The sequence below is a fragment of the Chromobacterium sp. W521 genome (assembly GCF_052805975.1).
In genome coordinates, this window is the sequence record NZ_JBRBAF010000020.1 from 1 (window position 1) to 57,671 (window position 57,671).

At 58.6% G+C, this 57,671-nt stretch carries 43 protein-coding genes and 1 pseudogene (1 of these 44 running past the window's edge); 18 read left to right on the plus strand and 26 right to left on the minus strand.

Annotated features, from left to right (window positions below):
* Positions 1-599 precede the first annotated feature (599 nt).
* The 4 genes from ACUXV1_RS21805 (at position 600) to ACUXV1_RS21820 (ending at position 5,565) form a co-directional block, all read left to right on the plus strand.
* The gene (locus ACUXV1_RS21805; protein ID WP_446016583.1) at positions 600-1,169 is read left to right on the plus strand and encodes a fimbrial protein; all 570 of its coding nucleotides are present in this window, start codon (positions 600-602) and stop codon (positions 1,167-1,169) included.
* Between the two features lie 64 nt (positions 1,170-1,233).
* Entirely contained in the window at positions 1,234-1,965 is a 732-nt protein-coding gene (locus ACUXV1_RS21810; RefSeq protein ID WP_446016581.1) for a fimbrial biogenesis chaperone, read from the plus strand.
* 23 nt (positions 1,966-1,988) lie between these two features.
* Positions 1,989-4,400, plus strand: coding sequence for a fimbria/pilus outer membrane usher protein (locus tag ACUXV1_RS21815; RefSeq protein ID WP_203390231.1), 2,412 nt, complete (start codon positions 1,989-1,991; stop codon positions 4,398-4,400).
* A 220-nt stretch (positions 4,401-4,620) separates the two neighbouring features.
* Positions 4,621-5,565: a fimbrial protein gene (locus ACUXV1_RS21820; RefSeq protein WP_446016579.1), complete on the plus strand. Its 945-nt coding sequence runs from the start codon at positions 4,621-4,623 to the stop codon at positions 5,563-5,565.
* A gap of 60 nt (positions 5,566-5,625) precedes the next feature.
* Here ACUXV1_RS21820 and ACUXV1_RS21825 read toward each other — a convergent pair whose 3' ends face one another.
* Together ACUXV1_RS21825 and prs are read right to left on the minus strand one after the other, a co-directional pair.
* Positions 5,626-7,344, minus strand: coding sequence for a nicotinate phosphoribosyltransferase (locus tag ACUXV1_RS21825; RefSeq protein WP_446016577.1), 1,719 nt, complete (start codon positions 7,342-7,344; stop codon positions 5,626-5,628).
* A 26-nt stretch (positions 7,345-7,370) separates the two neighbouring features.
* Positions 7,371-8,183 carry a ribose-phosphate diphosphokinase gene (gene prs, locus ACUXV1_RS21830; RefSeq protein WP_194427224.1) on the minus strand — a complete coding sequence of 271 codons (813 nt, stop codon included), beginning with the start codon at positions 8,181-8,183 and terminating at the stop codon, positions 7,371-7,373.
* A 133-nt stretch (positions 8,184-8,316) separates the two neighbouring features.
* Between prs and ACUXV1_RS21835 the strand changes: the two genes are divergently transcribed.
* The gene (locus ACUXV1_RS21835; protein WP_107733011.1) at positions 8,317-9,015 is read left to right on the plus strand and encodes an NUDIX hydrolase; all 699 of its coding nucleotides are present in this window, start codon (positions 8,317-8,319) and stop codon (positions 9,013-9,015) included.
* A gap of 161 nt (positions 9,016-9,176) precedes the next feature.
* On the opposite strand, the gene ACUXV1_RS21840 is transcribed toward ACUXV1_RS21835, so the two are convergent.
* The 8 genes from ACUXV1_RS21840 to ACUXV1_RS21875 form a co-directional block, all read right to left on the minus strand.
* Complete coding sequence (locus ACUXV1_RS21840) at positions 9,177-11,417, minus strand: TonB-dependent receptor (protein WP_446016574.1); 2,241 nt, start codon at positions 11,415-11,417, stop codon at positions 9,177-9,179.
* A 267-nt stretch (positions 11,418-11,684) separates the two neighbouring features.
* The gene (locus tag ACUXV1_RS21845) at positions 11,685-12,674 is read right to left on the minus strand and encodes a siderophore ABC transporter substrate-binding protein (RefSeq protein ID WP_107733009.1); all 990 of its coding nucleotides are present in this window, start codon (positions 12,672-12,674) and stop codon (positions 11,685-11,687) included.
* Positions 12,671-13,453, minus strand: a complete 783-nt coding sequence (locus ACUXV1_RS21850; RefSeq protein WP_043639733.1) for an iron ABC transporter ATP-binding protein — start codon at positions 13,451-13,453, stop codon at positions 12,671-12,673. The genes ACUXV1_RS21845 and ACUXV1_RS21850 overlap by 4 nt, the downstream gene beginning before the upstream one ends.
* A complete protein-coding gene (locus ACUXV1_RS21855; protein WP_114153330.1) occupies positions 13,450-14,400 on the minus strand; it encodes an iron chelate uptake ABC transporter family permease subunit in 951 nt (316 codons plus the stop codon). Before ACUXV1_RS21855 ends, ACUXV1_RS21850 begins: the two co-directional genes overlap by 4 nt.
* Positions 14,397-15,341 (minus strand): ABC transporter permease, encoded by a 945-nt coding sequence (locus ACUXV1_RS21860; protein WP_081576225.1) that lies wholly within the window; start codon positions 15,339-15,341, stop codon positions 14,397-14,399. The genes ACUXV1_RS21855 and ACUXV1_RS21860 overlap by 4 nt, the downstream gene beginning before the upstream one ends.
* Positions 15,338-17,107, minus strand: a complete 1,770-nt coding sequence (locus ACUXV1_RS21865) for an ABC transporter ATP-binding protein (protein ID WP_446016570.1) — start codon at positions 17,105-17,107, stop codon at positions 15,338-15,340. Before ACUXV1_RS21865 ends, ACUXV1_RS21860 begins: the two co-directional genes overlap by 4 nt.
* Complete coding sequence (locus ACUXV1_RS21870) at positions 17,101-18,897, minus strand: ABC transporter ATP-binding protein (RefSeq protein ID WP_446016568.1); 1,797 nt, start codon at positions 18,895-18,897, stop codon at positions 17,101-17,103. Before ACUXV1_RS21870 ends, ACUXV1_RS21865 begins: the two co-directional genes overlap by 7 nt.
* Entirely contained in the window at positions 18,894-19,463 is a 570-nt protein-coding gene (locus ACUXV1_RS21875) for a sigma-70 family RNA polymerase sigma factor (protein ID WP_446016566.1), read from the minus strand. Before ACUXV1_RS21875 ends, ACUXV1_RS21870 begins: the two co-directional genes overlap by 4 nt.
* Before the next feature lie 361 nt (positions 19,464-19,824).
* On the opposite strand from ACUXV1_RS21875, the gene ACUXV1_RS21880 reads away from it, so the two are divergent.
* A complete protein-coding gene (locus ACUXV1_RS21880; RefSeq protein WP_446016564.1) occupies positions 19,825-21,975 on the plus strand; it encodes a condensation domain-containing protein in 2,151 nt (716 codons plus the stop codon).
* A 159-nt stretch (positions 21,976-22,134) separates the two neighbouring features.
* Here the strand turns inward: ACUXV1_RS21880 and basC are convergent, their stop codons facing one another.
* Positions 22,135-23,457 carry a putative histamine N-monooxygenase gene (gene basC, locus ACUXV1_RS21885; protein WP_446016835.1) on the minus strand — a complete coding sequence of 441 codons (1,323 nt, stop codon included), beginning with the start codon at positions 23,455-23,457 and terminating at the stop codon, positions 22,135-22,137.
* A 68-nt stretch (positions 23,458-23,525) separates the two neighbouring features.
* Positions 23,526-27,920: an amino acid adenylation domain-containing protein gene (locus ACUXV1_RS21890; RefSeq protein WP_446016560.1), complete on the minus strand. Its 4,395-nt coding sequence runs from the start codon at positions 27,918-27,920 to the stop codon at positions 23,526-23,528.
* 124 nt (positions 27,921-28,044) lie between these two features.
* Here ACUXV1_RS21890 and ACUXV1_RS21895 point away from each other — a divergent pair, with 124 nt between their 5' ends.
* From ACUXV1_RS21895 to ACUXV1_RS21935, 9 genes and pseudogenes are all read left to right on the plus strand, one after another.
* Positions 28,045-28,317 (plus strand): phosphopantetheine-binding protein, encoded by a 273-nt coding sequence (locus ACUXV1_RS21895; RefSeq protein ID WP_446016558.1) that lies wholly within the window; start codon positions 28,045-28,047, stop codon positions 28,315-28,317.
* Positions 28,318-28,615: 298 nt separating this feature from the next.
* Positions 28,616-29,779, plus strand: coding sequence for a histidine decarboxylase (locus tag ACUXV1_RS21900; protein ID WP_249605367.1), 1,164 nt, complete (start codon positions 28,616-28,618; stop codon positions 29,777-29,779).
* Positions 29,780-30,700: 921 nt separating this feature from the next.
* Entirely contained in the window at positions 30,701-32,272 is a 1,572-nt protein-coding gene (locus tag ACUXV1_RS21905) for a recombinase family protein (protein WP_446016556.1), read from the plus strand.
* Complete coding sequence (locus ACUXV1_RS21910) at positions 32,269-33,186, plus strand: plasmid partitioning protein RepB C-terminal domain-containing protein (RefSeq protein ID WP_203390246.1); 918 nt, start codon at positions 32,269-32,271, stop codon at positions 33,184-33,186. Before ACUXV1_RS21905 ends, ACUXV1_RS21910 begins: the two co-directional genes overlap by 4 nt.
* Positions 33,183-34,088, plus strand: coding sequence for a plasmid partitioning protein RepB C-terminal domain-containing protein (locus ACUXV1_RS21915; protein ID WP_203390247.1), 906 nt, complete (start codon positions 33,183-33,185; stop codon positions 34,086-34,088). Before ACUXV1_RS21910 ends, ACUXV1_RS21915 begins: the two co-directional genes overlap by 4 nt.
* Positions 34,089-34,707: 619 nt before the next feature.
* On the plus strand, positions 34,708-35,019 hold the full coding sequence (locus ACUXV1_RS21920) for a Pepco domain-containing protein (protein WP_203390248.1): 312 nt from the start codon (positions 34,708-34,710) through the stop codon (positions 35,017-35,019).
* The gene (locus ACUXV1_RS21925) at positions 35,016-36,293 is read left to right on the plus strand and encodes a hypothetical protein (RefSeq protein ID WP_446016553.1); all 1,278 of its coding nucleotides are present in this window, start codon (positions 35,016-35,018) and stop codon (positions 36,291-36,293) included. The genes ACUXV1_RS21920 and ACUXV1_RS21925 overlap by 4 nt, the downstream gene beginning before the upstream one ends.
* Positions 36,294-36,693: 400 nt before the next feature.
* Positions 36,694-36,843, plus strand: a pseudogene (locus tag ACUXV1_RS21930) (HNH endonuclease); the annotation flags it as partial.
* Between the two features lie 42 nt (positions 36,844-36,885).
* On the plus strand, positions 36,886-37,347 hold the full coding sequence (locus tag ACUXV1_RS21935; RefSeq protein WP_446016587.1) for a hypothetical protein: 462 nt from the start codon (positions 36,886-36,888) through the stop codon (positions 37,345-37,347).
* Positions 37,348-37,860: 513 nt separating this feature from the next.
* Here the strand turns inward: ACUXV1_RS21935 and ACUXV1_RS21940 are convergent.
* The 7 genes from ACUXV1_RS21940 to ACUXV1_RS21970 all read right to left on the minus strand — a co-directional run bounded on the left by ACUXV1_RS21940 (position 37,861) and on the right by ACUXV1_RS21970 (position 48,052).
* Entirely contained in the window at positions 37,861-38,382 is a 522-nt protein-coding gene (locus tag ACUXV1_RS21940) for a hypothetical protein (RefSeq protein ID WP_203390251.1), read from the minus strand.
* Positions 38,375-40,534 (minus strand): GNAT family N-acetyltransferase, encoded by a 2,160-nt coding sequence (locus ACUXV1_RS21945; protein ID WP_446016550.1) that lies wholly within the window; start codon positions 40,532-40,534, stop codon positions 38,375-38,377. Before ACUXV1_RS21945 ends, ACUXV1_RS21940 begins: the two co-directional genes overlap by 8 nt.
* Before the next feature lie 238 nt (positions 40,535-40,772).
* Positions 40,773-41,396, minus strand: coding sequence for a zinc ribbon domain-containing protein (locus ACUXV1_RS21950; RefSeq protein WP_203390253.1), 624 nt, complete (start codon positions 41,394-41,396; stop codon positions 40,773-40,775).
* Positions 41,397-41,457: 61 nt separating this feature from the next.
* Positions 41,458-46,551 carry a RecQ family ATP-dependent DNA helicase gene (locus tag ACUXV1_RS21955; RefSeq protein ID WP_446016548.1) on the minus strand — a complete coding sequence of 1,698 codons (5,094 nt, stop codon included), beginning with the start codon at positions 46,549-46,551 and terminating at the stop codon, positions 41,458-41,460.
* 685 nt (positions 46,552-47,236) lie between these two features.
* Positions 47,237-47,563: a hypothetical protein gene (locus ACUXV1_RS21960; RefSeq protein ID WP_203390255.1), complete on the minus strand. Its 327-nt coding sequence runs from the start codon at positions 47,561-47,563 to the stop codon at positions 47,237-47,239.
* A 33-nt stretch (positions 47,564-47,596) separates the two neighbouring features.
* Positions 47,597-47,812 carry a hypothetical protein gene (locus ACUXV1_RS21965; protein WP_203390256.1) on the minus strand — a complete coding sequence of 72 codons (216 nt, stop codon included), beginning with the start codon at positions 47,810-47,812 and terminating at the stop codon, positions 47,597-47,599.
* An 81-nt stretch (positions 47,813-47,893) separates the two neighbouring features.
* Positions 47,894-48,052 (minus strand): hypothetical protein, encoded by a 159-nt coding sequence (locus tag ACUXV1_RS21970; RefSeq protein ID WP_446019667.1) that lies wholly within the window; start codon positions 48,050-48,052, stop codon positions 47,894-47,896.
* Between the two features lie 1,183 nt (positions 48,053-49,235).
* Between ACUXV1_RS21970 and ACUXV1_RS21975 the strand changes: the two genes are divergently transcribed.
* Together ACUXV1_RS21975 and ACUXV1_RS21980 are read left to right on the plus strand one after the other, a co-directional pair.
* Positions 49,236-49,436: a hypothetical protein gene (locus ACUXV1_RS21975; protein ID WP_446016545.1), complete on the plus strand. Its 201-nt coding sequence runs from the start codon at positions 49,236-49,238 to the stop codon at positions 49,434-49,436.
* Positions 49,437-49,541: 105 nt separating this feature from the next.
* Complete coding sequence (locus tag ACUXV1_RS21980) at positions 49,542-51,716, plus strand: ankyrin repeat domain-containing protein (protein WP_446016543.1); 2,175 nt, start codon at positions 49,542-49,544, stop codon at positions 51,714-51,716.
* 344 nt (positions 51,717-52,060) lie between these two features.
* Here ACUXV1_RS21980 and ACUXV1_RS21985 read toward each other — a convergent pair whose 3' ends face one another.
* The 3 genes from ACUXV1_RS21985 to ACUXV1_RS21995 are packed head-to-tail and all read right to left on the minus strand — an operon-like array spanning position 52,061 to position 54,074.
* Positions 52,061-52,714 (minus strand): hypothetical protein, encoded by a 654-nt coding sequence (locus ACUXV1_RS21985; protein ID WP_203390260.1) that lies wholly within the window; start codon positions 52,712-52,714, stop codon positions 52,061-52,063.
* A 28-nt stretch (positions 52,715-52,742) separates the two neighbouring features.
* Positions 52,743-53,222, minus strand: a complete 480-nt coding sequence (locus tag ACUXV1_RS21990; RefSeq protein WP_203390261.1) for a hypothetical protein — start codon at positions 53,220-53,222, stop codon at positions 52,743-52,745.
* A gap of 18 nt (positions 53,223-53,240) precedes the next feature.
* Positions 53,241-54,074, minus strand: coding sequence for a hypothetical protein (locus tag ACUXV1_RS21995; protein ID WP_446016541.1), 834 nt, complete (start codon positions 54,072-54,074; stop codon positions 53,241-53,243).
* Positions 54,075-54,242: 168 nt separating this feature from the next.
* Here ACUXV1_RS21995 and ACUXV1_RS22000 point away from each other — a divergent pair, with 168 nt between their 5' ends.
* On the plus strand, positions 54,243-54,488 hold the full coding sequence (locus ACUXV1_RS22000; protein WP_446016539.1) for a helix-turn-helix domain-containing protein: 246 nt from the start codon (positions 54,243-54,245) through the stop codon (positions 54,486-54,488).
* A 92-nt stretch (positions 54,489-54,580) separates the two neighbouring features.
* Here the strand turns inward: ACUXV1_RS22000 and ACUXV1_RS22005 are convergent, their stop codons facing one another.
* From ACUXV1_RS22005 to ACUXV1_RS22020, 4 genes are all read right to left on the minus strand, one after another.
* Positions 54,581-55,351 carry a restriction endonuclease gene (locus ACUXV1_RS22005; RefSeq protein WP_446016537.1) on the minus strand — a complete coding sequence of 257 codons (771 nt, stop codon included), beginning with the start codon at positions 55,349-55,351 and terminating at the stop codon, positions 54,581-54,583.
* 72 nt (positions 55,352-55,423) lie between these two features.
* Complete coding sequence (locus ACUXV1_RS22010) at positions 55,424-56,839, minus strand: restriction endonuclease (RefSeq protein ID WP_446016535.1); 1,416 nt, start codon at positions 56,837-56,839, stop codon at positions 55,424-55,426.
* 295 nt (positions 56,840-57,134) lie between these two features.
* Entirely contained in the window at positions 57,135-57,647 is a 513-nt protein-coding gene (locus ACUXV1_RS22015; RefSeq protein WP_446016533.1) for a hypothetical protein, read from the minus strand.
* Positions 57,647-57,671, minus strand: the 3' end of a protein-coding gene (locus ACUXV1_RS22020; protein ID WP_446016531.1) for a type IV toxin-antitoxin system AbiEi family antitoxin domain-containing protein. It continues 704 nt past the right edge of the window; 25 of the gene's 729 nt are visible here — the last part of the coding sequence; its start codon lies beyond the right edge, outside the window — the gene reads right to left on this strand; it ends in the stop codon at positions 57,647-57,649. The genes ACUXV1_RS22015 and ACUXV1_RS22020 overlap by 1 nt, the downstream gene beginning before the upstream one ends.

A 57,671-nucleotide genomic window follows, 5' to 3' on the forward strand; every position in this document is an offset into this window, starting at 1 on the left:
CGACAGACAGGTCAGTTGGTAGGCGTAGGGCCGGGACACGCCTTCCTCGCCGGCCAGGCTCAGGGGCAGCAATTGCTCGGCCGCCACGCTGCCGTCGCCCAGGCTGAGGGTGAGCAGGCGTTGGTCTTGGTTGAAGGCGGAGGCGAAGCTGGCGAGCAGGGTGCTGAGGTCCATGGGGCGGTCCTTCGAACTATCCAAAATCAAAACACCCCCAAACCGGCCTTATGCAAAGCCCCCATGGCGACGGGCTTCGACCTGGTCTGCGGATGGGGGCCGTGAGGCGTAATGGGGGTGGAGATGACAAAATTTGAGCCAAAATATTTTAGATAACCGGTACTTAGCGGGCAATCCAAGAAAATTGCTATTTTCACAAAACTGGCCAAAAGGACAGGTTTAAACTCTTATCAATCAACTAAAGCGGCTTAAACCTTGTTTGCCGACATTAATAAAGTCAAAACAAGGAAAGTTATGGCTTGGTAAGAAAAGGTAAGAGGCGTTCAAAACCACGCTAAAGACCTGAATTAAATGTGTTTTTATCATGCCGTCTCCACCCAAGGCCCAGGCCAAGCACCTGCGCGCCGCAACCACTGGAGACCACAATGAAACAAAAGCACGCCCTCCTCACCCTGGCGGCCGTCTTTGCCGCAGCGCTTCCGCTGACGTCTCAGGCCGCCGCCGTCACCCGAACCGGCACCATCAAGTTCACTGGCAAAGTCACTGCGCCCAGTTGCTCGGTAAACGGCAGTGCGGCGATGGAGATTCCCGATATCAACGTGACTCTGGACGAGATCTCCATGGAAAAGGTGCAAGCCTTGGCGAGCAAACCCAGTCATCCCAAATCGCACTCAATAACCATTACCTGCACGGGCGCTAAGAATTTGACCGTGTCCCTCAAGGCTCTAGACAGCACCAACACGCTCACAGGCCAAACCAACATCCTGAAGAACATCGCCAGCGGCTCACCGGCGGCTGGCATTGGCATCGCGCTGTATCAGACGGGAACTGACACAAGCTACAACCTTGTGTCTGGACAACTGCTGAACAAGCCCACTCCAAGTACAAGCGAAACCATAAAGTTTGATGTCGCTTACGTTAAGGACCCGGCAGTTATCGCGATGACCGCAGGCGACGTACAAGCCGACCTCCCCTTCGAACTGAGCTACGACTAAGCCCTAGTTTCTTCCACCCACAGCGGCGGGCTTCCCGCCGTTGTCTATTTTCAGGGCCCCCATCATGAAAACCCTGCTGCACGCCGCCGGCTTGGCGGCCTGGCTGGCCATGTCCCAGGCCAGCGCCGGCATCAGCCTCAACGGCACCCGCATCATTTTCGACGGCGCGCATCCGGAAGCCTCCGTCACAGTGCGCAATCACGGCGCGGACATTCTGGTGCAATCCTGGCTGGAAGCGCTGGACGGCGACAAGGCCGAACTGCCCTTCGCCATCACTCCGCCGCTGACGCGGCTGCCGGCCGGGCAGGAGCAATTGCTGCGCATCCTCTACGCCGGCTCCGGCGCGTCCGATCAACAGGAAACCGCCTTCTGGCTCAATGTGCAGGAAATCCCTCAGGCCGCCGGAAAAGGCAATGTGCTGCAATTGGCGGTGCGCCAGCGCGTCAAGGTGTTCTACCGTCCGCCGGGCCTGGACGGCCACGCGCTGCAAGCGCCGGAACGCCTGCGTTGGCGGCTGCGGCGCGAGCGCGGCAACAGCTGGCTGCAAGCGGACAACCCCAGCCGCTACCACGTGACCGTGACCGGCCTGACCCTGCTCTCCGGCGGAAAATCCAAGGAAATCAGCCGCGCCCAAATGCTGGCACCCGGCGCCGGCGGACAATGGCCGCTGCCCGCCGACACCGCAAACGATGCGCGCTTGCGCTACCAGATCATCAACGACTTTGGCGCCAGCCAGGCTTTTGAAGCCCGGCTGCAAGGCTCGGCGTCCGCCCAGCCGCAGCGGCTGGAACCCTGATCCGGCCGCTGGTCCGCAACCCGATGAGAACCCAAGCGCTTACGCCCCCAGCTCGCGGCGCGGCACGCCGTCTGGCCTGCGCCTGCTGGCTGCTCGCCTGCGCGCAGACGCAAGCGGCGGACGCGCCTGCCTTCAACACCCGCTTTCTGAAACTGGACGGGCAAGCGGCGGATCTCAAAGCGGTGCTGAACGCGGGCAACAACGTCCTGCCCGGCAGCTATCGCGTGGACATCCTGCTCAACCATCAACTGGCGGACCGCCGCGACATCCTGTTCCGCCAGCAGCCGGACGGCAAAGTGCGTCCCTGCCTGGACGCCGCGCTGCTGCGCAAGCTGGGCGTCAAACTGCCCGCGTCCCGTGCCGGCGACGAGGTCTGCGTGGATCTGCCCCGGCACCTGGAGCATGCGCAAGTACGCTACGACTCCACCCGGCTGCAACTTGAGCTGAGCGTGCCTCAGGCCCATCTACTGCGCCGCGCCGACGGCTATGTCGACCCGGCGCTATGGGACGCCGGCGTCAACGCCGCTTACGCCAATTATCAATTGAGCAGCCAATACAGCCGTGGCCAGGACGGCCGCGCCAGCCGTCAGTTTTATCTCGGCCTGCAAAACGGGCTCAACCTGGGCGACTGGCGGCTGCGCAACGACGCCACCCTCAGTTGGAATACGGGCCAAGCCGCAGAGATACGCAGCAACCGCACCCTGCTGCAACGCGACATCACCGCCCTGCGCAGCCAACTGACGCTGGGTGAGCAATACACCGACGCCGTTTTGTTCGACAGCGTGCGCATTCGTGGCGCGCAACTGAGCCAGGACGAGGCCATGCTGCCGGACAGCGAGCGCGGCTACCGACCGGTGGTCCGCGGCCAGGCACAGAGCCAGGCCACAGTGGAAGTGCGTCAGAACGGCTATGTGCTGCACCGCGCCGACGTGCCTCCCGGCCCGTTCGAATTCACCGACATCACCCCTTCCGGCTCCAACGGCGAACTGGAAATCACAGTGACCGAAGCCGACGGCAGCCGCCGCGTCAGCCATCAAAGCTTCTCCAGCCTGCCGCTGATGCAGGCCCGAGGCCGCTGGAAATACCACGCCGCGCTGGGCCAGTACCAGGGCGGCGAAGCGGCCCGCCCCGGGCTGGCCGCCGGCGCGCTGGTTTACGGCCTCAGCGACGACAGCACGGTGGCCGCCGGCTTCCAGCTTTCGCCGCGCTTCCAGGCAGTCAACCTGGGCTTGGGCGCCAACACGCCGCTGGGAGCGCTGTCGCTGGACCTAAGCCAATCCCTCAGCCGCGCCCAAGGCCCGCGCAGCCAGGGACAAAGCCTGCGTCTGCTGTACCACAAGGCCCTGCCCAGCACCCAGACCCAGTTCACCCTGGCGGCTTACCGCTACTCCACCGCCGGCTACCGCAGCTTCAACGACCACGCGGCGGACCTGGCCCGGCGCGCCAACCAACACCGCGCTCGCGCCCGGATAGACCTCAGCGCCCAACAAACCCTGGGCCGGGAGGGCCGCCGCGGCAGCCTTTATCTCAGCCTCGGCCGCCAGAACTATTGGGGCCGGCCCGGCGCCAGCCACAGCCTCAACCTGGCTTACAGCCATCGCTGGAAACAGTTTCACTACCACCTCAGCCTCAGCCGGAGCCGCGACGGCCGCGGCCAAGGCGACAAGCAGATCATGCTGGGCTTCAGCCTGCCGCTGGACACTGGGAGACGCGCCCCGCAGCTCAGCGCCCAGCTTGGCCGCAACGCGCTGCACACCAGCCTCAGCGGCCAGTTGGGCGAGGCCGACAGCTACACCGTCTCCGTGAGCCGCGACAGCCAGGGCGGCGCCAGCCTGAGCGCCAGCGGTGTCCATCAGGGCGATGTCGCGCAGCTGAGCGCCGCTTACAGCACAGCGCGCAACCATCAATCCGCCAGCCTGGGCGCCAGCGGCGCCGTCGTCGTCCACGCCGGCGGCGTCAACCTCAGCCGCGCAGTCGGCGACACCTTCGCCCTGCTGCAAGTGGACGGCGCCGCCGGCCTGAGCGGCAACGGCTACACCGTACGCGCGGACGCCCAGCCATACCGCGCTAACAGCCTGAGCCTGGACAGCCGCAAGCTGGGCGCCGCGCTGGAACTGGAAGACAGCGTCAAGCAAGTGGTGCCACGCCGCGGCGCGGTGGTGAAGGCCGTGTTCAAGGCGCGCAGCGGACGCCGCGTTCAATTCAGTCTGCGTCGCCGCGACGGCAGCGCGGTGCCGTTTGGCGCCAGCGTAGAAGATGTCACCGGCCAGCCGTTAGGCATCGCGGACCCGCAAGGCCGGACGCTGCTCTTGCTCCAGCAGCCGCAAGGCCTACTGGCCGTGAAATGGAGCGACGGCGGCTGCACCGCTCGCTATAAGCTGCCGCCCGCCAAGCCTGGGCGACATTACCAGCGGCTGGAGCTGCCCTGCCTCTAAGAAGCTGTTTACGATCTGCTGCGCGTCGGCGATACGGCGTTGGAAACCGCCTCGAAATGCTCATGTACCACGCGTACATTCCGCTTTCTCAGCTGTTTTCGCCTTGTCTCGCTCTAGCTCGCAAGATCGTAAATAGGTTCTACGCGCCGCGCTTAATCAAAGAAAGGATACCCAGATGCACACTCCGCCTACCCGCCGCCCGCTGCTGACCTGCCTCGTCTTGCTATTGACGCTGGGAAGCTGCAGCCGCCCAAGCCATGCCGATTGCATTGCAAGCTCGCAAATCATCACTTTTCCTGACCCATTACTCATTCCTTACGATGCCAAGCCCGGCTACCTCATCGCCGAGGTGACGATGCAAACCAAGGTCCAATGCAACGCCCAAAAAGCGAACAAGAAACTCAGTTGGGCCGTTTATCAAGCCTCTAGCAACACCGACCACGGCAAGGCGCCGGGAGACAATGTCAGACACAGCGGCACACAGGGCATTGGTATCCGCTGGCTCAATCGAAATGACCACAGCCACAAATCGCAGACCTTTAGCGCGACAGCCTTGAACAATGACAGCACCAATCTGCGCGGAATTAAACTCAGCGGACAGATCACCATCACGGATACGATTCAGCTCATCAAAACCGGCGACATCACCTCCAATGTATTGCTGGCTCAGCGCTACCTCATGCGCTACAAGAATGACAAACGCAATCCAACCATCGACGCCGAGTTGTTCAGCTACACCTTCAATCAGCCCGCCATCAGGGTGATCGGCTGCTCGTTCCGCAACGCCAGCCAGACTGTCCGCCTGCCCGACGTCAGCACCCTCGACTTCGCCGGCACCGGCCGCGCCGGCGATAAGCAGTTCAACATCGATCTGAACTGCGCGCCCGGCACCAGCATCCGCGCCAAGCTGAGTGACGCCAACGCGCCCGGCGCCGCCGGCACGCTGCTGAGCATCGCCGGCGGGCGAAACAACGCCCAGGGCATTGGGCTGGAGCTGCAACGCCAGGGCGAAACCGGTGCGTATGTACTGGGCACCGAGTTCACCAGCCTGGCGGCCAGGCAACAGCACGCGCTGCCCATGGTGGTGCGCTACGCCGTCAACGGCGCCCCCATCCAGCCCGGCGAGGTCAATGCCGCCGCCACCGTGGAGTTGAGCTTTGATTAAGCCTACGGCGACGCAAAAGGCCGGGCATGCCGCCCGGCCTGGAAACGCGACGCGGCGGCTTCAGTCCTCCACGCTCCAACGAATGCTGCCCGGCTCCGGACACTGCCAGGAGGCCATCAGCCGCTGCCTGATCTCCGCCAGCGATTGCCGCGCCAGCAGCTGGCCATCACGGAACACCGGCCGCAACTCGCCGCATTCCGCCTGCTCCGCCGTCTGTTGCTGATGCAGCACGTAATGATCACCCTCACGCTCCACCCGCAGCAGGCCCTTGGCGGATTTTTTGGTGCCGTCGTCGGTTGCCGGGTCCTTGTAGATATCCACCGCCTCGCCGTCCACTTCCGCGTAAATCGCCTTCAACGCATAACCGAAGGTGTCCCGCGAGTTCATGCCGTAGACAAAGCTGCCGATGCCGAACACCACATTGCCGGAGGCGAAACCCTTGGCCGCCAGCCGGCGCAGGATGGCACGGGCGCGCGGCAGGGTGATGGAGTCGCCATAGATCAGGCCCACATGGCTGTCCAGCAGCCGGTAGCCGGCGGCGCTGACCGTACCGCCGTAAATCTCCCACAAGCATTCCACCGCGCCCTTGCGCTCCGCCTCCGTCACCCGCAGGCCGCCGCTCAGCGCTGTGTACGCGCCGTCCGCGTCCCGCACCGGCAGGCCGTCAACACGGATCAGCTCGTCGTCGCGGTAGCCGGTGAGGATTTTCACCGGATCGCCGGAGTCCGGGCGGAACACCACCTTGGCGTTGCCCAGCGCGTCCGGCCGCCGCGCCAGGATGTCGTCCTTCAGCTCGCGGGCAATCACCGTGACCACGTTCCAGAAATCAAAGGTGTCGCTGACGATGGACACCATGCCCTGCGGATAATCCTTGCTAACGAACTCGCGCACCACTTCCCGCTCCGCCAGCCGGCGCAGCGCTCCCTCCCCCAGCCCGGCGTGGGCCGGGTCGCGGCGTAGCCGCTGCAGCGTCAACAGGATGCGCAGCGCCATCACGCTGTGTTCTGACGCCGGGATGGAGCCGCCCACCAGTTCCCGTTCTGCGTCCGCGTCGTAAAAGTCCTCCAGATAGTCCAGCGCCGGAATGGTGTCGGTGCCGGTGAAGGACAGCAGATGGCCGGCGCCGCAGCGCATGGCGTCGTGCACCCCGCTCATGCCGCGCATGGAGAAGTCATGCCCCTGCCAATTGACGAACTCCGGCGCACTGCCGGTAAGGCGAGCGAAATAGTCCAGCAGTTTACGGAATTCAAACGCGATGGTGGCCACGGTGGACGGCTTCCAGGATTCGCAGCTGAACAGGGTTTCAAAATAAGTGGCCACCCAGGGAAAGTCCGGATGCGTGTTGCCGAAGGTCACCGGCGGCACCTTGATATCCACCCGCGCGCCTTCCGGCAGGGAGCGAATCTCCAGCGGCAAATAGCCCAGCGCGTGTAGCGCTTCCAATCGGCCGACGGACACCGCGCCCGCACCCAGTGCCGTGTCCATGCGGCGCTGGTATTTGCGCACCGCCTTGTCCCGCGGCTGACGGAAGAACTCCTGGTCGAACAAGTCGATCAGGTATTGCTGAATGAAGCCCTGCAGGCCGAACCACACCACCTTGTTGTCGAACAGCTCCGGCAGCACCGGCGCGTACTTGGCCGAGCGTGGAGTGAAATTGGCCACCAGCTTGGTGGTGGCCGCCGGATACATGGATGGATGCCCGGTTTTATAGAAGTCCGCCAGATTGAACGGCTGCAGTTGGTTCAGTTCACGGGCCAGGGGGCGAATGGGGGCGTTCATGATGTATTCCCTATCTATTGTGTGAGTCAAACCAGCTGGCAGCGGATATCCGCCGTCCAGTTATTGCGGCTGAACACCTGCTGGTAATGCGCCAGCAGTGGTTCCAGGCCATGGCTGAAAATGCCGTGGGTCACGTACAGGTGCAGCGGCGCGTCCAGCCCCTGTTCCCGCTGGCGTTCGCGCAGCGCCTTGGCCAGCTCGGTGAAGGTGCGGCCGCCGTCGCAGATATCGTCCACCACCAATAGCTGCAGCGCCGGCAAGGGGCCGGTCACCTGGGTGCCGCTGATGCGGCCGTTTTGGGTATCCCGCACCTTGTCCGCCAACACCGCCTCGCAGCCCAACTCCCGCGCAAGCTTCAGCACCCGCTTGCGCGCGCCGGCATCCGGCGCCACCAGCGCCGCCGGGCCTACCCGCTCCAGCACCCGACGTAGCGCCGGCAACGGGTCCTCCACTTCCACCCGGTCCAGCAAAGCGGTCACCACATCGCTGTGCGGATCCTGGATCACCACCCGGCTGTAGCCTTGGGCGTTGATCAACTGACAAAACACTTTGGCGCTCAACGCCTCGCCGGGATTGGCTACCCGGTCCTGACGCGCATACGGCACATAAGGCAGATGCAGCGCCAGCGGCCGGCCCGGATAAGCGCGGCGCAACGCGTCGCTCAGCATCAACAAGGTCATCACCGCTTGCGCGTCGGGCAGGTGGGCATGCAGCCGCAAGGCTTCCGCCGACGCGTCCAGTTCCACCGACACCTGAACCTCCCCACCGGGAAAGACCGTGCTTTGAAAAGCCAGCTGCTGGCTGACGCCCTGCTGCGAAACCGCGAAAACCTTGAACATGATGCCGACTCCTGCGCTGTGTTGGCTTACTTAGTTGATAATTTCAACTAACATGTGCACAGTATAAATGTACTTAGTTGAGTTTTGCAACTATATGGCGGAAAATATCGAAAAACCAAACCGGAGACTGCATATGAGCACCTCTCGCCCCGCGCCCGCCGTCAGCGTGGACATCGTCCTGCTCACCCTGGGCGCCACCGGCCTGCAAGTGGCGCTGCACCGTCGCCAACATGCCCCCTGCCAACACCAGCTGGCGCTGCCCGGCGGCTATGTGCATGTGGACGAGGACGAAAGCTGCGAAGCCACCGCCATGCGCGTGTTGCGCGACAAAACCGGACTGGAACCCCGCTACCTGGAACAGCTGCGCACCTTCGCCGGCCCGCGGCGCGATCCGCGCGGCTGGTCGGTGGCCATCGCCCACGTGGCGCTGATCCCCTTGCAGCAGCTGCGGGACGCCGGCGACGGCGTGTTCCACTTTTACGATGTGGACCAGTTGCCGGAGCTGGCCTTCGACCACGCGGAGCAGGTGCGGGAAGCGGTACAGCGGGTACGCAACAAGGCCAGCTACTCCACCCTGCCCTGCTGGCTGCTGCCGGAGCTGTTCACCCTCACCCAGCTTCAGCGCACTTACGAGCAGATCTTTGGCGAAACCGTGTCCCGCGGCACCTTCCGCTCGCGGCTGGGCATCAAGGTGGCGGACGCCAAGCCCGGCGAATACGCGGACGAGGCCGCCATACTGGAGGCCACCGAAGAATTCCTGGGCGGCAAGCAGCGCCCGGCGCGTCTGTTCCGCATCAACCGGCTCAGCCTGTTCAAGCGAGCGCGCTGGTAAGCCGGCATCAGACGCGACAACGCCGCGGCCGAAGCCGCGGCGTTGACTAGCTTCCCTGCGCGCTTAGCGCCGGCTCACGCTCTCGCGAGCCAAGACGGCCCAAGGCGGAAACCACCGCGCAAGCGAAATCCCGCGACGCGCAGCGGATCGCAAGCAGGGCCTCAGAACGACAAAGTGCCGGACAGCAGCAAGGTCCGCGGCGCGCCCAGGCCACCGGACAAGCCGCTGCCGTCGCCGCCGTTCCATGACCCCGCCCAGTAAGCTCGGTTGGCGACGTTCTGTACCGTCGCGCGCAGGGTGATTTCCTTGGCCGCCACTTTGGTGGTGTAGCGCGCGCCCAGGTCAAACAGGGTGTAGGAAGGCAAGGACAGTTGGTTGTTGTCGCGGACAAAGCGCTCGCCCACGTACTGGGCGTTGCCGGTGGCGGTCAGGCCCGGTAGAGCGGCGATATCGTATTCCACGCCCAACTTGACCATTACCTTGGGCACGCCCGTGGCCTGCTTGCCCACTTGCGTCGGGTCCAGCGCCTTGGTCAGCTCGGCCTTGGTGTAAGACGCGCCGCCCATCAGGCGCAGGCCGCGGCTGGCCTCGCCCCAGAAGCTCCACTCCAAACCTCGGTTGCGCTGCTCGCCATACACGCCGAAGACATTGCTGTCCGGGCTGGTGTAAGCGCTGGGCCGGGCGATCTGGAACAGGCTCAGGCTATGGGTAATGCCGCCCCAATCCAGCTTGGCGCCCAGCTCGTACTGCTCGGTCTGATACGGCTGCAGGCTTTCGCCGGCGTTCTTGGCCGCAGTGGGCGCGGTTTCGCCTTTGTTCAGGCCCTGAATGTAGTTGCCGTAAACCGAGAGCTGGTCCGAGAGCTTGACCAGCAAGGCGGTGGCCGGGGACCAGCGGCTTTGGTCATAGTTGGAGGTTTGCGCGCCGGCCGCGTCGTAGTTGCTGCTCTGCACATTCTGACGCCGCGTGCCCACCGTCCATTGCACCTTGCCGTCCATGAAGGAGAGGGTGTCCGCCAGGGCGATGCTGCCCAGCTTGTCCTCAACGCTCCTACCCATATACCGGAACGTCGGCTTGGGTCCGAAGGACGGCGCATAGTAATTAGTAGTGAAGGAGGGCCCTCTGCCATCCTGGTAGTTCCACTGCGAGGTGTAGCGCGTGGCCACCAGCGACCATTTATGTTGAATCTTGCCGGTGTCGAAATGACCACGCACGCCGGCCTCGCCGGATTTCTGCGTCCCATCGCTGATTAAGCGAAAGGCGTTCACGTTGATGTCCCCGGCATTGTTCAGCAATTGATTTCTGGTGATCTGGGCGTCGAAATCCACGTCCCGCTGTCCCCATGCGCCAAACAGGGTGAGCGCATCGCTCAGTTCGTATTCGCCACGCAGCATGGCCATCTGGGTGTTGTTAATGCTGGCGGCCCAATCCGGCGCCAGCTGATAATCGCCGGTTTTGGGCGTAGGCACTTGGGTCACGCCGGGGGCGATGGAGAAGATGCCGAAGTAGTTGATGCCGTCCAGCCTCTCCCGCTGCTTGTAAAGGTCCAGCGAAACGCGGGCGCGCTCTCCGCGCCAGTCCAGGCCCAGCGAGGCCAGGCCCATGTCCTGCTTCTGCTTGTCCACCGCGGTATCGCCGTTGCGGTAAACGCCGTTGAAGCGCACGCCCCATTGCTGCTTGTCGCCAAAGCGCCGGCCCACATCCACGTGCATGCCGGGCATATTATCGGATTCATAAGTCGCGGTGATGGATGTCAGCGGCGTGTTGCCCGCGCGCTTGGGCACGATGTTGACGCTGCCGCCCAGGCTGCCGTCCGGCGGCATGCCGTTGAGCAGGGTGGACGGCCCCTTGAGCACTTCCACCCGCGCCGCCATTTCAGTGGAGCTGCGTTGGTTCGGCGCCATGCCGATCAAGCCGTTGAAGGTCATATCGTTGGCGGAGGTGGGAAAGCCGCGGATATTGAATGTTTCTTTGACGGATCGTTTGCTAGCCACATAGACCGAGGCGTCTGCGGCGCCGATCAATGTGCCAATATCCCGCGCTTGCTGGTTTTCGACATAGTCCTCGGTGTAGCTGATGGTGCTGAACGGTGTGTCCATCACGTCCAGATTGCCCAGTACGCCCACTCGGCTATCGGTGGCCAATTGGCCGCCGGCGTAGACGCGACGGCCTTGCACCACCACTGGCTCCAGCCGTTCCGGCGCGCTGTTGCCGGCCTGGGCCTTGGCCGGCGCGGCGTCCGTGCCTTGGGCCAGCGCCGCCGGCACCACGGCCATGCCGCCAACGCCCACCAACAGGGCCAGGCGGGTGGCGGAGAGAAGTTTATTCAGCGGGAAGGCGGATTGCGGCGCGAGTCGGCGTGTAGTTGATATGGGGGAGGCCGACCGTTTCTGACTCAACATCCAAGTTCCTTTCTACGTGAGGAGATTGTTTCACTTCACTATGTATTCCGAAGCAAAGTGAGAAACCCTCAAATAGAAATGAAAATCATTTTTGATAGCACGTCGTCAAGTCATCCGCGCCGCGTCCGGTTTAGAGCCGCTAACAAAACCGCGCAGCGTACCTGAGCCAAGGCGCGCCGACGCAGAAAACGAAGTTTCTGCGAAGCTACAGTACAAGTCGTACGACAAGGAGGCGCAACGCAGGATCAGGGGTTTTGTTAGCGGGTCTTAACTGCGGTAACCCTTGATCACCTCATCCCCAATCCGGTTCAGGCAGCTCAGGCTGGCCGTGCACAGATACCAGGTTTCGGCGTCGGCAAAGATCACCTTGCCCTTGCGCCAGGCCTTGGTCTGCCGCAGCAGCGGGTTGTCCAGGGTTTTCAGATTCAAGGCCGGACGCCGCTCCATTACCGCGGTGCGGTCTATCACGTAAAGGATGTCCGGGTCCGCCTGCTGGATGAATTCATTGGAGATGGGCTGGCCGTGCAGGCCGCTGCTGGTTTCGTTGCTGGCCGGCTTCACCCCCAGGGTGTCGAAGATGTAACCATAGCGCGAACGCACGCCGTAGGAGGTAAACGCCCCGTTGTTGTGCAGCACGATCAAGGCCTTTTCCGGACGGCCGGCGGTCACCTCGCGCACCTGCTTGATCTTGGCGTCGATCTCGCCGGCTTTCTCGCGCGCCAGCGCCTCCTTGCCCAAAATCCGACCCAGGGTCAGCAAATGCTCCTTGGCCGTGTCCAGGGTATGGCCGGGGCGGTTGTTGAGGTCGATGTCGTAATGCAGCGTCGGCGCGATGCGGCTCAGCTCCGGGTAGCTTTGCGCCTGCAGCGGGGAGATCAGGATCAGGTCCGGCTTGAGGGCGTGCAGCCGCTCCAGATTGGGCTGGATGGTGGTGCCCACGTCCATCACCTTGGGGTCCTGCTCGTACTTCTTCAGGAAGCCTGCCACGTAATCTTTGGAGATGCCCGCCACCGGCGCGCCCAGCTGATCCAGCGCGTCCAGCTCGCTCATGTCGAAGGCCACCACCCGCTCCGGCCGCTTGTTGATCTGCGTGGTGCCCAGTTCGTGCTTGACGGTGACCGGGGCGTAAGCGGCCTGGGCCGTCGGCGCGGCGGCGGTTTCGGATGTCGCCTGACGGGCGTCGCAGCCCAGCAGGCCGCCGGCCACGGCCAGCGCCAGCAGGGCCGCGCGCGCGCGCGGCTTCTTATCGTTGCTCATACGGGTTCTCCAGTGGGGGTAGGGTTGAAGTAATTACAGACGAAGCCGCGCTCGCTGGGCAGGATGTCCACGGCCAGGCCGTAGAGGTCGCGCAGCCGCGCCTGGGTGACCACCTCCGCCACCGGGCCGCTGCCGTGCACCGCGCCCGCCTTCATGGCGACAATGTGGTCCGAGTAATTGGCCGCGAAGTTAATGTCGTGCACCACCAGGATCACGGTGCGGCCTTGTTCCTCGCTCAGCCGGCGTATGGCCTGCATGATGTGCACCGCGTGCTTCATGTCCAGGTTGTTGAGCGGCTCGTCCAGCAGCAGATAATCGGACTGCTGGGCGATGCACATAGCCAAAAAAGCCATCTGCCGCTGGCCGCCGCTAAGCTCGTCCAGATAACGGACGCGCAGCGGTTCCAGCTCCAGGAAGGCCAGCGCCTCGTCCACCGCGCGGCGGTCGTCCCGGCTCAGCAGGCCCTGGCTGTAGGGAAAGCGGCCGAAGCCCACCAGCTCCTCCACCGTCAGGCGCAGGCCGATATTGGGGTGCTGACGCAGCGTGGCCACGCGCTTGGCGTAACTGCGCAGCGGGATCCGCTCTATCTCCTCCCCGTCCATCAGGATGCGTCCGGCGCTGGGCTTCAACAGCCGGGCGATGGACATCAGCAGCGTGCTCTTGCCGGCCCCGTTGGGGCCGATCAGCGAGGTGACTTGCCGGGAGGGAAAACTGAGATTGACGTCGCGCAGCACCTGTTTGTCGCCATAGGCCTTGTAGACGCGCTCAAGCGTGATCATGCATGTCCTCTGCTACGCACCATCAGCGCCAGGAAATAGGCGCCGCACACCAGGTTGACCAGGATACTGACGGTGGTTTTGTAATTGAACAGCTGCTCCACCAGCAGTTGGGCAGCAATAAAAATGGCGATGGCGATGGCGCAGGCCATGGGCAGCGTGACCCGGTGCCGGAAAGTCCGCGCCAGCGCGTAAGTGATGTTGGCCACGAAGACGCCCATGAAGGCGGTGGGCCCCACCAGGCTGGTGGACACCGCCGCCAGCACCGCAATCAGCGCCAGCTGCATGCGCACATTGCCGGGGTAATCCACGCCCAGGGAGATCGCCTGCTCGCGCCCCAGCAGCAGCACGTCCAGCACCGCCAGCCGCCGGCTCACCAGCCAGGCCGCGGCCGCGGTCAGCAGCGCGGCGAACAGCAGCGCCCCTGGCTGAACCCGGTTGAAGGAGGCATAGCTGAAGCCCTGCAGAATGGCGAACTCGCCCGGGCTGGTCTTGAGCTGGATGAACTGGGTAAAGGTGCCCAGCACCATGGTCAGCACCAGGCCGGTCAGCAGCAGCAGATAGAGATCATTGCGCTCCTTGCGGAACAGCGCGCGGTGTATCGCCCAGGAATAAGCCAGCATCACCGCGATGGACAGCAGCGCGTTGCCGTGGCGGCCCAGCAGCGCCAGGCTGTGCGCGCCCAGCGCCATCACCAGCAGGGACTGCAGCAGCAGGTAGATCGCCTCGTAACCCATGATGGCCGGGGTGAGGATGCGGTTGCCGGTCAGCGTCTGAAAGGTGAGCGCGGACACGGCGATGCAGACCCCGGCCACCACCATCGCCGCCAGGCGGATCAGCCGGTTGGGAATCACGTAATCGAAATCCAGGCCGGAGCCCAGCAGCAGGAACACGAGCGCCAGCGCCGCCGCCAGCGCCCAGACGCCGCGGCGGATCAGGGCGTCCCTCATTTGTGCTTCCATAGAATCATCATCAGGAACAGGACGCCGCCCACGCTGCCCGCGGTCAGGCCGATGGGCACTTCAAACGGGTAGATCAGCAGGCGGCCCATGATGTCGCAAACCAACATCAACAAGGCGCCGCAGGCGGCGACGATGGGCAGCGTGCGCTGCAGGTTCTCGCCCCAGCGCAGCGCCACCAGATTGGGAATGACCAAGCCGACAAAGGGAATCGCACCCACGGTGATAACGGTGGCGGCCACCGTCACCGCCACCAGCACCAGGCCTAGCGCCGCGGTGGCCGCGTAGCTCAGGCCCAGGCTGGCGGCCATCTCCTCGCCCATGCCCAGCACGGTGAAGCGGTGGGCGTAGCAATAAGCCAGCGCGACGATGGGCAGGATCAGGTAGACGATCTCGTAATTGCCTTCGACGATCTTGGAAAAATCGCCCAGCAGCCAGCCCTGCATGCTTTGCAGGATGTTGTGGCGGTAGGCGTAGAACTCGGCCACGGCGCTGAGCACGCTGCCGTACATCAGCCCTATCACCGGCACCAGCACGGTGTTCTTGAACTGGATGCGGCGGATGATGGCGATGAAGACCAGGCTGGACGCAAAACAGAAAGCCAGCGCAAACAGCATCCGTCCCAGGTTGCCGGCCTCCGGGACCAGGCTCAGCCCCACCAGAATGCCCAGCTTGGCCGCGTCCAGCCCGCCTGAGGTGGCCGGCTCCACAAAACGGTTGCGCACGATCTGCTGCAAAATCACCCCGCACACCGACAGCCCCACCCCCACCAGCAGCAGCGCCGCCAAGCGCGGCAACCGGCTGGCGGTGAGGGTCAGCCAACTGTCGTCGGACAGGGCCAGCGGCCCGGTCCAGGCCATCTGCTTGGCCCCCACCATCAAAGACAGGCCGCTGCAAGCCAAGAGCAGCAGCGGCAAGGCAAGTCGTTTCAAGACACGGCCTCTGCGACGGGCGCCGCGGTGATGCGCCAGCCCTTGGCGCTTCTGCGCTGCTCCAGAAAGTGAGCGTAGAGACCGGAGCGCGCGCTCAGCTCGGCATGGCTGCCTTGCTCGCGCACCTTGCCATCCTCCAACACCACAATCTGGTCCGCCATCTCCACCGTGGACAGCTGGTGGGCGATGACGATCAGAGTGCGTTTGCCGCGCAGCCGCGCCAGCGCCTGGGCGATGGCGGCCTGGTTTTCGGTGTCCAGCGCCGCCGTGGCTTCGTCCACCAGCAGGATGGGCGCGTCCTTGATCAGCGCGCGCGCAATGGAGATGCGCTGGCGCTCGCCGCCGGACAAGCGCGCGCCGCCCTCGCCCACCGGGGTTTCCAGGCCCTGCGGGAGCCGCTCGATGATTTCCTCCACCCCGGCCTGCCGGGCCGCCGCCAACACTTCGGCGTCGCTGGCGTCCGGCTTGCCGATGCGGATGTTGTCGCCAATGCTACCCTGGAACAGATAGGCGTCCTGGAAGATCTGGCTGATCTGGCCGGCCAGCCGTTCGCTGGACAGATCGCGGACATCCACGCCGCCCACTTTCACTTCGCCCTGGTCCACATCGAAGAAACGGGCGATCAAGCGCAGCAAAGTGGTTTTGCCGGAGCCGGACGCGCCCACCAGCGCGGTCATGCTGCCCGGCGCTATGCGCAGGTTGAGCCCGTTCAGCACCGGCGCCTGCTCCGGCCCGTAGCGGAAGCTCACCCGGTTCAGTTCCACCGAGGCGTCCGCCGGCGCGCCGGAACGGGCCGGTTCCGCCATGGGCGCCACCTCAAACAGCTTGGCCACCGCCTGCAACTGGCCGCGCGCGCCGCGCAGCACCTCGCTGTAGCCGGTCACATCCAGCAGCGGGTCGATGAAGCGGCTCATCAGCATCAGCGCCACCAGCGCCGGAATCACCGTGGCCGGGGTCAGGCCCAGGCCGGCGTGGTCGCCCAGCCACAAGGCGGCCACCAGCAACAGCGCGGCGAAGCTGGCCTGCACCGCCCACACATTGAGCACCGAGGACAGCGCCGACAACCGGATCAAATGCCGGCCGGATTGCTGCTGCTGGGCGATGGCCTGCTCCAGAAAGCGCGTGCCGCCGCTTTCGCCGTTAAAGGCTCGCAGCACTGATTGGGCCTGCGCGAACTCCACCATGCGCTGGCTGCTCTGAGCCGTGCTTTGCTGGTAAGCCTGGTCAGCGCGCTGGCTCAGCCGCGCGGTCAGCCCAAACACCAGCAGCAGGCAAGGCAGGCTGGCCAGCCCCACCCAGCCCATCAACGGATTGACGGCGAACAGCGCGCCCAGCACCACCACCGGCGTCACCACGCCGACAAACAACGGGGTGAACACATGGGCCGGCAGCTGGGCCATTTCCATCATGCCCTGAGTGGCGATGTGGTTGAGCCGGGCGGTGTTGCCCGCGCTGAACCAACCCACCGGCAGGCTGCCCACATGCTCGGCCAGCCGGTGGCGCCCGCTTTGCAGCACAGCGATGCCGACAGCGATGCCGGCTTTTTCCACCTTGCGCCGCAGGCCCCAGCACAGCGCCACGCCCAGCGCCTGCGCCGCCAGCCACATGCCGGCCGCGCGCGCCTCGCCGGCCAGCAAATGGCTAAGCACCGGCGCCAGCAGCACAATGGTCACGCCGCACAGCAGGCTGTAAATCAAGGCCAGCCACGCGTAGCGGCGCAATTTGACCGCATCGTCCCCCAGCAGCCGAATAAAAGTTTTCAACATTGCGGCACCCATCCTTCCTGTTCTACTTCCCCGGTCTTGCCGTAATGGCCCTGCGCCCACAACCGCGCGTAGCAGCCGCCCTGCGCCAGCAGCTCTTGATGGCGGCCGCGCTCAATCAGCCGGCCCTTGTCCACCACCAGGATCTGGTCCGCCTGCATCACCGTATCCAGCCGGTGGGCGATCACCACCAGGGTGCGACCGCGGGCGAAGGAGGACAGCGCCTGCTGCAGCTTCACCTCGTTTTCCGCGTCGGCCGCCGCCGTCGCCTCGTCCAGCACCAGCACCGGCGGGTCCAGCAACACCGCGCGGGCAATGCTCAGCCGCTGGGCCTCGCCGCCGGAGAACTGCACGTCCTCGCCGATCACCGAGTCATAGCCACGCGGCAGGCTGAGAATGCGTTCGTGGATATTGGCGGTGCGCGCAGCCTCTTCGATCTCCGCCTGGCTGGCCGAGGGCCGGCCCAGCGCGATGTTGTCGCGCACGCTGGCGTGGATCAGGCGCACGTCCTGCAGGACGAAGCCGATGCGCCGGTACAACTCCGCGCTGTCCAACTGCCGCAAATCCACGCCGCCCAGAGTGATGCGCCCGGCGCTGGGGTCGAAGAAGCGCAGCAGCAGCCGCGCCAGCGTGGACTTGCCGGCGCCGGAGGGGCCGACGATGGCCGTCACCGTGCCGGGCGCCAGCGTGAAATCGATGCCGGACAACACCGGCTCTTGCTCGGAATAAGCGTAACTCAGCCCTTCCACGCGGATTTCGGCGTCGGCCGGCCGCGCCGTGCCGGCGGCGGTTTCCAGCACTGGGGTCTGCAGCAGCGCGTGCACGCGCTGGGCCGCGCCGGTGGCGTGGTTAAGGTCATGGGTGATGTAGCTCAGCATCAAGAGCGGCGAGCTCAGCCCCGGCGCCACCAGGGCGAAGGGCAAGACGTCCACCGGGGCGATCCAGCCCAGGCCCACCATCAGCGCGCCAAAAGCCAGCACCACGCCCAGCACCGACACCGGCGCGATGATGGCGTTGGCGTTGGCCATTGCGCTGACCAACGGCCGGGTGAAATCCGTGAAAGCGCTGGCGAAGGCATCTATCGCCGCGCGGTAGCTGCCGTGCGCCTTGTGCTGCGCGCCAAAGGCCTTCACCACCGGAATGCCGTTGACGAACTCCACCACCGCGTTGTTGATACGCGCCATGCCCGCGCCAAAGCTCTCCATATTGGCCGCGCTGGCCTTGTGCGCCCGTGCGAAAAACAGGAAGAACAACGGGAAGGGCAGCAGCGAGGCGATGGCCATGCGCCAATCCATCGCAAACATGTAGACGATGGACGCCAGCACCGCGCCCACGCTGCGCCCCAGCGTGGTGTAGAAATGGGCGGTCAGGCTGTGCAGGATGCCGATATCGTCGTGCATCGCCTGCTTGACCTCGCCCGAGGCGCGGCTGGTGAACCAGCCCAGCGGCACCTTGGCCAGCCGGCGGGTAATGGCCAGGCGCAGCAGGCCGGTGATGCGGTTGTCCGCCAGGTGGGCCACCACATCGCCGGCCAGGATCAGCGTCATGCCGGCAAACAGGCAGAGCAGGCTCAGGCCCACCACCCGCCACAAGTCATCGCCGCCCAGCGCGGCCGCGCCCTGGCCCAGCGCCAGCTGCGCGATATGGGCGACGCCGGCCAGCGGCGCCAGGCTCAGCATGGCGCCCAGCCCCGCCAGCAGGCCGGCGGCGATCAGCCGGCCGCGTATCGGCGCCAACACGCGGGCGATAGGCCCGGCGGCGGCCTCTCCCAAAACCTCTTCCTCAACACTCATGACAACTCCTCTACAACACGGATTAATGGTTGTTGCTTGCACGCGTCCGGCCCCAGGCCGGCCTCCACGCTGCGCCGGCAGGCTTGCAGGCCCAGCGCAACGTACTTCTCCACCGAAGACACCGACACCTGAAGCTCCGCGGCGATATCGCCGTAGCTCATGCCGTTGAGCCGGGACAGCAGCAGCGCTTGGCGCACCTTGAACGACTTGCCCATCAGCGCCAGGTCCACCCCCTTGATCTCCTCCTTCACCAGCGCGCGCGCCTCTTCCGACTGCGTGCGCGGCTCCGGCTGCTGGGCCTGGCTTTCCAGATAGCTGGCCTCCAAGCGGCGGCGGCGCAGCAAATCAATCACCTTGCCTTTGGCGATCTGCGCCAAGTGGCAACGGGATTCATCCGCCGGCGGAATCCGCCCTTTCTGAATGAGGTGCAGGTAAATGTCGTGAGCCAGATCCGTCGCATCGTTTGGATTGCCCAACTTGCGCTGCAGCAAACCGCACAGCCAGCCGTGGTGATCCAGGTACAAGCTCTGCAATTGCGACTGAAAAGTGATCGGGCCATTGTCCACGCCCCTCTCCTTTTCACTTGAATTTGCAAATGATAATCATTTTTATTATTATCATCGACATTGTCAATACGTCATACTCAACGCAAACACACAATGTCTTTTGCATTAATTATGCCGAAAAGCCAGTTTACGGCCGCCGGGCATGACGTATAAGCGTCCCCTCAGCCCGATGGGGCCATGACTGAAACGGCCGGAATCCCGTCGCCGTCCATGCCGTAAACATCTCATCGCAAGAACCAGCCGCACCCATTCCCAGGGCCGTCATCTCCCGACGACGCCCTAGAGAACAGGCGACCACCAAGCAACTCCAGTCGCCGCCCGCAACGATTATTGGCCGTTGAATTCCAGAAGGAGACTACCCTTGTCGCACCCCCACCCCGACATCCCGTCGCAGCGCCTGTCCCTGAGCCTTCACGAAGAACAATGCTGGCTATTGCAGCAGCAGCACCCGGAACGCCTGAGCCGCCACATCGACGCCTGGCGGCTGGACCCGCAGACGGACCTCGCCCTGCTCACCCTGGCGCTGCAACAGCTGATCCAGGCCCGGCCGGAGCTGAACGCCCGTTACGAGTTCAGCGACGACGGCGATCTGTGCAAATCCCACATGGACGGCTGGCACCCTTGCATCGCCTTCCCCCGTATGAAGGAAGCCGAACTGGCCGACCGCCTGCAGGCGCTGCGCGCGGCACCTTGGGACGCGGCAACGCAGCCGCCGTTCCAGGCCCTGATCATCCATACCGAGCACAGCGCCGTGCTGGCCTTGAGCCTGCACCCTATCCTGGACCCCGCCCAGCCGTTCAACGCCTTGGCGGACGCGCTGACCCAGGGTTATCAGCAACTGGAGCCCACGCGCCGGCCGCTGACCCTGACGCCGCTAGAGGCCGGCGGAGCCGCTGACCGCCCGCCGGCGGCCGGCCAGCCCGCAGCCGATGGCGTGGACGCGGTCGCCGCCGTCATCCTGGGCGAACTGCGCGCCGTGCTGGCCGAACCCGGCATGAAGCCGGACGACAACTTCTTCGATTTCGGCGGCCATTCCCTGCTGGCCACCCGCATCATCGGCACCCTGCAAAGCAAGCACGGCATTCAGATCCGCTTCAACGACTTCTTTGAAGCCCCCACCGCCGCCGCGCTGGCCGCCCGCGCCACCGTCAGCGAACAACGCCGACAGGCCGCGCCGTCCGGCGAAGTCCGCCAAGCCCCACTGGCGCTGGCGCAGGCCTCGCTGTGGCGCGCCTACGCCGCCTACGACTTCGGCACCATCTTCAACCTGCCTTTCGCGCTGGATTTCCTGGACCCGGTGGATGAAAACCTGTTCCGCCTGGCCTTCACGGACTTGCTGGAACGCCATGCCAGCCTGCGCACCACCTTCCATGAAGAAGACGGCGCCGCGCTCCAGCGCATCGTGCCGCTGACGGAAATCGGCGGGTACAAGTGGTTCTGGAGCAGCGCGGAGGGCGAAGGGCTGACGCTGGCCGACGAAGCCGCCCACCGCTTCGACCTGGGCCGCGAACTGCCGCTGCGGATACGCTTCCTGCGCCACCCGGCCACCGGCCGCCAGACCTTGTCCTTCCTGGTGCACCACATGGCAATCGACGAATGGTCGCTGAATGTGATGATGGACGAGCTGGCGCTGGCCTATCGCGCCCGCGCCGCCGGGCAGGCGCCGCGATGGACCGCCCCGGCACCCTCCTTCCACGCCTTCGCGCTGGAACAACAGAGCCAGGGCGTCAACCCGCGCCACATGGACTACTGGACCTCGATGTTGCGCGGCGCCACGCCGGGCCTGCGCCTGCCGGACCCGGCCGCGTCGGCCGCCGCGCCCAACCAGCCCGCCGGCTTCAAAGCCAAATGGCTGGAGTTCAAGCCCGAGCCGGGCGCGCTGGAAGCCATCACCGCTTTCGCCAAACGTCACGATTCCTCGCTGTTCAGCGTGGTCTACACCGCCATCGCGCTGGCCCTGCATAAGCTGGGCGATCTGCCGGAAATCGTGATCGGCACCTCGTCCTCCGGCCGCACCGACGCGGCGTATTTCGACACCGTCGGCTACTTCACCACCATGGTGGCGCACCGGGTGCGCTTCGACCGCCGGCAGTCGCTGGGCAGCCTGCTCAAGGACGTGACCCTGACCATCAACGACTCCATGGCCTACGCCGACATTCCGCTGGAACTGGTGCAAAACGCGCTGGGCATGACGCCGGCGGACGGCCTGCTGTTCGACGTCTACATCCAGGTTCACGCCAACAACGCGCTCAACGGCGCGCTGCCGGCCCCGGACGGCGGCGAGATCCGCTACCGCCAGATCGACCCGGACAAGAGCGAATCCATGTTCGGCCTGCAGTTCGAGATCATGGAAGACGCGCACGACTGCTCGCTGCGCCTGGTCATCACCTACCGCGCGGAGCGCTACTCCGCCGCCCAGCTCGAGGCCATCTGCGCCACGCTGCACCGCTTGTTCGCGCTCTTGAGCGCGGGCGACGCCAGCGAGCGGAGGCTAGAAGAGCTGCTGGGCTAAGGCCTGTTCCATGTCCGCTGCGCGCCGGTGATAAGGCGCGCAAAGCCTGACGCCCCCGCCCTCAAACGAGAGCGGGGGCGTCAATTCCATTCGGCTTCAGAACCCGTTTTCGATCTTTCTTTCGCGCAGCGGATTCAAAACCCGCTAGCCAGAAACAAGCTACCCCTGCGGCAGCCCATAATGCTGGAACGCCGAACGCTGCGGCAGGCGATAACGCGGCTGGCCCAGCAACTGATTGATGATGGCCGCGTTGCGGATCGGGCCTATGCCCAGGTCCGGCGAACCCACCCCGTGCTGGAAAATCTCCGCGTTCTGCACAAAGACCCGGCCCGGCCCCTGATCACGGCGGCGGGCGGTGAAATCCTCCTCCACGATGCAATCGCCCTGCGGGTCCACCTCCAGCACCGTCTCCTTCAGCCGCTCAAACCACTGCGGCCAAGCATGCGCGTAGCCGGTGGCGGCCACGATGGCGTCGGTCTCCAGTTGGCAGCGCTGGCCCAGTTGCCGGTGATGGCAAGTCATGCGCAGCGCGCCGTCCGCGCCCAGTTCCTCCAGCGCTTCCACATCGCAATTGGAATACAGCTTCAGGCCCGGATCGCGGCCGCCTATCGAACGCTCGTAGAGCAAGTCGAAGATATCGCCGATGGTGGAGAAGCTGATGCCCTTGTACAGCAGGCCCTGGCCGGCCACCACCTCGCGGCGCTTCTCCCGCGGAATGCTGTGGAAGTACTGCATATAAGCCGGGGTGAAGCACTCCTGCCCCAGCTTGGAAAACTCCATCGGGTGGAAGCCCGGCGCGCGCGTGATCCACTGAATGGAGGCCCCGGCCGCCACCTGTTCCGGGCTCAGCTCGCGGAACAACGCCAGCACGCACTCCGCCGCGCTCTGGCCGGAGCCGATCACGGTGACGCGCCGGCATTGCGACAGCGCCTGTTGATTGGGGATGAACTGGGCGGAATGGATGACCCGCGGGTGGCGGCTGGCGCGCGCCCACGCCGGCAGCCACGGCGAAGTGCCCACCCCCACCACCAAATCGCGGCCGGCATAGCGGCGCATCCCGCCGGACGCCGATTCGCTGTCCACCACAAAACGCCCCGCGCCCGCGTCGTAAGTCACGTCCCGCACCTCCTCGCCAAAACGGCAGGCCGGCAACTGCTGCGCGGCCCAGCGGCAGTAATCGTCGTATTCGATGCGCGGCACCAGGGTGTTGTCGTAGTAGTAGAACTGGTAAAGCCTGTCGTGCTGGTGCAGATAGTTCAGATAGCTGAGCGGATGCGTGGGGTCCGCCAGCGTGACCAAGTCGGCCAGGAACGGCACTTGCAGCGTGGTGCCCGGCAACAGCAAACCCTCATGCCAGCGAAACGCCGGTTTGCGCTCCAGAAACACTCCTTTGATGTCCGAGTGGCGCGACAACAAGGCCGCCAAGCCCAGATTGAACGGCCCGATGCCAACGCCGGCAACATCTACGTTCGCCATTTCCATATACGAAAAACTCCCAAGGTTCTATCGGTTGTCCCCAGGGCAGAGAAACCGCCCCGGGATGAGTTTGATCAAGGCTGACCAGCCACCAGCAAACGCTCCACATCCGCCACATTGCGGCAACGCAGCAGCTGTCCGGGCGACAGCTCCACGGCGAAGGTTTCCCGCATGCGCGCCGCAATGGCTTTCAGATGCTGCGGCAGCAAGCCCATGCTGCTGAAATCCAGCAACTCGTCGGCCAGCTCCTGATAGGAACGCCCCAGCACGCCCAGATAAATGTCCAGCACCGGGCGCCGGTGCCGTGTCGCCGGGGCCGGTGCCTCGGCAACGGCGGCAGCGGGCGCGGGCGGCGCCACAGGGTTCTGAGCCGGAACCTGGGCCGGCGCCTGCAACAGCGCGCGCGCGCCGCGGCGGTCCGGCTTGCCGTTTTGCGACAAGGGCAGCTGCTCCACCCGCAGGAAGCGCGTGGGCACATGGGATTGCGGCAGGACACGGCGGGCGTGCTCGCGCAGATCCGCCGCGCTCGCCTCCGCGCCGGGCTTGGCCACGTAAAGCGCGCCTATGCCCAGCTCCCCCTGCCGCTCGTCGCCCACATCCACCACCAGCACATGGGCTAGCGAAGGATGCTTGATCAGCTCCATCTCGATGTCCGGCAGCGACACCCGCACGCCGCGCACCTTGACGTAGCCGTTCACCCGGCTGTCGAACATCATCACCCCGTCCGGCCGGTAGCGGCCGCAGTCGCTCGTGCGGAAGGCCCGCGCCTCCTGGCCGGCCTCGTCCCGCACCGTGACGAAGTCGTGCTGGGTCAGCTCGCCGTTTTCCAGATAGCCCAGCGCCAGATTGACGCCGGCGGTGTGGATGCGGCCGGCCACGCCGGCCGGGCAATGCTCGCCGCGCTCGTTCAGCAGCCAATAGCGGTTGCCGGGCAGAGGCCGGCCATAGGGCACCTTGGCGCAATCCTCGGCGAGGATGTCGTGCCAGATGCTCCAGATCGTGGTTTCCGTCGGCCCGCCCAAGGACAGCAGCCGCGCCGCCGGCAGGGCGGCGCGCAAATCCGCGATGATGGACGGCTTGATGTAATCCCCGCCCTGGGCCACCAGCCGCAGGCTTTGCAGCCCGCCTTCCCGCCGGCAAGACAGCAACATCTCCAGCATGGCCGGCACCGTGCACCACAGCGTGACGCCGTGCTCGTCCACCAGTTGGTTCCAGCGCATCGCGTCCTTCTCCTCGCCCGCCTCCGGCAACACCAGCGTGGCGCCGGCGCTCAGGCTGCCCAGCACGTCGAACACCGACATATCGTGATGCAGCGGCGTCACCGACATGCACACATCGCGCTGGCTCACCTGCCAGTGTTCCAGCGTGGAGCCAATGACATTGGCCGTGGCCCGGTTGCACAACACCACGCACTTGGGCTTGCCGGTGGTGCCCGAGGTGTACAGGTAATACGCCGGCGTCTCGCTCAGGGACAGCGCCTGCCAGCCGCCGCGCGCGGCGAGCGGAGCGGGCTCGGCCAGCAGTTGTTCCGGCGTGGCCCGCGCATGCTCCGTCGGCAAGGGCTGGGCCGCCACCACCAGGTTTGGCCGGCAGTTATCCAGCAGATAACGCAGCCGCTCCTCCGGGGACGCCGCGTCTATCGGCACCCACACCACGCCGCTGAAGGCGCACGCCAGGGTGAGGATGGTGTGCTCCGGGCTGCGCGGCAGGCATACCGCCACCACCTGGCCCGCGCTCACTCCGCGCGCCTTCAGCGCCGCCATCGCCCGGGACACCGCCTCGCCCAGTTCGCCGTAGCGTATCCGCCGCTGGCCGCTGATCAGCGCCACCCTGGCGTTGTCCGGGTCAAAAATATGGGCGGCGATGCGGCCGAGGAAATCCTCGCGCCGCGCCTCGGCTTCCACGCTGTTCAGCCGGTAATGGCCGTAATCCAGCACCCGCCCGGCCGGCGCCTCGAACACGCCGCTGTCCACCACCTGCTCGATGGCCTGCTCCAGCGCGCTCAGCACCGCGCCCACCAGCGCCGGCTCCAATGCGTCGCGGGCGTAGTCGATGTCAAACACCAGCGCGCCGTCCGCCCGCGCGGAAAAGCGCAGATCCATCGCCACCTGCGGCGTCTGGGTCAGCCCGCCTATCTGGCGCATTGCGCCCTCCGCCGCCGCCGGCCACGACAAGCCATTGGTCACCACCACCGGCAGCGCCGGGCCTGGGCCATGGCTTTCAAACAACATCCGCGCCAGGTCCACGCCGGAGAAGGCCAGATGCTGCAAGCCCTCCATCACGTCCGCCTGCAAGCGGCGGCCGCGCTCCGCCAGGCTGTCCAGCCCCGCCTGCCACGCCACCGCGATGAAGCTGGAACGGTTGGAGAAACCGCCGGACGGCAGCGGCGCCACCGGCACCGCCACGCACAAGCCACCCTCGTCCAGCCAGTGCGACAGCACCTCCAACACCAGCGCCATCACCGTGGTGTTCTTGAAAAAGCGTTGGCCGTTGCCCAGCTTGCTCAGCCGCTCGAAACGCTCCGCGCTCACCGTCAGGCTTTGCCGCTCATAGCGCGCCACGCCCAATTGATCCAAGGGCTTGCGCCAGGGCAGCCTCGGCGCGCCGCCGCAATCGGCCAGCTTGTTTTTCCAATACAGCGCGTCCGCCTTGCGCGCTTCCGCGGACACCTCGGCAGCCGTGGCGGCGGCCGGCCTGCTCGGCTCCACCACACCCTGGAACAGCTCCAGCATCAGCGCGGCGATGGAACGGCCGTCTACGATCAAGGCGTCAAAACGCGCGAACACCGTCAAGGAGCCGTCCGGCAGCAGGAACAGCGTCAGCTCCCACGGGGAGTGCTCCAGATCAAACAGCGCGTGGGCGTAATCCTCGCGAGCCGCCGCCACCCGCTCCAGGGCCGCCGCCGGCGACAAGGCGCGCAAATCCACCTCGCGCAGATTCACCCGCGGCTGCGCGCGGACCCGCTGCCGCAAGCGCGCAACGTCTATCACCGTGCGCAGGCAATCATGACGCCGCACCATCTCGCCCAGCCGGGCGCGCAACAACGCCGGGTCCATGGCGCCGTGGTATTCGCGGAATTCCTGCATCGCCACCCCGCCCAGCGGCAGCTGCGCGGTGCGTCCCAGCAAATACGCCTGCTGCAACACCGTCAACGGCGTTTCCGCCTCCGGCTGCGCCAGCGGGCGCTCCAGCGCGGCCGGGTCCGCCGCCACCGCCGTGGCCAGCGCCACAAAATCGTTGAACAACTGGGCAACCCAGTCTTGTGGCAAGGCGTCCAGACGGATGTCCCAATTGATCAACACCCCGCCGTCCGCGCTGACAATCTGCGCGTCCAGCGCCACCTGCGGCCCTTGCGAAATCACCCAGTTCATCGCGCCGAAGGCCCGCCGCACCCGCTCCGAGAACAGCTCCCCGCCCGGCATGTCCAGCGCCGCGGTGAACACCACCGGCGCAATCTGCGGCGAACGGTGATGGCGGGACAAATCCCGCATCAGGTTGACGCCCGGATAAGCGCAATGGCCGGCGCGCTCCAGCAACTGCGCGGCCAGGTTTCGGCACAGCGCGCCCGTAGTTGGCGCCGCGTCCAAATCCACATCCAGCAACACCAGGTTGGCAAACTCCCCGATGATGCGTTCCGCGCCCTCCAGCAAGGGCGGCCGCCAGAACACCGGCACGTTCAGCCGGAAGCGCCGGTCCCCGGTGGCCGCGCCCAAGGCCTGGGCGAACAAGCCCAGCATCAGGCCGGACAGCGTCAGCCGTTGCGCCTTGGCCAAGCGCCGCAAAGCCTGGCGCTGCTCCGGCGCCAGCCAGGTGCACAGGCGATGGCTGGACGCCGCGCCCGCCGGCGCCGCCCGGCGCGGCAAGGACGGCGCCAGCGCGATATTGGGCAATTGCTCGCGCCACCAATCGCGGTCCCGCTCCCGGGCCGCCTTGAGCCAGGGCTCGTCCCGCGCCCGGTCGCACCACTCAAAGAAAGACGGCGTGGGCGGCAGCTCCGCGTCCGGGGCTTCGTAAAACAGCGCCAAATCCTCCATCAGCACACGGAAGCTGGACGGGTCCACGGCGATCATGTCCGCGTCCACATGCAGCCGGCTATCCCCCGCGCCAAACAAGCTGATGGAAAAACGAACGGCTTGACCCGTTGCCAGGTCAAGCCGCTGATGTGTCCACTGCTGGCGCTTGGCTTCCAGGCGCTGCGCCAGCGCCTCGCCCTCCAAGGCGGTGAAATCCTCCACCTCCAAATGAGGCGCCTTGTCCGCCGCCGCCAGCGCCTGCATGCCGTCCGCCGTTACGCAGGCGCGCAGCATCCCGTGCTCCCGGCCCAGCCTGCCCAGCGCGGCCACCAAACGCGGCAGATCAATGGCTTGGCCGTCGAACTCCGCATACAAATGCGCAGAGACGCCACCCAGATCCGAATGATCGCCCCGACCCATCCAGCAGGCCGCTTGCATTGAAGTCAACTCTCTCATTTCACGCCCCTGAAAATTGACAAATGGATTTCTTGCATTTCTTTCATCTCCATATGGCATCTCTAAATGCGAATGATTATAATTTACACCATTAGCGTGATGCAATGATCAAGGTGAAATCTTCATGACGAATGAAAAGCCAGCAAAACCAAGGCAATTGGAAGCCGCCAGCCCGCGCCAATGGCTGCACAGCCGGCTACGGCAACTGATAGCGGAAGACGGGGAACTGAACCCCACGGAAAACCTGATGTATTACGGCCTGGATTCCCTGCGCCTGATGACGCTGGCCGCGGAACTCAACGCCCGCGGCATCCCCGTGCGCACGGAAGAACTGAGCCGCTCCCCCACGCTGGCGGACTGGGAAGCGCTGCTGGATGCCCGGCAAGCGGGCGCTTGAAGAACGGCAGTGGCCGGCGCGCAGAGCCGGCCCTCACACCTCAAAAACAGACAAAAACCGGGTGCCAACCCACGCCCATCCAACAAGGAAGAACACCAGCAATACCCACCCACCGAGGACCCATTCACGATCTTGCGAGCCAAGACAAGACAAAGTGAGACAAGGCGAGAACAGCTGAGAAAGCGGAATGCACACAGGGTGCATGAGCATTTCGAGGGTGATCTCAACGCCCTGTCTAAACTATCCCGTCGACGCGCAGCGGATCGTGAGCAGGTTCTGAGAAACCACGGAGCCACCCATGTCGCTGTCTTCTCTAGACCAAAACCGTATCGAATCTTTTTGGCAGTACTGCTTGCAGCACCAATATTTCAATCTTGCTTACCCAGAGTCAGCCGACTTCGACTACACCCCCTTGCACCGCTTCCTGCGCTTCTCCATCAACAACTGCGGCGACTGGAACGAAAGCAGCAACTACCTGCTGAACTCCTTCGACTTCGAACGCGAAGTCATGCACTTCTTTGCGGAACTGTTCCACATCCCCTTTGACGAAAGCTGGGGCTACGTGACCAACGGCGGCACCGAAGGCAATATGTTTGGCTGCTACCTCGCCCGAGAACTGTTCCCGGACGCCACGCTGTACTACTCCAAGGACAGCCACTACTCCGTGGCCAAGATCATCAAACTGCTGCGCATCAAATCCCGCGCGGTGGACTCCCTGCCCAGCGGCGAAATCGACTACGACGACCTGGTAGCCAAAATCCAACAAGATCAGGAACGCCATCCCATCGTCTTCGTCAACGTGGGCACCACCATGAAAGGCGCCGTGGACGACATCGGCATTATCCAGGACAAGCTGGCCCAGGCCGGCATCCCGCGGCGGGACTACTACCTGCACGCGGACGCCGCGCTCAGCGGCATGATCCTGCCCTTTGTCGACGCCCCGCAGCCCTACTCCTTCGCCGACGGCATCGACTCCATCAGCGTGTCCGGCCACAAGATGATAGGTTCGCCCATGCCGTGCGGCATCGTGCTGGCCAAGCGCAGCAACGTGTCGCGCATCTCCGTGGAAATCGACTACATCTCCGCCAGAGACCAAACCATCAGTGGCTCCCGCAACGGCCACACCCCCATGATGCTGTGGGCGGCCATCAAGAGCCGGCCGCTGGCGGAATGGCGTCGCAAAGTGCGCCACTGCCTGGACATGGCCCAATACGCGATAGACCGCTTCCAGGCCGCCGGCATCCAGGCCTGGCGCTGCCAGAACTCCATCACCGTGGTGTTCCCCAGCCCATCCGAACCCGTGTGCAACAAACACGGCCTGGCCCGATCCGGCGGCGCGGCCCACCTGATCACCACGCCCCACCACCACGACAGCCAGCGGCTGGACCGCCTGATTGACGACATCATCCAGGACCTGGGCGCCGTAACGGCCCCGGCCGGCGCCGCCATGAGCGCGGCTTAAAGCCGGCTTAGATCCGCCACCTTGTGGCAATGCCGCGTAAAAAGCCGCCCGGAAAGGGCGGCTTTCTGCTGTAACGCCTCCGTCGTATCAGCATCAGTAAAAATGGCCCCCAAACTTGGAGGCCATTCTTCTCACAGCGCAGGCTGTGTTAGAAATCCCAAAAATCTAGATATTCGTGGGATCCTCGTAGCGCGCCAAAGTAAGTGCAACTGCAGTTCTAGAAAAATCAGTCCCTTACAAAGTCTCGCGCCACAGCGTCGTCTGGGGTGATGCCAGATTTAGTGCAACTGGCCTCACCGGCGCCAAATTTTGTGCATCAGTATTTCTAGAGCCTGTTCACAACGAAATTTTGCGTCTCGGATCCATCCCTCAGGCTGCGTCACTCCCAGCTCGATCCTCCTCCATCGGTTGTTGAAGACAATTGGTCTCTGGGCTTGGTCTTGTCGGATCGTCAGGTCCTGCCTTTCCGAAAAGCTCAAGAACCTCACACATGAGTCGGACGATGTCTGGGATCTTGGCGATAGCAACCGCCTGGGGTCTATCCGACATATGCAAAATGCATTGCATCACTTCGTCCGAGTTCCGAATCAAGGCCACCAGGTAGTCCCCCGATGGTCCTCGCTCCCCTGTTATCCAGTTTTTGACTGTTCGCTCGCTGGCTCCCGTCCATCGCATCACAGTCTTTGTTGCACGATGGGATCGTCCCAACTCCTTTTGCAGAGCCACTGAAATTTGATTGGCATAATCGACTTCTGAGCCTTCTGTCGGCCCATTCGGCAAAACCTTGCACTTTTTCGGCAACATCTTTCCGATTCCTCCCGCTAAATTGAGAAATGGAGCCACCACGCCGGCAATCACTTCATCGATGCCTAGCGCCAGGCCCACCATCCGTTGAACCGGCCAGTAAAGCAGGAGCTCGTCATGAACCACTTGTCGAGCAGTCGCATAGGAAGTACGCCATACCCCTACCCTGTCAGGGCGGCGGCATACGTCCGCATGTCGACCGAGCATCAGCAGTACTCCACAGAAAATCAGGCTGCCGCCCTGTTCCTGTATGCACAGCAACGAAACATAGAGATTGTCCGCACTTACGCCGACGAGGGAAAAAGTGGCTTGCGCCTGGATGGCCGTGATGCGCTGAAAAACCTGCTGGAAGACGTCGAGACAGGGGCCGCTGACTACTCCACCATCCTGGTCTACGACGTGAGCCGCTGGGGGCGCTTCCAAGATCCCGATGAAAGTGCCAGTTATGAAATCCGCTGCAAGCATGCCGGTGTGTCCGTCCAATACTGCGCCGAGCAGTTCGTCAACGACGGCAGCCCGGTGTCGAGCATCATCAAGAGCGTCAAACGCACCATGGCTGGCGAATACAGCCGTGAGCTGTCCGTGAAGGTGTTTGCCGGCCAGGCACGGTTGATCGAACGGGGCTATCGACAAGGGGGAACGGCCGGTTACGGATTGCGTCGGCAGTTGGTTGATCACACCGGGGCACCCAAAGCCCTGCTAACGCGAGGAGAACACAAGAGTATTCAGACGGACCGGATCATCCTGATCCCTGGCCCGGCGGAAGAGGTGACCATTATTGGGGACATTTACCGAACCTTCGTGGAGGAAGGGCGAAGCGAGCAAGAAATCGCCAACATGCTGAACCAGCGCGGCATAACAACAGACCTAGGCCGAGCGTGGACACGTGGCACGGTGCACCAGGTGCTGATCAACGAAAAATACATCGGCAACAACGTCTGGAACCACGGCTCGTTCAAGCTAAAAAATCAACGCGTGCGTAACAGCCCGGAACAGTGGGTACGGGCTGATGGGGCCTTTGAACCTATCGTCAATAAAACGCTGTTCAATGCAGCCCAAGCCATCATCCAGTCCCGTTCGTATCGTCTCTCTGACGAAGAAATGCTGGATGCGCTGCGCCAGCTGTATCTGAAGCAGGGGAGCCTATCCGGCCTGGTGATCGACGAGGCCGAAAATTGTCCCTCCAGCAGCGCCTATCAGAGCCGGTTCGGGAGCCTGCTGCGGTGCTATGCCCTGATCGGTTATACCCCAGATCGGGATTTCAGCTACATCGAGATCAATCGCGGCTTACGTGAACAGTATCCTCATCTGGTCGAGGAAACCATTGAGCACATCCGGTCTTTGGGAGGGCGGGTAACGACAGATCCAGAAAACGGCCTGCTCACCATCAACGAAGAATTCACCGTCTCACTGGTGCTCAGCCGGTGCAGGATGACCCAAGCGGGCTCGAGCCGCTGGATCATCCGCTTCGACACCGGGTTGTTTCCCGACATCACCGTTGCCGTGCGCATGTCCCCGGATGGCAACCAGGCATTGGATTACTACCTGTTGCCGGCAATCGATATGACGATGACCAAGCTGGCCTTGGCGCAGCAAAACGAAGCCGGGCTGGAAATCTACCGGTTCGACTCGCTGGAGCCGTTGTTTGTGCTGGCTCGGCGTACATCCTTGCGGGAGATGCTGTCATGACACTCGCACTCCCTACCTTGCACCATGTAAATGGCGAGTCAGAGATCCGCCTAATCGAGCTTGACCGGATCAGGGTGCTCAACCCGCGCGTACGCAACAAGAAGATTTTTGCTCGCCTAGTGGAAAACATTGCCACACTCGGACTGAAACGGCCGATCACCGTTGCGGAAAGGGGCACAGCCGAGACGGGGCAGATCTACGACCTGATCTGCGGACAGGGTCGCTACGAGGCTTACCAGATGTTGGGGGAGAAGGCGATTCCCTGTGTCGTGGTACAGGCCTCCGAGGTCGATCGTTATCTGATCAGTCTGGTGGAAAATCTGGCTCGGCGTAAGCACTCCAACCATGACTTGCTGGATGCGGTCCGGATTCTGGAGGACCGGGGCTATAACAATGTACAGATCGCGCAAAAGACCGGACTGGACCCAAGCTACATCAACACGATCATCTATTTGTTGCGCCAGGGGGAGGAACGCCTGATTGGCGCCGTCGAAAGCGGCTGGCTGTCGATTTCCATGGCCGCGGAGATTGCGCGATCGGGCGATGACGAAATCCAAAGTGCCATGATGCAGGCCTACGAATCTGGCTTGCTCAAAGGTGACCAGCTGATGCGGGTACGACGACTGATTACGCAACGCACGGCGTTCGGCAAAGGCTATCGACGAGGCTGGCACCGCCACGGTGACAAGAATGTCACACCGCAAAAGCTACTGAAGACCTACCAGGCTGAGGTTCGGCGGCAAAAACTGATGGTCAAAAAGGCCGAGATTAACGACCAACGCTTCCTTTTCGTCACCACTGCCTTGCGCCGCCTGATGGCTGACGAGCATTTCCTGACCCTGCTCAGGGCAGAGAATATTCAAGACATGCCGCAACCACTCGCGGAACGGGTACGTGGAGGGGGGCATGCATGACACAGGTACGGATGGGTTTCGAGGCAGAAACCATCAGGGTTCCAATCCAGAGCATCTTGCCGACTCGCCTGGTCAGCCAGGAGGTACTGAAGTCGGTCAAATATCAAGCAATTCTGGCCTCTATCCGTGAACTCGGTATTGTCGAGCCGCTTGCCGTGCACCCGGAAAAGCGGATCAACGGAGATGCCCAGCATTTTATCTTGCTGGATGGCCATTTACGGCTTGAGGCTCTGAAAGAGTTGGGGGATCAGGAAGTTGTTTGCCTGGTTTCAACCGACGATGAAGGGTTCACCTACAACCGCCAGATCAACCGAGTCAGTGCCATTCAGGAGCACAAGATGATCCTGGCGGCGATCAAGAAAGGGGTTCCAGCCGAACGCATTGCCCAGGTGCTCAATGTCAACGTTGACCGTATCCATGAGCGTCAACACCTGCTGGATGGCATTGCCCCGGAAGTGGTCGAACTACTCAAGGACCGCATGATTGGTCGGCAGGTGTTTCACGTGCTCCGCAAAATGAAGCCCATGCGCCAGATCGAGGCCGCGGAGATGATGCTCTCGGCCAATCGGTACACCCAAAGCTATGTCGACATGATTTTGGTTGCGACACGGCCTGAACTTTTAGTCGATAAGAAAAAGACCAAGCACACGGAAGTCACGCCGGAAGACATCGCGCATATGGAACTGGAGATGGAAAAGCTCCACCACGATTACCAGTTAGTAGAGGAGACACTGGGTGAAACCATGCTAGTGCTGGTCGTTGCGAAAGGCTACATCTCACGACTGATGCGCAACGAGGCCATTTCAGGCTACCTGAAACGCCATCACAATGACTTATCGGAAGAACTCGCATCGGTCATGGACGCGATTACTACAGACACACGGAATCAAGGGAGCGAGTGAAGTTCAACGACGGCGGTACTCTTCCTGAATGGCCCTGAATGCACCTACAAGCGGAGCAAAGTAGATACGCGGCCCCTCCATCGCTGCGCGCATGAACTCACGCATAAAATTAAGCATACATCATACCTCTCTTCTCCGCTTGGCCGGTGTCGACACTCAAGTAGGCACTCAGCCAGTCCATTCCAAACGATATACATCACTAGCATAGGCCAGGACTGATGAACCGGAGCACACCTCCTGGGCCTTAACCCAATGCGCGGTGGGCTTCCCCACCCAATAGATCCCGGCTCAACTGACCACCGATTCCGGTGAAGATTGGCCATTTCTGGCCCCTATGCTGAAGGTGAAAGACCTCTACAGCAAGTGGTCAGCCTACTGCTCGGTCGAAGCAAGCGCTCAACTAATTCCTTCAGGCCATTCGGTCATCGGCAAAGCGGTCAACTGGTAGGCGTCCCGTCGTGCAGATCTAAACACTTCATAACGCTGGGCCAGTTGAGTGCTGGCTTGCGCTGGCGAAACAGCAGGGCGACTCTGTGTTGGAAATATCAGCACTTGGCAATCATGATAAATGTCATTTAAATAGCATCTTGGTCAAATAAGTTATTTTGGGAGAATTGATATGGATACGGTGAAGGTTTGGGTCGACGACGTCCAAGAGATGGGAACCAAGTCCGCACTGCCGACTTTGGCTCGCGCGGCAGTCGGCAAGACGGTAGAACTTAGCGGCGATGTACTCAGAGAAAGCATCAAAGGGTTTGCTGCTCAATTCTCGGGCCTGCTGGATGGGGGGCCGATAGGCGAAGGTACCGCAGTGATCGACGAGATTGAGCTATCACTAACCGTTACGGCAACAGGTGGGGTAGAACTGCTGGGAAAGGCCACGGTGGGTAGCCAAGCTGCAATCAAATTGAAATTGAAACGGCAGGCATGATGCCGACGGCCGCTCAGATGTACTTGCAGACGCTAGTCGAGCAGCATCCGCTGCGAGACTTGCCGGCAGGCCGGACCCAAGAGGTGATGAGCGAGCTTGGTCCCCTGGCCCAGAATCTCCATATAGATTTGTACGATCGTGTACTGGATCTCTTGAGCGAACTGCAGAGCTCACTTCCACCAGCCGCGCAGGAGCTTCTGTCCGATGGCCGATTGGTTGTCGGCGAAATTGGTGCTGAGGAGCCCAACGCGCATGTAACAAGATTGGATGACGACCAATTTGTCGTCATTCTCCATAGCGGGCTATTTGAATTCCTTTATCGTATTGCACGGCCGCTCGCAAGTGCAGTGTTTCGATCGACGGCGGACAACGTGACTGGGATCGATACGCCCGAGCTAGCGCGCATCATTGCTGAAGTATTCTGGTGGCTGCAGAACACTGGCGGTAGCTTTGGTCCTGAATACGAGGTAACGGTTGGTCAAAAACACCTAGCGAACATTCTCGCGATGCGTGCCGAACGTTTCTTGCTTGCTCATGAGCTAGGACACGTTCTCTTCGCGATGGGGATGATGTCTGAGCTCGAGCTTACTGAGCGACTAGACGATTCGATGGAAGAACACTTTGCCGATGTCACTGCGCTCCACCTGAGCCTCAACGCCTGTATAGGCGAGAGTGAAGGCGCCGATCAGATGTGGCTCACACTCACATATGCTGGCACCGAGTTAGCACTGCAGATTTGGGGAGTCATGGAGCGGATTGGTCTTAACTTTGTTGATGGCGTGCATCCTCCAACGACCCAGCGGATAGCCGCGTTGCGGAGCTCACTTCGCGAGAGGTGCGAAACAGACGAGGCTTTCGAAGCCATCGTCATGACCGCCAAAGTGATTGAGCGAGCGTTCGACGAGGTCAGTCAGATCATTTTGCAACCTGGCAACTACGCAACGACCTTCGAGGTAGAGGCCGAGTCACTCGTTGGTGAATTCAGACATCTCCTCGATAGGTGCTCGAAGGAACGCATTCCAGATTATTCGACCTTTTACACGGAGGCGCTCGCATTGCTCTCCCGTGGTTATCCGGAGTCGGTTCTGCAAAGTGTCTTCGCCGACGTGGCCGATTGCTTTAAGGAGAGTATGTCGCAGGACCTTGAGGGTGCCGACAAAGCCGAGGTGATAAAGAGATTCAGCCAATACAAGCTGTTGTTCGGCTTGACTAATCATATGCCGGAGCCTGTGAAATCGCTCTACGATGCAGCACTTGACCGTATAAGAGACTAAACAGCTAGGCACTATACCGGTTCGTGGAGTTGAGCCCATAGTGGTAGAACAGGAGGCGTGGTCGATTTCCAAGCTGTAGAGCCGCAGGCCAACCGGCTACTGCATGCCATGACGTTGGAGCAAGTTGCAACCAGACTTGGGCTCGCAGAGAAGCGTATAGCCAGCTGCTCCAGGGAGATGTTCTTACCGCAATTGGTGGTTCACCCCGTGCCGGCGAGCACTGGTGGGTTGATCCGATCTCGCTCGAATCTATCAAGCCGGGGCGGTACCAGCCTAGGGTATCGATGTGTTTAAAGCGTACCATGCCCGATACCCAATAGTGCAAGTCATATGTTGATGGGATAGTTCGGTGGTGGCAAGATGGGGTTTTAATACAGCGTTGTTAGGTGTCTCAGAGACTATGCGTTGTATCTTCTGCAAGCAGGACTCTTCAGCGAGCAAGTCTGTGGAACACATTGTTCCAGAATCGCTAGGCAACACTGAGCACGTTCTGCCTATTGGCTCTGTGTGTGACGGGTGCAACCAGTATTTTGCGCGGAAGGTAGAGCGTCCGTTACTTGAATCGCCAATGCTCAGGCTCCTCCGGAAAAGCATGGCAGTTCCAAACAAGCGAGGTCGTATTCCAGCATGGCGGCCTACAGATGGTTCGGGTCTACCCAACTATCGAGAAATGGGCCGGTTTCTGGCTAAGGTTGGTCTCGAGGTGCTTGCATTCAAAACATTGTCGGTGCCTGGCTGGAATGACGAGCTTGTAGATCACCCGGCACTTGACGAACTGCGTTGGTTTGCGCGCTACAATAAAGGAGCAAATTGGCCATTTACTGCTAGAACGCTACACCCGGTCAATGTCGTGTTCAAAGATGAAAAGGAATCATACGAGCTGCTTCATGAGTTCGACATCTTGCTCACCCGTGCCTCAGAGGTATACCTCGCCATCTCCATCTTTGGTGTTGAGATGGTTATCAACTTGGGGGGCAGAGAGACAGATGGTTTTCACCATTGGTTGGAATGGAACGACTGGGCCTCTCCACTCTATACTCCACGAGATACCTAGCCCATGAAGTGACCTTTCAAATGGCAGGTCCGAGGCAATTCTTCGCCATCCAGACTCACCGCGTGAGAGCACACGGGCGATGTTAGGTGGCAAAACTGGGCCTATCACAAATCAGGCACCAACTCACAATTAAACGGAGATATTTTAATCATGCACCTGTACCACAACGGGCGGAGAATCGCTGATGTCTTTGACTTGGCTCGTCTTGATGATAGGAAGTGGGCATTTGCATGTCGACCACCGATTTTTATTGCTGACGAAGACTATGAAATCTTCCCACCAGGAGGGAGGCCTATGCGCATCATAATTTCCGAGATAACATCTGATGGTGTTCAAAGTCACATACAAGCTCTCGAGCCGTAATATACTCAATCAACATTGACTCTAAGGCATTGTGGTGTTGGTTCTCTTGCAAAAATCCCAAACCTAGCAGGTCAATCAGCAAGGATGTCCCAAGGGCATATTTTTGGGCCATCAGCGGCTTCCACGAAGAATATGAGCAGGTTATAGCAGTTAATCCATATGGATTGATTTACGGATTTCCCAATTAGATGCTTGATGATGACATGCACTAGGTTGAAATACACAACCATTTTTACTTTGACTTAAATTCTGGAGAGCAGACAAAATAGGTTTCTTACTTCCAAGTCGTAGAAAAAACTGTGGCGGCTGAAAGTTTTCTATAACACTCCTCAAAGTAGCCAAAGGCAACGGTACAGTGAGCTTTCTAGCCTCAACAAGCTCTATGGCACATGCTGTTTTCAACCCCCAAAAATATTTAAAAAATTCGACTTTTGACAGTCCAGATACGGAGCCAAACTGGTGCCAAAGCTTTGTAGGGGAAGAAACATGGACTGCGACTATGCTCGCACTACCTGTGATGGCCCCAACTGGAACTTTCTCATAAATCCATACGATATCGCCCGCTTTTACATGAAATGCCCGACGTCGCAACTCTACTTTTTTGGTGCCGGCATAAATGTTCTGCGCATGGCGAGAGTCTAGAGAAATCAGAATGTTTTCCACTTCAGACATTACTGAATGCTTCCTGCAAGATAGCTTGCGTTTGTGCATCTGAAATTGGATTCGTTGTAAGCAGTTTTGTTGACGAACCGCATCCAAAGTTTTTGAGAGCTCCAAGCGGAACTTCACGATGCAACACAAAAATATTGTCAAAAATAACCACAGTTTTTAATTCTGATGTTCCTACCGCGCCGATAGTCTTATCATTGAGTACCGAATGCTCAAACTCTTCAAAATCAAGATCGGTACAGTGCTTGAGATAAGCTTGCCGTACACGAGCCATGGCCACTAAAGCCGCCCGTCCACCACGGCGTGTTGATTCATAAAAAAATATCAGCGTTCCTCTCTTAAAGTGCTTTAAATTAGCCGGCGAGCACATATAATGCCGATCGTTGAAAAGAGATGCTCGTGGCGATGGCAAGAGAGATGCTTGTGCCGAATGGCCCAATAACGGTTCAGCATAGCCCCTCTGTATAGGTGTTATCACCGCCGGCCTGTTAGGTAGGCAAAGCAAGGTTGGAGAGAGCAACGATTCAAGCTCGTCAAGCATTATGAACCGTCGATCGCCATCGGGACCAACAACAGAAACTTGCTGATCTGGGCTATGAAATTTGGGTATTTTATCTGGCAACCGAATACTACTGTTCCGTGCAAGCCGCTCTCGATGCTCAGCCCAAGTTTGTTCTGTTAACACTCCACCCAGCGCTACCTTATAGAGCCCAGTCTGTCCAGGAGTCCCCCTGAACCCTAAGGTTATGGCTGTCTCTCGCACGGCCGGCAGGGACATGGGAAGTTCTAGATCTATTCGTACAGCTGACGTGTTCTCTGGTAACTGGTCGATAAGCAAAGAGAGCATAACACGACCAGCATCAGTAGCTGTTGCATGATCCTTTTTGACAACCATGCGTGCAGTAACCGTCGTAGCCGCTAATGCATTGGACCAAGTGATATACCCTACCAGTTCTTGGCCGGCCCATACACCAAAACGCATAGCGACTAAGGTACTCAACCCCGTGGGTAACCACGCTGCCGCAATCTGTGAAGTAGGGATTTCTTGACTCTTCAAAAAAGAGTGGACTTCTTCCGAATGCTGGCTGTCTACACTATAGATCCTCAACTCAACATTTTCTTTGCCTTCAAATGCGCTGTTCTGAGGTTCAATTCGGGTCGCCAAAAACGCATCTGGAGAGATCAATTCGATTCCATATTTTTCTCTGATCGACCGAGAGGCGGAAAGAATAGCTTCGTCGTTGGTAATAAGCCCGGCAAGACCATGCTGGATTGCGGTCGCAATATGACGCAAGTCCGATTTATCATTTCTAGATAGCTCTTCTTTCTCAGGAAATACAATCTTGCGCAGTTCTGCTAGCAACGGTTCTATACTGGCATACTGGCAAAGTGGCACCTCAGGAAGAATGTCGATGAACCCCTCCATTGGATCGGTACGCCCTGGTGTTGCTGTCTGTCTTAGCTCAGCTCTCAACTCATCGCTTACTGCCAATTTACATAGGTTGGACCGTTCTGCCTGAAATAGTCCAACAGCCTTGCTATGGCGTATACGGCGAGGACCTGTAAGGTCAAAGACAATATTCAAATCTAGCAAGAAGAGGAGATCACTACCAATAGAAAGAGACTGAAGTCCCAGAGGGTTATACTTATCCAAGCCACTTCTCGGGAAAAGCTGCGGAGAGTCGAGCTCATGGCAACGATAAAGGATGACACGCTTACGAGCCTCACCCCCCTTCTTAACTCTTTGGACATAGAATTGCTGCCGTTCCCAAAATGCATTTGCTACGGTCAGGTCTTCTGCAACACCGGCATAAATGGATGTAAAGCCCGCATCGGCTAACACAGATTTAAACTTATCAAGCAAAAAAGTAGCAGCTCTGTTTCGCCTGAAATCTGGATCGACGAACATTTGAATGATCTTGGCTGTCGGATATGACTGGCTAAAAATTAAATGGCCTGCGTACCTAGTGCCATCTAGCATATCCACCACCAACACATAGATACACTCCTTACGCGCAAACTCCTCATAAACCCTACTAGGTAGAAAGCCAAGTGCCTCCTTGTGTGCATCAGCTGCGCTACACACTTGCCCTAGATAAGATTTTATTTCACTGAATTGGCTTAAAACGCGAAATGTATCCACTGCCATTTTCATTTCAACCATCCTCTCAAGGCGATTTTATTTTACTATTTATTTTCGATGTAACTCATCACCAAACTGACCAAACACGATCAATTCAAAACCACCAAAATCAATGAACATCGCTGCACATACACAACATAAATATTCAAAATTTGTAAATTGAATTTACCCAGTATTTATTATTTTTCTAAAAAATAGAATACGGTGACTTCGGTAAGGCGATTCGACCCTGAGCATAGAAGCAAGTCATCTATAGCTCTGGCAACTCGGTTGGATCAAAGGTGTATCTATGTTTATCAGGGTTTCGAGAACAAATCGCAACAATTTCTTTTGCATTCTTTGGCCCCACATAACGTACAGACAATTTAGATTTACAGTGCGGGCACGTGCCACGTAATTTTACAATATGAATAAATCCATTTCTATCTGTCTCCAGCCCAAAAAATTGTAACCAAATAAATTTATGACGAACCAGCGCAGCACCTGTTACAAAGATCACTCCTATAAAAGGAATAGCCATGGGTGGAAATTTAATGCTTAGTAGCTCATGAGCCTTAAATCCAAGATTCGAGAGAATATCAAGAATTGAGGCAGCAAAACCTACCGCACCTGCAATAAAAACCCAAGCTGCCTTGACCGGTGTTTTTATATCACCAGTTCTATTTAACTCATAAATAATTGGCTCATTTCCATGTTGAATTTTATCGCCGATATGAATGTTAGCATTCGGCAAATTGCCAACCCCAACATTGATACTACCTTCCCCTATATTGATTGCAGACCCGGAGTGCTTCCCATTACGAGCATCAGCGCCGCAGGCATGGCAATAGTTTGCTGTTTCTAAAACCTCCACACCACAGTTCGAGCAAAACACATTAACTCCTTGGCTGTTATTTCACTTAACCTAGAAAGGGCCTCTGCCCGTCTCCAGTCGCTCACACATGCGGTTCAGCACGAGGTTGAACCGTTACACGTGGCAGGGGCACCCACCAGCCATCACATTGCAATTGCTGCCGGTAGTGCGCTTCGTCATCTTCCACTGGCTCGCGCCAGACCAAGCTTTCCAGTCTCACCTCAAGAATGTCACCTGTGGGGAGGTTTTGCTGCCGAGAGAGGGTGATCAGCGAAGTGCCAGCCTTGTCGAGTAGGTGCCAGCGGTCATCCACCTTCTTCAGCTGAAGATGCTCTCCATGACGTAACTGCTGCAGGGCCCGGTGTAGTGGGTGTGTTGGAGGCTTTCTTCCTGCAAAGGACAGGAACACACCATCCAACCCGACAGAGCAGTATTTTCGATGCCACTCAGGCGGAGGTTCTGGCTGGTTCCTGGCTTCGCAGTCGAGTACGGAATGGAGGCCACGCAACGGCGTCGTAAATGGATGTTGCTTCGTTTGGCCCCAACACAGCGTCAGTATTTCTGCCGCACGAGTGGCCGCCACATAGTAGAGGCGCCGCTCATCGGATGTGGCACGCCCCCAGCCCCCGTCCAGCACGAATACATGTGACCACTGACCGCCCTTGGCCTGATGAACTGTGGACAGGGTGAGAGCCCCACTTTTATCGCGTCGGGCATCCTGGCTGAATTCGTAGAATGCTTCGATCAATACAGGGGCCGCCAATTGCTCGGCGCTACCCCACAATTGCAGTTGCTCCTGCCAGAATTGGGTGCACAGAGCGAGCCAGTCGTTGTTCGGCTCGGCGGCACTGACCGCAGCGTACTCTTTGGCAACCTCCCCCAAGACCAATGAGGTCGTTGCCTGGCGTAGGCGTTGAAGCAACTCCCGTCCTTCGCGAACCTGATGCAATGACGGTTGGCTGTTACTGGCAAGCCCTCGCTTTTGATAAGGAATGTTCTCGCTCTCGCACCACGCGATCAAAGGCTCTAGCTGCGAGTGAGTCCGTGCAAGAATGGCAATATCGCCCCAGTCGAGCGACGATTTCAGTTCACGCCTGCGGTGAATCTCTGCCACCACAGCTTGGGCTTGGGAAACTGCATCAAGGCCAACCTGGAGGAGTTGCACACGCCCCTGTAGCAGCGGATCGAGCTGTTGCCAACGCCCACCAGCCGGTTCGTTGTGACGAGCATGGTCGATCGAGATCGGATGATTGGCCTTCATCCTCTCTGGATTACGCTCGATAAGTGCGTTGGCTACGTCGATGATATGGCGAGTAGAGCGGTAATTTTGGGTCAGGTAAGCTACGCCCGCTTGATAGTCCTCGCTGAAGCGCTGGATGAACTCGTTACTGGTTTCACGAAATGCGTAGATATTCTGATCATCATCGCCAACTGCCATCAGGGTTAGCCGCTCATCCGCTTCTCGTGTTCGGCCGGCCAGGGCACTGATCAAGTCATACTGCAGACGGTCGATATCCTGGTATTCATCGACCAGAATATGGCGATAACCGCCAAGCAGCTGTTCGCGCAGGCTATCCTCTTCATCGACTCCTGGGAGTTGGCGTCTACCGCTCAGTAGCGCAATGGCTTCTTCCAGGATGGCCCTGAACACCTCTTCGCTCTTCCCGTCAACCAGTACGGCCAAACTACGTCCAGTCAAACGCAGCGCCAGTGCATGATAGGTTAGGACGGTGAGCCCGGCCCCCTGAGCGCCAAGCAAACCTCTCAAGCGCTGCCTGATTTCTTCTGCCGCGGACCGGTTATACGCTAGAACTAGGATGCGCTCGGGAGCCTCTCCTTTGATGCGTACCAGATAGGCCACCCGGTGGACGATGACACGTGTTTTGCCGGAGCCCGGACCTGCCAAAATGAGCTGGTTGCGATCTTCTGGTGCGCAAACCAGTGCTGCCTGTCGTGGATTCAGCGCCCCTACAATGGCTTGGTAGGACTCTTCCGTAGCCGCTCGCTCAAGCTCTTCTTTGCGATTAGCGAAATAGCGGCGGATGAACTCCAGTTTGGGCAGTCGGAAATAGGCCAGAATGAATGCAATCGCATCCGCCATTTTGGCGAGACCAAGACGGGCGTATTCGTGCATGACGTGGATTTGCAGAGTGCGATCTTCGTAGTGTGCCCTCAGCTCAGAGTAGTCGCTACCACTAAAGCCTCGCCCTTTGCTGTCAGGGTTCAAGCGAATAGTCATTGCCGCCCGGAAAATCGCTTTGCCCTTATCAAGGATCAGCACGCCGTTATCGTGCATGAACATCAATCCGGCATTGACGGCGGCCAGTTCACGTTCGACGTTGCCTTGCCATTCTGCAGCCAGCGTCATGTCTTGTAGCAGGGCATCGGCGAGCTCCCCCATCCGTACCGTGACCGGCACACTGGCGCTGCGCACACCATCCGGTACACGCTTAAGGAGATCCTGTAATAGCAGTTGCGCCGCCAGGCGTCGCCGCTCGGCCAGCCGCTCAAGCACATTCCAATCCTTCAGCAGCTTGATGCGCAATACTTCACGCCGGAGTACCCGGACCTGTAGGTAGTCTCGATGCCCCGATGCCGCCCGCTCTGGCAACGGCCGGCCAAGTGAGCGCAACAATTGGAGCACCGTTTCCGGCAGTAGCTCTACGCCGAGCTGGTCGCGGAGCGACTGACACACTGCACGCAGGCTCATTTCCAACCATTCGCCTTTGGCATCCGGAGCTTGCGTACGCATCAGGTCCAAAAGCGCACTTTCGAGTTGCCCCAGACGCTCAAGGCGATCAGTAGAGGAATCCGCTACGCCCTTGCGCAACTGGCAACCAATAGCTAAGTCATTACTGAGCAAATCCAGTTTTTCGAGACCACGTAAGCCCCGCACACAGTCGTCCAGGCTAATACCCAGATGCTGGGTGAGTTCGTCGGTACTGATGCCCTCTTGTTCGTCACTATTGATAAGGTATTCGAGTATCCGCAGGTAACGGTCGCGGCTTAGCGGTGGAAGATCGGCGCTGTTCAGCTTGGCTTGCGCCGCCTCCAGTGAGCTGACTTTTAGGCTGCCAGGGAAGACCTGGGTCTGGTTTTCGTTACGCTCAAGCAGTTGTGCCTGTTCAAGCCAATGTAACGCAGTACGAACCTTGGTATCGGCATCGGGTGCGCTCTCGTCAATTTCCAGTTCATCATCCGGATCAAGCCGCAAAATCTCCCGACTGGTGAGCACGATGTCCGAGCCACTCTTACCCGCATGGCGCTTTAGTACACGCAGGATGCCTGCAATATCTTGCCGGCTGAGCCGGGAGCGCAGCGCCAAGTTGAATTGCGTGTCGACATCATCTTTGCAGAACAGCAGTACGCAGCGAGCCTCGTGCTGGTCTCGTCCCGCACGGCCGGCCTCTTGCAGATAGTTTTCGAGCGAGCCAGGAATCTCAGCATGGATGACTAGGCGCACATCCGGCTTATCCACCCCCATTCCGAAAGCGTTGGTGGCAACGATGACCTGTAACCGCCCTTCAATGAAATCACACTGGATATCTTTCTTCAGGGAAGGATCCAGGCCGGCATGATAGGCATCGCAGGCCCAGCCTTGGTTACACAGAAACTCCGCGATGTCTTCAGCGCTACTTCGGCGCGCGACAAATACCACCGCACCACCGCCATCGGCAAGGCCCTGGCGCAACAGGCTCTGAATCTCGACCCTCTTATTCGCACTGTCGACCTCAATCACGTCGTACTGCAGGTTGTTGCGCTCGACACCCCCATCCATCAGCTGCATTTCCAAACCAAGCCTGGAGTGGAAATGTTTGCAGAGATCATCAATCACATCTTGTTTGGCTGTGGCGGTGAACGCATAAACCGGGGCGATACGGTCGGGGTACCGTTCGCGGATGAAGCGTGTGACGTACAGGTAATCTGGCCGGAAATCGTGCCCCCAGCGCGATAAGCAATGCGCCTCGTCGAACACCCAGCCAACCACTTCACGGTGACGGATCGCTTCAATAAAGGCCCGGTTGCGGAACTGCTCGGGGGATACCAGCAAGATTCCGACATCGCCGAGGCAGACCTTCTCCAACACTTCACGCCGTTCCGGCATCGATAACATGCCATTGAGTGTGGCCGCACACAGCACTCCAGCCTTAACCAGATTATCGACCTGGTCCTTCATCAGTGACTGTAAGGGGGAAACAACGACGGTTAGCCCCCCGTTGCGCCAGTAATGGGACAGCGCCGGTAGCTGGTAACAGATCGATTTGCCCCCACCGGTTGGCAGAATCGCCAACATCGGACGGCCAGCATAGCCAGCTTCAACAATGGCCTCTTGCAACGAGCGGCCATCTAACATAGCAGGCAGGGGGCGAAAGCCATCGAAATTGAAATGTCGCTTGAGTTCACGCCGGATATCCAGGTATTCACTGCAATACGGACAATCCGGCTGGCTACACGGCGTTTCGCGCAGGCTGCGCAACTGTACGCTCACCTTGGGCAGAGTGAGCCGTACCCATGGGGGAAGCACCGAGTTGCCACCGGCGACACCAAGCCAAGCGAGCGCATAGGCAAATGCACGACGCTCCTCTTTGTCTCTCAACAGAAGAGACAACAAGGTCTGCAAATGTTGCGGGCACACTTTGCCTATAACGAGCTTAGGCAAGTGAGCGAAAAACCAATCAGGAGGTGGTGCAAAAGCACCGCGGATCGCAGCGAAAAAGGTGTCCAGGCCTTCTTCACCAAGCAGAAAATGATAAGCAGCCAGCAGTTCCGGTTGCTTTGCCTGCAACTCCTGCATGGCTTGGTACTGATCGGACCACAGCGTCAGCGCAAGTTGAGCATCCTTGAGAGGATCATTGCGACTCTCTCGAACCAGCTTGTAATCCTTGACCAGTCGATGATACGGGTTGGCAGGAAAGGCTATCGGTGACAGTTCAAGCGTATCGACCAAACGCAAATTGTGTAACTTGAGCTCGGGACACAGGGTTTTGAGTACCGGTAGGTCATGGCGCCGGACGTTATGCCCAAGTAAAAAGGCTGCGTCCTCCGCCAACTTGTCGAGAGGCGCCCGTAGCTGGTTGAAATCGACCTTCTTATTACTAATCACCGACTCGCCAGTATCGGCTCGCCAGGCCGCCAGCTGATAAAGCTTCAGCGCATTGTCTAGAGCCGTTTCCAAGTCAATACAGAGTGCCTTGGGACGGAAAGGAGGTAGTGGCGAGGACATTGACCCAGCAAGACCGTTTGCATTTACCATTATGACTACATGTTAACAACATTTGTCATATTGGAGGAGGTCACCGAGAAAGGCTCCATATGTTAGGGCAAAACCTGTCATGACGACCCCTTGGCCCTTTCTTGCTTTTAGCTTCCCTAGGTGAACGTCGGGTGATCAACTCAAACCACCGTCGGGTTTGCACCTTGTGGACGGAGGCAAAGGCCGACGATCTGCCAGGAGCTCACCCCTGGTCGGCGGCAGGTCGGCCGAAGCGGCCCTTCGCATGCACAAGGAAAGGTGACTGCTTTTGTATTAGAAACAGCTACCAAACTTTCTAGCATACGAGTAGGGATTCAGAAGCTGGGGCGATTCATTGGCCTCCACTTCCTCCGGCGTAAGTCCTACGGCTTCGTCGTAAAGCTCGTAGCTCAATGCGTAATCGAAGGAAACACTGCTGACGCCGCTGGTTTTCAGAAACGCCAACGCATTTTCTGCTTTCAGCACCTGTTCCAGGTCGAAGCAGATACGTCAGTTTTGATGCCTCAGACAATATGCAACACAGCGGCATGACCAGCCCCATACTGTCTGAAGCGGTACCGCGCTGTCAGCTTCACCAGATCGCCTCTAGGTTGGCTGATGCTACCTTCTAGCAATATCGGATGCCAGCAAAGTGGTAGGCATTGTTCCTTGCGTCTGACGTGGGTTTACCCCACGTAACCGTCCTGCCTTTCCACCGCTCGATCATGGCCTTAGCTTTAGCCATCTCTTGAGCCAATACCGTTTCACCGATTGATGGCGCGTTCGGAATGAAAAATTTGCGCCACCCTGCCCCGTCGAACACAGAGGCTGTAACGAAATTCACGTTGTTATTTTTAGGCTCTATCTTGCAGTCGCCTCTAGCTGGCCGGACTGCATTTGGCTGATTGCCATAGCCGTAAACAACCCCTGTAAGGACAATCGGTTCATTGCTCATGTTGTCTCCCCAACTAATGCCTAACCATCACCATCATTTGAAATCAGGATGTCCAACGTATTTCATTTTCTCCCACTCGTGCTCAGGTGTGCGACGGACCCACGGGCCTGTTTCTATGCCATCAGTGCCCGGGACTGACATTGCCTGTTCTACGTGATCATTAGAGATGATGCGCGGTTTTATGTCGGCATCGGGAATCTCATTCTTCGGAAGCTTTTCCCAAATTTCATTCAGCTTCTGTTGATCCATGCCAGGCACCTTTCACTCAAATTGCAGCGGTTTCTGCCAGCTCTGTAGCTCAGAGCCGGCATCATATTGGATAACGCGCGGTTAGAAAGTATAGCCCCAGCCGATTTTGATTACCGGCCATACCTTCAGCTTGTCCAAATCGTCTTGCAGCTTCTTGCGCTCGATCTCGATGTCAGCGCCTGCGGCGGTGGTCAAGCCTTCGCTGGAGGTCAAGGTCGCTTTCGGCTTGCCATAAGCCACGCCCAAATCCATGAACAATCGCAGGCCTTTGCTGACGCTGTGACCATAGCCGATGCCGAGGCAAGGACGAACAGACGGGAATTTTGCTTCCAGGGCCAGCGTTTCGCCGGCAATGCTTATGCTGTGCCGTTGAACTCCACCGTACCCGAGTTGCCCTTGGCAGTGCCAGTAACGCGGTCTTTACACCAGCACACCCGCAGTCATGCGAAAGTTTCCAGCGAATAGGTGATAGTCAGCGTATAAGCCAAGATGCTCCATTTTGATTTTGGCATCGTAGGTCACGTTATCGGAATTGAAGTCTTTCCCATAACCCAGATAGTTGCCCTCGGCTCGCATGCCGAGGCTTTCGGTAAGGCTGCTGGTACAGCCTGTTCAAAGTCTGGAAAATTCGGAACGGGGAAGGCAGTCATGGTTCCGGCATTTCGACGTACGGACAAAATCCACATACCGCTATCACCGCACAAGTGAACTGCTAGAGCATTAGGTTCGTGGATACTGACCCAGTGCCTCATGGCGATTTTGTCCCAACCATCACCCAGGAACAGCGTGCGCGGGTCACAACTTGCCATTGGTTGCGCGGCAAATCCCATATGGGCCGCCAATTTTATACATTTATCATTTCCGGTGGCAAATCCAATATGCATCTCCGGCACATCCATCCTGCAGGGGAGCATGTCCGAGATTCTTAATAACCGGTCGTCCTCTTCATCTCTGCTGAAAGACCGCTTAGGCCGACCAACTAACAGTGCGCCAGCCGACAGGCGGCAGTTCGGCCGAAGCGGCCTTCCACCCCATCGACCTTGAGTGTCCGTTCATGGATGCATTCCGGCCTTTTCTCTTGTCCCCAAAGAAGCCAAGGCTGAGATGGGTGCCAGAAGGCGGGCTCGTCGCTCAACCACCGAACTCGGACGTGATTGAGGGCGGCAGCGGCCAGAGTTGCAGTGCAACCTTGAACAGAGCATCGCTGCTAGAAGTGATGGCTTTGTCGTCCGAGAGTTTCGTTCGTGGACACTTCGCGGTTCAATACAGGCAGCGAATGATCCTCCAGCCTGCAGTTCCTGTAGGCAGTCCTGCCCTATGCACATTTTCTGAAAAAAGTTGACCAGTTGCGCGAGTGCGTTCGACGGATCGCCTGGATACAGTGCTTCTGCAGCACGTTGCTGTCATTGATTAGGAGATCACCATGTCTAAACCCCAAAACTTGCGTTCCCAGCACCCCCCGCAGCAACTCGCTCATACCAAACAGCATAAAATGACGCAGAAAGATGCTGCGCGTATCCAAAGCAAGACTGCCTTGAAACAAGGTGGTCAGGTACATCCCGATGACTTCGCTGCACGTGCTCAAAGAGCTGCTGATCGCCGGGTAAGACGTAGCGACGACTGATCACTTCATCATTTTGAGTAGGAAAGCGATATGTCGACATTTTCTTCTCCACCCCGTACCCGGGCACCTTACCCCTGTGTGGGTGAGCTGCTGCAGCAATGGGTGATGGCTTTCGACACCAAGAGTGGTCATCGTGGTGTCGATCGACTAGCTCGGGAAGGTGACAAGAATTGGGTCCTGGCTGGGCGTATATTCCAGGAGCGGCTTCAGGAGCCAATGACCCGGTGGGGTGGAGAGGACATGTCCAACAGGGTGTGCGGATTCCTGGACGTGTTTAGCGAGGATTATCGGCATCTGGTACGAACGGTGTCCTTGGCGGGGTTGCCCAGGGACCTGTCCATTCCTTTTTTGGTGGGTATCGTCTTCATTCCCGCTGTGCGAAATCTGCTGATCAGTTGCCATGAAGCCTGGGGAGGACCGGACCTTGATGCACTGATAAATCATGCCAACCAGCCCTTTTCCGTGGTACTGGAATGGGGCGCGAGGGTGGCTGGCGCCACCGATAATAGCCTGGCTGCCTTGGTCTATGGTGGGGACGGGGACGCTGACAAGTTCGGCCGGGAGAGGCTTTCGCGCTGGAGCAAAGGTCAGCAGATACCCGATCTGGTGAGTTTGCGTCTGTTGGTGCAGGAGCTACAACAGGCAAGGCCCGACCTCGCAGATCACTGGCAGAACCTACTGCGGTGGCTGTGGCTTACTCGAGCATGTTGTTATCTCGCCGAATACAGCGGGAAACCTGCCCTATACCACGAGGAATTGGCCCGGCAATGGCAACTTCCCCAATCTCCATCGTCACAGGAAGAGCAATTGCGCCGTGTCGCTGCCACGGCACGCACATTGTGCCCAGGTTTTGAACTGCTGCGTCGGTTGGGTGAGACACTGTTGCATCCGGCACGACCTAAGTCGTCACAGGATCTTACTGATGCGCAAGCGGTGCTGATCGCGTACGCCAAATCGCCTTCAGACTGGGATCCGGCCGGTCTGGTGCACTACCGCTATTGTTGGGTGCTGGCGCGGTTCTATTTACTGCAGGGAAACTATAAGAAAGCCGTGCCGATTTACCTGAGCGCGGTCGAAGAGGCGTCGTTTCGCGCCGGCACTGACCAGGCTACCTTGCTGAAAGAGGCGATGGCGGTGGTAGCCAGTTTCGGTACGTTGCCACAACTTAAGCACCTGAAAGAAACCCAGATCAGCTTGGGGCTGGTCTCTCGTCCTGCTCCGGAGGATCCCGCCTTGGTCGCGCCTTGGGAGGTGGGCAGCCTGACTCGCCAATTTAGCCAGTTGTTCCCACCGAGTGGGCGTTTCCCCGGGGCCTCTCCGATTCCTGCACCGAGCCCGTTGGGGGGGCTATGGTTGGATTCAGAGTCTTATGGCCGTGATGGCAAATCCTACCTGAAACCAGTACTCAACAAACCAGATCGAGAGAGAACGCTTCGAGATCGCCAAGGAAATAAGCGTAAGGCGCCGCAATTGATCTGGTGCGCTACGTTTGGGCAGGTCGACGATGTAAAGGCATTGTTGGAGGCTGGGGCCTCAGTCGATGTGCTCGATAAAAACGGCGCCTCTGCCTTGCTGTGTGCCTTGCAGAGAGCGCTCGATGTTAATGACCGGTCCGTGTTGGATGTACTGCTAAAGGTACCCCACCTGCCGGCTACCCTCAATCGGCCCACCGACAAAAAACACCTCACGCCACTGCTGGTCGCGATCGAGTTGGGAGATACAAGCGTGGTGGAGAGATTGTTGGAGATGAAGGCCGATCCAAATCAACGGGGGAACATAATTTCTCAAACCCCGTTGTATCTTTGTATTGAGCAATTCGGATATTTGCTGCCCACTGAGCGGGTTGAACGGAATTGGCATGATGCCGAGCAGAGGCCGTACGTTGCGGAAATTTCTCGCCGTTATGGAAGTGTCTTGTCCTTGCCTCCAGAGCTGCTCCGGACGCGGCGGTCGCAGGCCATTATGTCCGCATTGAAGCATGCTTTGTTGCAGCAAGCTAGAGCCCGCCACACAGAAGCCTCACTATTGGTGATGATCGATCTGTTGCTGCAGTCCGGTGCACGGCCCAATGATCAAACCCCTGAATTAGGACGTACCCCATTGCACTTGGCGGCTGAATTCGATGCCGCTGCCGGATTCGAAAGGATGTTGGCAAAGGGGGGCAATCCGACTCTCTGCGATTACGATGGCAACGATTGTCAGAAGATCGCTAGCGAGTTCAACTCCCCTAACGTCCTCTCCCTGTTAGACCGACTGTCCAACGCATGGGAGGCGAGCTGACATAATCAGCAGATGAGAGATTGAACTGTCCCGGGGGACTGTAGACAAATTCCCCTCATGCCCGTTCAAAGGCCTCGGGACTGATGCCATTTACGGTGGCTAGTGACTGAATGGCAACTCAACATGGCATTGCTGTCTGACCCTCGCTGCCAGTTGAATTTCAGCTTAGGCCGAGAGGCGGAAGCCGGCGACATCGCCCACAAGCTATAACAATGGGCTGCTAAGCAGTCTGATAAGGAAATGACGTCGTGCAAATTTTGCACAAACTGACCTTACGAGGCTGAACGATGCGAATCACACGGCCAGGATCCCTGGACCTAGACCTGTTTCTGTTGCGGATGCCCTTACTTCAACAACGTGCTCCGGGGGAAACCCTCCCGGGCATTTGCCAGTCGAAGCTGCTCAACCGTGATAGACGGGTCGTACGCCAGTGCCACCGATAACGCGCACGACCTACCTTGTATGGTGCAGAGCTTGCTAATCACCATCAATGTAGCCTGATGCTGGTCACCAGGCAGCTTGGGGCTTGTACTGTGTATTGCTTTAACCTGCGCACTGTTGACATTATCGAGCACGGCATTGGCAGCAATGCCCGGATCACTGCAGACTCGCAAGGTCGCACACATCAGACCGGTACCTAACAAATGAAAGAGCGGAAATCGTAAGCCGGTCGTGCCGCTCTCCTTTGGCATAACGTAGTCTTCCGGTCGGCCGGCATACACCTCTTCGATCGTATAATGCATCGATTTTTCTTCTGGCATCGCGACAAGGTAGCCTGCCGCAGCGACCTCCTCCAGAAAAGCCTTGGTCAGTTCGGGATGTTGCTCATCGACAGCGCTAATCTTGCTCTTGAACAGCTTCATTAACGGTGTAGGGTGGCTGCCGATCTCTGAAGAAAACACCTGGATTTTCCCTAGATCGACATGATAGGAATCAGCAGCAAAACAGCCATGACTCGCCAAACATGCCAGTCCAAGCAGTAGGATTTTCCTGATCATTGCATCAGCCCCGGAGACACTGGTGTCACTACTCACACACCTTCTTCAACACGTGATCAACAAGGTCACCTCCAAAACTGATGAGCACGTCGATGCTCTTACATGAAGCGCCAATCGCACCCCGCGTACTAGCCTGGATCAGATAGCCATCATCGTCAGCCTGGCTGGCCTCACCATAGAGGATGGCGTTCTGGACGACGGCAGCCAACACCCGCTTGCTATCCGGCCCCTCTGGCCATTTCGGCGCCACGGTGCTGCGCTCCGTCATTTGTCCATCGCAGATTCGGAAGTGTTGATCATGGCCTCCGGGCGAACGAACGGACACTGCATCGCAACCACTAAATTGCCCAACATAGATCACTTGGGCATCGCGACCATTGATGGTTACCAGAGTGTTTTGATGGGTACGCGCCACAATGGATACGGCATCATTTAGTCCCGCTGCCTGAGAAATGGCTGCGATACCGATACCGACAATAGTTAGCAGCAGACTCTTGATAGAGCACATCACAGAACCTCTACATACTTAGCGTTCTAGAGCGTCGCGGCAGTTGATCGGGGGTACCCCGTCGACACGAACCTTGATCGACTTGGCATCGGCTTTTGTGATGCTCAACTGTGAGCCAGGTAGCGAGATCGACTTCACACCCGCTGCAAATGAGCGCACTAGTTCTGTCTCCACCGCACCACTGGCATCAGAACGAATCAGTTTGAACTTGAGCGTACCTTCGGCTTGCCCTAAGTAAACTGTCGACAAGCTGCATTGCTTTGATCCGGAGTTCTCGTCGCGCTTCACATTGAAGCTACCGCCAGTGCTTTTCACCTCTTCGCGAGCGAGGTACGTATCAGACAGGGGGCTGAACGCTCGATCAAGTACCTCACCATTCTCAGCAAGACCAAAGTAGCGACTCTTCTTGAAGAAGGAGCTGGTCTGCGGATCGGTCAGCACTAGGTAGTAAGACCGCCCGGCGGCATCAAGAAGTCGGGTCTCCGGAACAACTCTGTCCCCCGACTTTAGATTCAGTGTGGAGTCTCCGGTGGTCAGACTAATATCGCTGGTGACCTCAATGCTCGGTGCCAGCGTCTTGGGGATGTAGCTCAAAAACAGCAATCTCTCACCAGCCGCGGCCGTATGGATGTCTCCAGTTTTCGCCCCGTCCACATAGATACTTCGCTCAACTGCCGGTCTGATAGAGGAGACAGTGAGGGTGCCCTTGAACGGTGAGCTGACTAGCGTGGCATTTGCCGAAAAAGCTGCCATCGACCATGCCGCCAGGACACTGCTTACCAAGCTGTAGAAGCCACCTTTCCCAGTTCCGCTCACTACCTTCCGTGGACGATTCGTTTCCTTGTTGCTCACTGCGTTACCCTTTTTCTGACCAGCACAGTTCAGCTATCATCAGCCCGAACCAAGCGTTAACCATAGGTGTCTTTTCATACCACATTAGCATCAAGGTGTCACTTATAGTTATCAAATATGCAACTATAGCTGGTCGAGTAAACTCGGGTTCAGCCGGATGCTTACGTGATGGAAAAAGCATCCACACCGCACCCGGCACGGAAGGTATTTGCACGCAACCTGCGCCAGGCAAGACGATTGAAAGAGATTTCGCAGGAGGCTCTTGCCTTACAGGCTGGCTTGAGCCGAACGTACGTGTCAGAAGTCGAACGCGGAGAGCGCAACATTTCCATCGACAACATGGGGTTGCTGGCAGATGCTTTGGGGATCAAACTCAGAGAGCTTGTTGATCCGGAGATGTTCAAGACCCTCTAAGCCAGACAATGGGGAGCGAGAAGGGCCTAATGGCTTTTAAGACATGCCATCGTCCCCCTATAGAATTATTCAGAATCAACTTCCGCATGCATTTATTTAGTGTTTGATACTAAAAATCTAAACCCTACTTGAGCGGGAGTAGTTAGCTCTCCTGGCCACGCACCATCTGGTCCCTTTCCTGATAGCATCAATGAAAAATTGACTTTCCCTCTTGCAATTTCCGTTGTTCGCAACAAGAAGCGCAAAGAGTGCTGAGGCAATCCTCTAACTACAAAATCAGTTCTATCTGGAATATCGGCAAGAAAGTTATTTGCATCTAACTTGGAGATAAAAAGAGGTATTATGTTTTTTTTAAACAAGCCGCCCTCTTTTTTTGACCAATAACTTCCCGTCAACCTTTGCTCAACAACTTCCATCAAAACCCAAAACGGTTCACCTACATAGGTTTCATCAGGCAAGGCAACAGATTCAATCCTTTTAGCCAACAAAATATTTATTGCAGGCAGGTCCTCAATGCTCAAAAGCTTTATGCCATAATGATTGGCATAATCAACTGCCCCCGACTGATATCCATTCTTGCTCACAAAAACTCCTTGGATATTACCTATATCCTGAATTTTCCCATGAAAATCCACCACCTCTGACTTTTCAACTCTCCTAGTCTTGAACTTACATTCAAAAGCAACTTTGTGCACTACTCCAGATTTTTCAAATTGATAAAAAACATCGATTTCGTGTTTCGCACCGGACCTACCCACCAGTACGGTATTACTGCTCACGACTACACCTTCGTCCCTAAGATTCAGTAGTGTTGAATAAATATATTGCACATAGCTTTCTAAGTCTTTCGGCTTGGTAATCATATAGCAACCCAGAAAAACAACCCACAGCTTTTCTTACTATTTTGACTCATTAAATATATATCCCCCACACAATCAAACCCCAAGACACTCAGAAATCCACCGAGTCCCTGCATCTTTAGCAAAGCCCCAATCCATCAACCGCCCTTCCCGGTCAAGAAAATCCATATCCTTAATTTCTTTTAGACCTGGGATTTTACTATAACATTCCTCCCTTACTTTTTCGTAGCCAAGGTACGTTGTTAGATTATATAAAGCATTACTCTCCGAAGAATCGCCATTTCTGATTTGATAGTCTTCTAGCTCATCCTGACTCAAGCAATTCTTTAACGACTTGATTGCATCACTTAAGCAATGATGCCCATCAAGATATTTTGCTTTAAGAACAATTTCTTGGTGCAATGAAAACGTTGGAATACTTACAGGACAGAATGCAACCAGCCTCGCAAAAATATCACGAAGTTGTCCATTCATTATCTCCGCCACTTTCCCTATTGCAAGATGCGCACAATAATCAACTCCTTGATCTAGAGAAATATCTTTTCCCAAACGCATCGACTCGCATTTGAATTTAAGATATTGTTGCATCGCCATTTTCGGGGACCAAAAAGTCCACACCGCACAAATGGCAATTGCAGCATTAAAATCTAACCCTTTTATTTTATGGCTTAATTCTTCATCCCACTTTGGGGAAACCTCTTCGATTTTCAAGCTATCCTTATCTGCGCATTCAGGGAATTTAAAATATTGCGGCACCATATCTATAAATTCCTTGAGCGCCTCAAGAAAAAATCGAAAATGAACTGCATTTGTTAAAGCATCATTAGATTGACTTACGGCTTCTTCTTTTCTTTCCTGACTGCTGTTCGCAGGAATTCTACCTCCATATGGCCCATTCAATATCAGCGCAGCACCTTCTTTCATGTAATCACTTACAGAATAATGACTAATCGGCACAACAAACCGACGAAACATATTGGCGTAGCTTTTTGGGAAATATCTAGCAACAAATATCCATCCGGTAGCATCATCTTTATCTAACAAGCGAGATTCTATATCAGTGTTCTTTAATATTTCAAAATCAAAATCTTTGTTATTCTGTTTCAATCCATTTAAATTACTCACCAACCCACCATGTGGGACAGTCGAATAAAATCCAATAAACTTCTTGCAGCCATGTGATTTAATAGCAGTATATGGATCATATTCCTTCTCGGCTCTTACACTTCTGTCGCTGTGAGCGTAATGTTTGCAGCTAACAAGCCACTTTCCCTTGCCTGTTTGCACGATCAAATCTTTTGCATTATCTGGCCCACGCGCCACCCTACTAATTATCTTGTATCCACAGATTTTCTCAAAATATTCTTCTGCAAATTTTTCAAAAGCATCCAAATCACTCTTTTCAACCGGAGTTAGAGGCATCACTTTCCAATTTTTGTTTTTCCTGCCTTTGGGTTGCGCAGGAATTTCAGTAAAATCAAGAATACCCATAATCGCCCTGTCTTATATACACCACAAAATTGAAAAGATCGGTTTTGTCACTATTAATTCCGCACGCAAATTTGCACTTACATCTTGCGCAGCACCTTTATCAAAAAACATGCTACTGTGCGGGAAATTTATGACGGACAAAATGCCAAAACCCAAAAAACATAACTCAATATATTTTACTGCTCTTTTCCTATCTCGAGAACAGGCAGCTTGGCATGAAATCAACCACACACTTGGAAGAGGCATCCCAAAAGTCGAACTGGCTACAAAGCTATTTCAGATGGAACACTGACATCTATTGCTCCTCTGAAGGTCTTCCCAAGTTTGCTGCTTGCCACGCTAAATATCCGACACGCAATGCTCGCGCATCCAAGAGAGCATGATGCGGCGGCCAATCAGAGCTATATGTGGCCATCAGTGCCCGCTGGAAAATCGGGGCACCAACGATCTCCTGTGGCAGCAACCACTTCTCACCGATGTTGGTTGGTAGCGACTGATGAACATCACCTAGCAGTGCATCGGCCAGCAGCTCCCAATCCGCAAAATAGTCAAAAACCAGCGTTACAGGTTCACCTAGTGCCTCGAACCATTCGCGCAACCGGCAGGTGAGTTGTTCTGCACTACACGGGGCACTGGGAGTACGTTGCAGCAACGGCAGTACTCCAGACACCACGAAATTATTGTAGTCCTCGCGCCGGTAGTCATTCCTCTCTGCGTAGAACTCGCGCCCGTCCTCAGCCACCAGTCCGATGCTGATCAAATCGATCTGGATGAAGTCTGTAAATTCCGTATCCACAAATACTAGCATCAGCAGCGCCCTTCTCTTGGAGCA

Excerpts from the sequence above, each read along its gene's own strand:
- ACUXV1_RS21835 (WP_107733011.1), top strand. The coding sequence starts at position 8,317 with ATGAGCACCTCTCGCCCCGCGCCCGCCGTCAGCGTGGACATCGTCCTG.
- ACUXV1_RS21850 (WP_043639733.1), bottom strand. The coding sequence starts at position 13,453 with ATGATCACGCTTGAGCGCGTCTACAAGGCCTATGGCGACAAACAGGTG.
- ACUXV1_RS21960 (WP_203390255.1), bottom strand. The coding sequence starts at position 47,563 with ATGAGCAATGAACCGATTGTCCTTACAGGGGTTGTTTACGGCTATGGC.
- ACUXV1_RS21910 (WP_203390246.1), top strand. The coding sequence starts at position 32,269 with ATGACACTCGCACTCCCTACCTTGCACCATGTAAATGGCGAGTCAGAG.
- ACUXV1_RS21915 (WP_203390247.1), top strand. The coding sequence starts at position 33,183 with ATGACACAGGTACGGATGGGTTTCGAGGCAGAAACCATCAGGGTTCCA.
- ACUXV1_RS21985 (WP_203390260.1), bottom strand. The coding sequence starts at position 52,714 with ATGATCAGGAAAATCCTACTGCTTGGACTGGCATGTTTGGCGAGTCAT.
- ACUXV1_RS21855 (WP_114153330.1), bottom strand. The coding sequence starts at position 14,400 with ATGAGGGACGCCCTGATCCGCCGCGGCGTCTGGGCGCTGGCGGCGGCG.
- ACUXV1_RS21870 (WP_446016568.1), bottom strand. The coding sequence starts at position 18,897 with ATGAGTGTTGAGGAAGAGGTTTTGGGAGAGGCCGCCGCCGGGCCTATC.
- prs (WP_194427224.1), bottom strand. The coding sequence starts at position 8,183 with ATGTTCAAGGTTTTCGCGGTTTCGCAGCAGGGCGTCAGCCAGCAGCTG.
- ACUXV1_RS21935 (WP_446016587.1), top strand. The coding sequence starts at position 36,886 with ATGGCAGTTCCAAACAAGCGAGGTCGTATTCCAGCATGGCGGCCTACA.
- ACUXV1_RS21940 (WP_203390251.1), bottom strand. The coding sequence starts at position 38,382 with ATGTCTGAAGTGGAAAACATTCTGATTTCTCTAGACTCTCGCCATGCG.
- ACUXV1_RS21925 (WP_446016553.1), top strand. The coding sequence starts at position 35,016 with ATGATGCCGACGGCCGCTCAGATGTACTTGCAGACGCTAGTCGAGCAG.
- ACUXV1_RS21895 (WP_446016558.1), top strand. The coding sequence starts at position 28,045 with ATGACGAATGAAAAGCCAGCAAAACCAAGGCAATTGGAAGCCGCCAGC.
- ACUXV1_RS21900 (WP_249605367.1), top strand. The coding sequence starts at position 28,616 with ATGTCGCTGTCTTCTCTAGACCAAAACCGTATCGAATCTTTTTGGCAG.
- ACUXV1_RS21965 (WP_203390256.1), bottom strand. The coding sequence starts at position 47,812 with ATGGATCAACAGAAGCTGAATGAAATTTGGGAAAAGCTTCCGAAGAAT.
- basC (WP_446016835.1), bottom strand. The coding sequence starts at position 23,457 with ATGGAAATGGCGAACGTAGATGTTGCCGGCGTTGGCATCGGGCCGTTC.
- ACUXV1_RS22010 (WP_446016535.1), bottom strand. The coding sequence starts at position 56,839 with ATGGGTATTCTTGATTTTACTGAAATTCCTGCGCAACCCAAAGGCAGG.
- ACUXV1_RS21840 (WP_446016574.1), bottom strand. The coding sequence starts at position 11,417 with ATGTTGAGTCAGAAACGGTCGGCCTCCCCCATATCAACTACACGCCGA.
- ACUXV1_RS21920 (WP_203390248.1), top strand. The coding sequence starts at position 34,708 with ATGGATACGGTGAAGGTTTGGGTCGACGACGTCCAAGAGATGGGAACC.
- ACUXV1_RS22000 (WP_446016539.1), top strand. The coding sequence starts at position 54,243 with ATGGAAAAAGCATCCACACCGCACCCGGCACGGAAGGTATTTGCACGC.
- ACUXV1_RS21890 (WP_446016560.1), bottom strand. The coding sequence starts at position 27,920 with ATGAGAGAGTTGACTTCAATGCAAGCGGCCTGCTGGATGGGTCGGGGC.
- ACUXV1_RS21990 (WP_203390261.1), bottom strand. The coding sequence starts at position 53,222 with ATGTGCTCTATCAAGAGTCTGCTGCTAACTATTGTCGGTATCGGTATC.
- ACUXV1_RS21865 (WP_446016570.1), bottom strand. The coding sequence starts at position 17,107 with ATGTTGAAAACTTTTATTCGGCTGCTGGGGGACGATGCGGTCAAATTG.
- ACUXV1_RS21825 (WP_446016577.1), bottom strand. The coding sequence starts at position 7,344 with ATGAACGCCCCCATTCGCCCCCTGGCCCGTGAACTGAACCAACTGCAG.
- ACUXV1_RS21845 (WP_107733009.1), bottom strand. The coding sequence starts at position 12,674 with ATGAGCAACGATAAGAAGCCGCGCGCGCGCGCGGCCCTGCTGGCGCTG.
- ACUXV1_RS21945 (WP_446016550.1), bottom strand. The coding sequence starts at position 40,534 with ATGAAAATGGCAGTGGATACATTTCGCGTTTTAAGCCAATTCAGTGAA.
- ACUXV1_RS21805 (WP_446016583.1), top strand. The coding sequence starts at position 600 with ATGAAACAAAAGCACGCCCTCCTCACCCTGGCGGCCGTCTTTGCCGCA.
- ACUXV1_RS21975 (WP_446016545.1), top strand. The coding sequence starts at position 49,236 with ATGTCTAAACCCCAAAACTTGCGTTCCCAGCACCCCCCGCAGCAACTC.
- ACUXV1_RS22015 (WP_446016533.1), bottom strand. The coding sequence starts at position 57,647 with ATGCTAGTATTTGTGGATACGGAATTTACAGACTTCATCCAGATCGAT.
- ACUXV1_RS21980 (WP_446016543.1), top strand. The coding sequence starts at position 49,542 with ATGGCTTTCGACACCAAGAGTGGTCATCGTGGTGTCGATCGACTAGCT.
- ACUXV1_RS21810 (WP_446016581.1), top strand. The coding sequence starts at position 1,234 with ATGAAAACCCTGCTGCACGCCGCCGGCTTGGCGGCCTGGCTGGCCATG.
- ACUXV1_RS22005 (WP_446016537.1), bottom strand. The coding sequence starts at position 55,351 with ATGATTACCAAGCCGAAAGACTTAGAAAGCTATGTGCAATATATTTAT.
- ACUXV1_RS21905 (WP_446016556.1), top strand. The coding sequence starts at position 30,701 with ATGAACCACTTGTCGAGCAGTCGCATAGGAAGTACGCCATACCCCTAC.
- ACUXV1_RS21815 (WP_203390231.1), top strand. The coding sequence starts at position 1,989 with ATGAGAACCCAAGCGCTTACGCCCCCAGCTCGCGGCGCGGCACGCCGT.